Here is a 56,363-nt window from a genome sequence, read left to right as displayed (position 1 = left end):
TGACGGCACGCCAGTTTTTTGTCTCCGACCCACCGCGCCTGGCCGTGGACATCGAAGGCATCGATCTGCTGCCCGGCCTGCGCGAACTGCTGGGCCAGGTGCGCTCGGACGACCCCAACATCGCCGGCCTGCGGGTGGCACAGAACGCGCCCAATGTGGTGCGCCTGGTCATCGACCTCAAAAAACCCATCACACCTCAGGTGTTCAGCCTGGAGCCGGTCGCGGCCTACCGGCACCGGCTTGTGCTCGATCTGTACCCGGTCACGCCGCCCGATCCGCTGGACGACTTCATTGCACAGCGCCTCAAAGATCTGGCCCCCGGCATGAGCGCAACACCCGCGCCAGCGCCAGCACCCGACACCGATCCGTTAGGCGACCTGATTGCGCAGAAATCCGCACCGGCGAAGACCGCCACCGCGCCCCCAACGCCAACGCCCGCAGCGCCCGTCAGCCCCGTCCCACGCGAGCCGGTGCGCGCCGCGCCCACCGACCGCCTCATCATCGTCGCGCTCGACCCCGGCCACGGCGGTGAAGACCCAGGCGCGGTCGGCCCCGGTGGCACCTACGAGAAAAACGTGGTGCTTCAGATCGCGCAGCGGCTGCGCACCCGCATCAACGCCACCCAGGTCAACGGCCACCAGATGCGCGCCTTCATGACCCGCGATGCCGACTTCTTCGTGCCACTGCATGTGCGGGTGGACAAAGCGCGCCGGGTGCAGGCCGACCTCTTCGTCAGCATCCACGCCGACGCTTTCTACACCCCCCGGCCCCAGGGCGCCAGCGTCTACGCCTTGAGCGACCGTGGCGCCTCCAGCGCGGCCGCGCGCTGGATGGCCGACAAGGAAAACAAGGCCGATCTGGTGGGCGGCATCAACCTCGGCGGCCAGGACGCCGGTGTGCGCCGGGTGCTGCTTGACATGAGCACCACGGCACAAATCAACGACAGCCTGCGCGTGGGTGCCACCTTGTTGGGCGAGATCGGCCGCGTGGGCAAGCTGCACAAACCCCGCGTGGAACAGGCGGGGTTTGCGGTGCTGCGCGCGCCCGACATCCCCAGTGTGCTGGTGGAAACCGCCTTCATCAGCAATCCCGACGAAGAACAACGCCTGCTCGACCCGGCTTACCAAAACCAGCTGGCCGATGCGCTGCTGCGTGGCATCGTGCGCTACTTCTCCCGCAACCCGCCGCTGGCGCGCACGCGGCAGGTGTCGTGACGGGGCGGAGCCTCAGGCGGGAGACTTCGCCTCGGCCCGCGAGGCCCGCCAGGCGCCGAACATCGCAATCAGGCCCGGCACGATGATCATGGCCCAGATGATTTTGCTCAGGTGGGTTTGCACCCAAGGCAGGTTGCCGAACAGGTAGCCGGCGCCGGTCAGGCCCACCACCCAGATGAACGCGCCGACCACGTTGTAGAAGGTGAAGGTGCTGCGTGTCATTTCGGCCACACCGGCCACGAAGGGCACAAAGGTGCGCACAAACGGCATGAAGCGCGCCAGGATGACGGTGATACCGCCGTATTTTTCGTAGAAATTGTGCGCGCGGTCAAAGGCCTTGCGGTTGAAAAAACGCGAGTCCTCCCACTGAAACACCTTGGGGCCGAAATAGCGGCCAATCGAGTAGTTGAGCTGGTCGCCCAAGATGGCGGCCACCACCAGCAGCGCCATGGCCAGCGGCAGGCTCATGAAACCGGCGCCACACAGCGCGCCCACCACAAACAGCAGCGAGTCGCCCGGCAGAAAGGGCATGACCACCACACCGGTTTCCACAAAGATGATGAGAAACAGCAGGGCGTACACCCAGGCGCCATAGGCCTGGACAAACGCCTCCAGGTGGGCGTCCACGTGCAGGATGAAATCGATCAGCGTCGCAATGAGGTCCATGGGCACGGATTATCGACGCGGCGCGACAGCCCTTCAGGTGCTGCCGCGCACCCGCAGTTCAAAGCCCAGATCGCGCGAACTGGGCTGCGGGCTTTCCCCCCGCATGAGGGCGAGCAGCATCTGCGCGCTGGCCTCGCCCACCGCCTTGCGGGGCGTGTGCACGGTGGTCAGCGGCGGCAACATCTGGTCGCTGCCGGCCAGGTCGTTGAAACCGGCCACCGCCACCTGCTGCGGCACCGCCACACCCAGCCGCAACGCCGCCAGCAAGCCACCCTGTGCGAGGTCGTCGTTGTTGAAAAAGATGGCATCGCAATCGGGGTGGGCGCGCATCAATTCGGCGAACAGCTCACCGCCCAGCCGCATGCTGGAGGGTTCGGGCACCAGGCGTTCGAGCTTGGGGTCGTACAGGCCGTGTTCACGCAGGCAGCGCCGATAGCCTTCGGCACGCTGGAGGGTGCGCGGGTCGAGCTGGGCAGCGGCAAACGCGATGCGCCGGCGCCCGCGCGCCACCAAATGGGCGGTGATGGCGTGGCCGGCATCCTGCTGCGAGAAGCCCACGCAGTACACATCCGGTGCTGGCGATAGCTCCATCAGGTGGACACAAGGCACGCCGCTGGCCGCCACCATCTGGCGTGCCGCGTCGGTGCGATCAAAGCCGGTGAGCAGCAGGCCGGCCGGCCGCTGCGCCAGGTAGGTGCGAAGCAGTTGCTCCTCCTCGTCAGGGCGGTAGTGCGTGACGCCGATCAGCGGCTGAAAACCCTGCGGCTGCAGTGTCCGGTGCACGGCGTCCAGCACGTCCACAAACAACGCGTTGGACAGCAGGGGCACCAGCACCGGCACCAGGCTGCTGCGCTGCGACGCCAGGGCGCGGGCTGCCGGGTCGGGCACGTAGCCCAGTTGCTGCGCCGCCCGCTGCACCCGTGCCACCAGATCGGGGGCCACGCTGCGTTCGCCACGCAGGGCACGCGATGCGGTGATCGGGCTGACCGCCGCCAGTCGGGCCACCTCGTTGAGCGTGATGCGACCGCTTGAGCGGCGCTTGGGTTCGGCACGTTCCAAGGGTTTACCCTTTGTTAATGTGGAAAGATTGCTGCTAGGATAGCGCTGTCCAACGGCTTGAACAAGCCGTCAACACACAATTTTTCGTCAAGGCCCTCATTCAAGAAGCCTTGGTCTGCTTCCTTCACGGAAGCTCTTTTTTAAACGCATTGGATAGCGCTGTCCCACATGAATGAGTCGCCTGTATCGGTGTTTCTGGTGGTCATGGGCGTGGCCGGCTGTGGCAAGTCCAGCCTGGGGGCTGCCCTGGCGCAGGCCTGCGGCGTGCCCCTGATCGAGGGCGACGACCACCACAGCGGCACCAGCCGCGAAAAGATGCGCCTGGGTGTGGCCCTGACCGACGCTGACCGCGCCGGCTGGCTGCGCACCCTGGCCGAGCTGCTGCAGGCCCACCAACAGGGTGCGGTGCTCACCTGCTCGGCTCTCAAACGCGCCTACCGCGACCAGCTGCGCGCCGCCTGCCCAGGCCTGCGTTTTGTGTTTCTCGACATCGACCGCGAGGAGGCCGGCCAGCGTGTGGCGGCCCGTGCCGGCACCCACTTTTTTTCCAGCGCACTGGTGGACAGCCAGTTCGCCACGCTGGAGCCGCCCGTGGGCGAGCCGGGCGTGTTGCGGTTGGACGCACGCCTGCCCCTGAACCAGCTGTGTGCCCAGACCGTGGCCTGGTTGCCGCACAAGGAGCTTGCACCATGAACCACCCCAACCCTGAGCAGCGGGAGCACCCGATGGTGCGCTGGGCCAGCAGCGCCATGGCCGTGTGCCTGGCTGTGATGGCCACCGCCGTGTTCGTCAACGTGGTGCTGCGCTACGGCTTTGGCAGTGGTGTGGCCGCCAGCGAGGAACTCTCGCGGCTGCTGTTTGTGTGGATGGTGTTCATTGGCGCCACGCTGGCCTACCCCGGCGGCGAGCACATGGCCTTCACCAGCCTGGCCGGCCTGCTGGCGGGGCGCCCGCTGGCCTTTGCCGCCGTCACAGCACTGATCCGACTGCTGGTCATTGCCGCCTGCGCCATGCTGGCCTGGGGCGCTTGGCAACAGGTGATCGTGGGCCTGGGCAGCCAGTCGGTGGTGATGGGGTACTCGGCCGCGCTGCTGCCGCTGCCGGCCCTGCTGTGTTCGGTGGCCATCGGTGTGATGGCTTTGTGGGAGTTGATTCAGCGCAAGCCGCTGGACCTGGGCCATGGCGCCGACGTGGAGTGATGATGAGCGCTGAAGCACAGGCCTTTGTGGTTTTTTCGGTGGGCATGCTGGTGCTCATGGGCACCGGCATGAACATGGCCCTGGCCCTGGTGTTGACCGGCGCCGGTATGGCTTGGGTGCTGGACTTCTGGGACACCCAGCTGCTGGCCCAGAACCTGGTGTCCGGCGTGGACAGCTTTCCCTTGCTTGCAGTGCCATTTTTCATCCTGGCCGGCGAGCTGATGAACGCAGGCGGCATCAGCCGCCGCATCATCGACATGGCCCAGGCGTGGGTGGGTCATGTGCGTGGCGGCCTGGGCTACGTGGCCATTGGCGCTGCGGTGTTGATGGCCAGCATGAGCGGCTCGGCACTGGCCGACACGGCGGCTCTGGCCACCATTCTGCTGCCCATGATGCGCCAGCAGGGCTACCCCATGAACACCTCGGCCGGCCTGATCGCCTCGGGCGGCATCATCGCGCCCATCATCCCGCCGTCCATGCCCTTCGTGATCTACGGCGTCACCACCAACACCTCCATCTCGGCGCTGTTTATTTCGGGCATCGTGCCCGGTCTGCTGATGGGTGCGGGGCTGATCTTTGCGTGGCGCTGGGTGCTGCGTGGGCTGAACCTGCCCCAAGGCGAGCCCTTGCCGCTGCGCGAACGCCTGCGTGTCACCGCACGCGCTTTCTGGGCATTGCTCATGCCCCTGATCATCATCGGCGGCATGAAATCCGGCGTGTTCACGCCCACCGAAGCCGCCGTGGTGGCCGCCTTCTACGCGCTGTTTGTGGCCCTGTTCGTGCACCGCGAGATGAAGTTCAGCGCGGTGCATGGCGTGCTGGTGCGCGCCGCCAAAACCACCTCCATCGTCATGTTCCTGTGCGCCGGTGCCCAGGTGGCCAGCTACATGATCACCTTGGCCGATCTGCCCAATCTGCTCACGGGCTGGCTCGGCCCCATGGTGGAGAACCCCCGCCTGCTGATGGCCGTGATGATGCTGGTGCTGGTGCTGATCGGCACGGCGTTGGACCTCACGCCCACCATCCTCATCTTCGCCCCGGTGATGTTGCCCATCGCCGTCAAGGCCGGCATCGACCCCGTGTATTTCGGCCTGATGTTCGTGCTCAACGGCGCCATTGGCCTGATCACGCCGCCCGTGGGCACGGTGCTCAACGTGGTGGCGGGTGTGGGACGCATCTCGTTGCCCAGCGTCATCCGTGGCGTCAACCCCTTCCTCATCACCTACGTGGCCATCCTCGTGCTGCTGGTGGTGTTTCCGCAGATCGTCATCGAGCCGGTGCGCTGGATGCGATGAACTGAACCCGTTTTTCACCCGACCTCAACCCCAAGGAGACTTCCATGACAACCTTCCGCCGCACCGTGCTGGCCGCCGTGTCCGCCGCCGCCCTGGTGGCGTCTTTCGGCGCCATCGCACAAGACATCAAGCCGCGCATCATCCGTTTTGGCTACGGCCTCAACGAGGTGTCCAACCAAGGCCGTGCGGTCAAGCTGTTTGCCGAAGAGGTGGAAAAAGCCTCGGGCGGCAAGATGAAGGTGCGCGCTGTCGGCGCCGCCGCCCTGGGTTCAGACGCGCAGATGCAGCAGGCCTTGATCGGCGGCGCGCAGGAAATGATGGTGGGCTCCACCGCCACGCTGGTGGGCATCACCAAAGAAATGGCGATCTGGGACACGCCTTTCCTGTTCAACAACGCCAAGGAAGCCGATGTGGTGCTCGACGGCCCCGTGGGCCAGAAAGTGATGGACAAGCTGCAGGAAAAAGGCTTGGTGGGCCTGGTGTACTGGGAAAACGGTTTCCGCAACCTGACCAACAACAAACGCGCGGTGAACAAGCTGGAAGACCTCGACAGCATCAAGCTGCGCGTCATGCCCAACCCGGTGTTCCTGGAAAGCTTCAAAACCCTGGGCGCCAATGCCGTGCCGCTGTCCTTCTCGGAGCTGTTCACCGCGCTGGAAACCAAAGCCGTGGATGGCCAGGAGAACCCGTACAACACCATCCTCTCCAGCAAGTTCTACGAGGTGCAGAAGTACCTGACCGTGACCAACCACGTCTACAGCCCGTGGATCGTGCTGGTCAGCAAGAAGTACTGGGACGGCCTGAGCAAGACCGAACAAAAGGTGCTGCTGGACGCCGCCATCAAGAGCCGCGACTTTGAGCGCAAGGACACCCGCGAAGAAGCCGCCAAGGCCCTGGCCGAACTCAAGGCCAAAGGCATGCAGGTCAACGAGCTGACGCCCACCGAAACCAACCGCATGCGCGAGAAGCTCAGCGCCATCAACGCCAGCATCGCCGCCAACGTGGGCGAAGCCCTGTGGAAAGAGACACAGGCGGCTGTGGCACAGGCACGCAAGTAAACACCTGGTCGGTTGGGCCAACCACCTGCCGGCCCCTGGGCCGGCTTTTTTGTGGCCGCCTAAAATTCCGGCGTGAACGCACCCGAATCCGCGCCCCGGCACGCCCAACGCCGCACCATTCTTGAACTCCCCGACGAGCTGATCAGCCAGATTGCCGCTGGCGAGGTGGTGGAGCGCCCCGCCTCGGTGGTGCGTGAGTTGGTGGACAACGCCCTGGACGCGGGCGCGCACCACGTCACCGTGCGGCTGCTGGCCGGCGGGGTGCGGCTGATTGCGGTGGAGGACGACGGCCAGGGCATCCCACGCAACGAGCTGCCGGTGGCGCTCAAGCGCCATGCCACCAGCAAGATCCGCTCGCTCGACGAGCTCGAATCGGTGGGCACCATGGGTTTTCGCGGCGAGGCGCTGGCGGCCATCGCCTCGGTGGCCGAGCTCAGCCTGCTCTCGCGCACACCGCCTGGCGACAGCGCCGACGCCGAACACGCCTGGCTGCTCAACGCCCGCACCGGCGAACTCAGCCCCGCGCCGCGCGGCGTGGGCACCAGCGTGGAGGTGCGCGAGCTGTTCTACGCCACGCCCGCGCGGCGCAAATTCCTCAAAACCGATGCCACCGAGCTGGCCCATTGTGTGGAAGCCGTGCGCCGCCACGCCCTGGCCCGGCCCGACGTGGGTTTTGCCATATGGCACGAAGGCAAACTGGTGGAGCAGTGGCGCGCTGCGCCGCCCGGCGCCAGCCCCGAAGACAGCATGGCGCAACGCCTGGGCGATGTGCTGGGCCGCGAGTTCCTCGACAACAGCCTACCGGTGGCCTGGCGCAGCAGCAGCGACCACCCCCACCCCATACGCGTGTGGGGCCGCGTGGGTCTGCCCGACTTTGCGCGCGCACGCGCCGACCAACAGTTTGCCTACGTGAACGGCCGTTTTGTTCGCGACAAGGTGGTGAGCCACGCCGCCCGCGCCGCCTTTGAAGACGTGCTGCACGGCCAGCGCCAGCCGGTGTACGCCCTGTTCATGGAGATCGACCCGCGCCGCGTGGATGTGAACGTGCACCCCACCAAAATCGAGGTACGCTTTCGCGACAGCCGCGAGGTGCACCAGGCGGTACGCCACGCGGTGGAAGACACACTGGCCGCGTCCCGTGCAGGCCAGCCGGTGGCGGCCACCCCAACAGCGGTGCCGGTGGTGAACCTGGTGTCGCCTGCCTGGCAGAGCCCGCTGCCGCTGTCCGAACGGCCCGCGCCCAGCCCGTTTCTGTACCGCCCCACCACCCCACCCGAGGTGGGCCACCGTGTGCACGACCTGGGCGCCTTGTGGTCGGTGGCATCCCCCATGCCAACACCCGAACCGCCTGCGCCTGTGCCGGCCGCCGAAGCACCGCCCACCGACACCTGGCCGCTGGGCCGCGCCATCGCACAACTGCACGGCGTCTACATCCTGGCCGAAAACGCCCAGGGCCTGGTGGTGGTGGACATGCACGCCGCCCACGAGCGCATCGTCTACGAGCGCCTCAAACAGCAGCTTGATGCCGGCCCAGAAGCTGCGCTGGCCAGCCAGCCTCTGTTGATCCCGGCCACCTTCGCTGCCACCCCGGCCGAGGTGGCCACGGCAGAAGCCAGTGCCGAGGGCTTGTTGCAGCTGGGGCTGGAAATCACGCCGTTTTCGCCCCAGACGCTGGCGGTGCGCGCCGTGCCCGCCACGCTGGCGCAAGGCGACGCGGTGGCGCTGGCGCGCAGTGTGTTGGCCGAACTGGGCCAGCATGAAGCCAGCACCGTGGTGCAACGCGCCCGCAACGAGTTGCTGGCCACCATGGCCTGCCATGGCGCCGTGCGCGCCAACCGCCGGCTCACGCTGGAGGAAATGAACGCCTTGCTGCGCCAAATGGAAACCACGGAACGCGCCGACCAATGCAACCACGGCCGGCCCACCTGGCGCCAGCTGTCCATGCGCGAGCTCGACGGCCTCTTTCTGCGCGGGCGCTGAGCCAATGCGATGAGCACACCGCATCCCACCGAACGCCCCGCTTCCGTGGGCTTTGCCGAGGCCCTGCGCTTCTGGCTCAAGCTGGGTTTCATCAGCTTTGGCGGCCCGGCCGGGCAGATCGCCATCATGCACGCCGAACTGGTCGAGCGCCGCCGCTGGATCAGTGAAAAGCGCTTTCTGCACGCACTCAACTACTGCATGCTGCTGCCCGGCCCCGAGGCCCAGCAGTTGGCCACCTACATCGGCTGGCTGATGCACCGCAGTTGGGGCGGCATCGTGGCCGGCGGGTTGTTCGTGCTGCCTTCTCTGTTCATCTTGATCGCCTTGTCTTGGGTGTACCTGGCGTTTGGCAACGTGCCGGTGGTGGCTGGCCTGTTCTACGGCATCAAGCCGGCCGTGACGGCACTGGTGTTGCACGCGGCCCACCGCATCGGCACCCGTGCGCTCAAGAATGGCTGGATGTGGGGCATTGCGGCGGCCTCGTTCGTTGCCATCTTCGCTTTCGACACGCCCTTTCCCGCCATCGTGGCGGTAGCCGCGCTGATCGGCTGGCTGGGCTCGCGCCACGCGCCCGCGGTGTTTGCGCTGGGCGGTGGCCACAGCGGCGCACACCAGGGCTATGGCCCGGCCCTCATCGACGACAACACGCCCACGCCCGCCCACGCGCGCTTCTCGCGCGCCCACCTGCTCAAGGTGCTGGCCGTCGGTGCCGGCCTGTGGCTGGCCGTGATGGGCGCACTGCTGGCCTGGCAGGGCTGGGACGCCACACTCACACAGATGGGCTGGTTCTTCACCAAGGCCGCTTTGCTGACCTTTGGCGGCGCCTACGCGGTGCTGCCTTACGTGTACCAGGGCGCGGTCGAAACCTTCCAGTGGCTCAGCGGCACACAAATGATCGATGGACTGGCGCTGGGCGAAACCACGCCCGGGCCGCTCATCATGGTGGTGGCCTTCGTGGGTTTTGTGGGTGGCTGGCAGCAGGCCGTGTTGGGGCAGGACGCGCTGTTCCTGGGTGCGTCGCTCGCCGCCACGCTCGTCACCTTCTTCACCTTCCTGCCGTCCTTCGTTTTCATCCTGGCCGGTGGACCGCTGGTGGAAACCACCCACGGCAAGCTGGGCTTCACCGCGCCGCTGTCGGCCATCACCGCCGCCGTGGTGGGCGTCATCCTGAATCTGGCGCTGTTCTTCGCCTACCACGTGTGGTGGCCACAAGGCTGGGACGGGCGCTTCGACGCCGCCTCGGCCCTGATCACCGTGGCCGCCACCGTGGCGCTTTTCCGGTTCAAAACCGGCGTTTTTTCGCTGCTCGGTGCCTGCGCGGCCATTGGGCTGGGCATCACCTTGCTGCGCTGATGAAGGAGAACCTCATGACCACACCCGCCATGACGCCCGCCATGCAACTCGCACTGGAAGCCCGAGCAGAACGGCGCCGATGCAGCAGATCACACCATTCGCACCATTAAAGTGCAAAACATTGCCAATTTCCTCATTTCGGTTGACGAAATGCACGTTTCGCATAATGTCATGCACTTTTATGGAGCATGACTTTGAAATACGCATCGGTTCACCAGTTTCTTGAGCATGTCGCGCAGCACAACCCCGGCCAGCCCGAATTTCACCAGGCCGTGGGCGAAGTGATGGAGAGCCTCTGGCCCTTCATCCAGCGCCACCCCAAATACGCGGAGCAAGGCCTGCTGGACCGCCTGGTCGAGCCCGAGCGCATCGTCATGTTCCGCATCTCCTGGGTCAACGACCACGGGGACGTGCAAGTCAACCGCGGCTACCGCATCCAGCACAGCTCGGCCATCGGCCCTTACAAGGGCGGCATGCGCTTCCACCCGTCGGTCAACCTGTCCATCCTCAAGTTCCTGGCCTTCGAGCAGACCTTCAAAAACGCCTTGACCACCCTGCCCATGGGCGGCGGCAAGGGCGGCTCCGACTTCGACCCCAAAGGCAAAAGCCCCGGCGAGGTGATGCGTTTCTGCCAGGCACTGGTGAGCGAACTGTTCCGCCACGTGGGCTCTGACACCGACGTGCCGGCCGGCGACATCGGCGTGGGCGGACGCGAGGTGGGCTACATGGCCGGCATGATGAAAAAGCTCAGCAACCGGGCCGACTGCGTGTTCACCGGCAAGGGCCTGAGCTTCGGCGGCTCGCTGATCCGCCCCGAGGCCACCGGCTACGGCACGGTGTACTTCGCGCAGGAGATGCTGAAACAGAAAGGCATGTCGTTTGATGGCCTGCGCGTGAGCGTGTCGGGCTCGGGCAACGTGGCCCAGTACGCGGTGGAAAAGGCCATGGCGCTGGGCGCCAAGGTGGTCACCGTGTCCGACTCCAGCGGCACGGTCATCGACGAAGCCGGCTTCACGCCCGAAAAACTGGCCGAGCTGATGGACGTTAAAAACCACCTGTACGGCCGCGTGAGCGACTACGCCGCCCGCACCAAAACCCATTTTGAAGCCGGCATGCGCCCCTGGGCCGTGCCAGTGGACGTGGCCCTGCCCTGCGCCACCCAGAACGAGCTGGACGCACAAGACGCCCGCACCCTGCTGGCCAACGGTGTGAAGTGTGTGGCCGAGGGCGCCAACATGCCCACCACGCTGGACGCCGTGCGCGTGTTTGAGGATGCCGGCGTGTTGTACGCCCCCGGCAAAGCCAGCAACGCCGGTGGCGTGGCCACTTCGGGCCTGGAGATGAGCCAGAACGCCATGCGCCTGAGCTGGCCGCGCGAGGAAGTGGACCAACGCCTGCACGGCATCATGGTCGGCATCCACCAGGCTTGCTTGCAACACGGCCGCCGCGCAGACGGCTCGGTCAGCTACGTGGACGGCGCCAACATCGCCGGATTCGTGAAGGTGGCCGATGCCATGCTGGCGCAAGGCGTGATCTGAAGCCCGGGCGGCATGGCCGCCCTATCCCTCGCCACAGGACGTCGTTACACTGTTCACAAGATGACGCGAAATCGACGGGTGGGATCCAGGAAAACGCGCTGGGCGTGGCTCACAGGGCTTTGGCTGGTGTGGGCAGCCGGTGCGGCCTGGGGCCAAGTAGGCTCGCTCCCACCGGCCGTTGGGGTGTCCACCACAGTGGTTGGCATCCTCAGCTACGTGCGCTGGCCTGCCGAGGTGACCGACGTGAACCTCTGTGTCGTCGGGCCATCGGACCACACCGACGAGCTGCTGCGCGTGCAGTCCACTGAAATCGCACCGCAGCGGCGGCTGCGCATCAGCCGCCAGTCGGTCGACGCCGAATTGGTGCCGACCAGTTGTCAGGTTGTCTACCTCGGCACACTTGACGATGTCGCTTGGCAATCCCTGTTGCGTCGCCTCGGCCCGCGCCCCATCGTCACAATGGGTGAACGCAGAGAACAGTGCCTGGCTGGCGGCATGTTCTGCCTCGACGTACAGCCGAATTCGATCGCGTTTGAAGTCAATCTCGACTCGCTGGCCCGGGGTGGGGTCCGGGTGCATCCCAACGTGCTGCAATTGGCCCGGCGCAAGGCGCGAACGCCATGAACCCCACGCCACGCCAAGCCGAACCGTCCATGCCGAGTTTGCGAGCCGAACTGCGGCGGGCGCACCTGACGCTGATCGTGGTGTCGGTGGTGCTGGCCGGCGGCCTGCTGACAGCGCTGGCCTGGGGCGCCTTGCGCACACACGCCATGCACAACCTCCAGCTGCTCAGCCGCACCGTGGGCTACACGGTGGAAGCGGCCTTGGTTTTCAACGACAAGGAGGCGGCGACCGAAGCACTCAATACCGTGCTGCGCGACGAAAGCGTGGCCGAGGTGCGCTTGTTCGATGCCTCGGGACAGCCCTTCGCCCACTGGCGCGCACAGGCCGGTGGCCTGTGGTCGGAAGCGGCCCAGGCCTTGTGGCCCACCCCCATTGAAATGACTCTGGAGCGCGACGGCAAGGTGCTGGGGCGACTCTTCCTGCGTGGCGACGGCTCCGAGCTGCTGCGCTTTCTGCTGACGGTGGTGGCTGTGGTGTTGGGGTGTTTGGCGGCCACGGCCTGGCTGGCCCTTCGTCTGGGCCAGCGCATGATGGGGCACATCGTTGGCCCACTGCAGGCCATGGTCGAAGTGGCGCACGCGGTGCGACACGATCGCGCCATGCACCGCCGCGTGCCAGCAGCCGGCGTGGCGGAACTGCAGGCCTTTGGCAACGACTTCAATGCCCTTCTCGATGAACTGGCACTGCGAGAAGCCGCACTCGAACAGGAAAACGCCCACCTGGCCCACCGCGCCGAGCACGACGCACTGACCAAACTGCCCAACCGGGCCGCCTTCGACCACGCACTGGAGGCTGCTGTGGCGCAAGCCCATGTCACTCAAGGCCAGTTGGCGGTGTTGTTTGTGGACTGCGACCGATTCAAGCAAATCAACGACACCCGAGGCCACGCGGCAGGCGACGCCGTGCTGCGCGAGGTGGCACAACGCCTTCGCGCACAAGTGCGAGACAACGACACCGTGGCCCGGTTGGGGGGCGACGAATTTGCGGTACTGATCGCACCCGTGCGCGACTTCGCACGGGTGCACGGCATCGTGACCGCACTGGAGCACGCTATGTTGCTACCCATTGCGGCGCCCGAAGGCCCACCTTTGCAGATGGCCCTGTCAATTGGCGTGGCGCTGTACCCGGAGCACGGTACCAACGCCAGCGCATTGCTGCACAAAGCCGACAACGAGATGTACCGCGTGAAGCGACAGCGCGCGCAGGTCGCCTGACCCAGGAGGATTTCATGTCAATACAAGGTTTGCCCAAGCGCCCCAATCCACCCACGCCGCGGCGCCTTTTTGTGGCCGCCAGTGGTGCCTGCTGTCTGGCGCTGTTGGGATGTCAATCCGCACCCCAACCCAAGTCTGCGACAGCGCCCAAATCGCCATCCCGTCTGAAAGACGAACAACTTCAGGTGTTGCGCCAAGCGGGTTTTCGCGAGACGGACGACGGCTGGGAGTTGGGGCTGAGCGTGAAGATCCTGTTCGACGTCAACAACGCACGTGTGAACGAAAGCTCGCGCGAGGCCATCGTCAAGCTCGGGCGGCAGTTGCGGGCAGTCCAGATCCTGAAACTGCGGGTGGACGGGCACACCGACAATTCGGGCACGCGGGCTCATAACGAACAGTTGTCCCTGCGCCGAGCCGAGGCGGTGGGCGACGCCTTGACTTTGGCGGGCTACGCCGCCACCGAGCTTCAACTCAGGGGGCTGGGTGCCCAGTTTCCCGTGGCGGACAACAGCACCCCCGAAGGCCGGGCCGACAACCGCCGCGTGGCGATTGTCGTGCCAGCCCTGCCGTGATTCACAGCACGATGCGGGCGGCCAGCGCTTGCAACTCGGCCAGCGGCGGGTCTTTGCGCGGCCACACGAGCTCGGCCCCGTCGTTGGCATAACGCGGCAGCACGTGCACATGCACGTGGGGCACGGTCTGCCAGCCGGCGGGTTTGTTGGTTTGCAGCAGGGTCATGCCCTCGGGCTGGAAGGTGGCCTGCACCACCTTGGCCACGCGGGTGGCAACGGCAAACAGGTGGGCGGCTTCGGCCTCGGCCAGTTCCATCACGGTTTCCACCTGGCGTTTGGTGGCCACCAGCACGTGGCCGGGGTTGACCTGGCCGGCGTCCATGAAAGCAATCACCTGCTCGTCCTCGAACACGATGGCGGCCGGGATTTCGCGGCGGACGATGCGGGTGAAGACACTGTCGGTCATGATGTGCAGACGGTAAATGCGGACATGGCGGCCATTCTGCCCTGAACTTTTCGCGCGCCTGCTGCTCGGACCACCCCATGAAACGCCTGCTTTTTGTGTTGATCACCGCTGTGGGCTTGCTGGCCGGCTGCGCCACGCTGGACGAAAAACAGCGCCAGTGGATCTTCCAGCCGTCTGACCGCAGTTGGTCGCGCGGTGCCGAGGCAGCTGCCGGCATGAGCGATGTGTGGATCGATTTCGAATCCCGCGAGACCGGTCAGCCGGTCAAACTGCACGGCCTGTGGGCGCCGCATGCCGACTTTGAGCGCAGCGCCGACGCGCCCATCCTCCTCTACCTGCACGGCGCACGCTGGAACGTGACCGGCTCGGCCTTTCGCATGCAACGCATGCAGGAGCTGGGTTTTTCGGTGCTCGGCATCGACTACCGGGGTTTCGGCAAAAGCACAGCCGACCTGCCCTCGGAGGCCATGGCCTACGAAGACGCCCGCGCCGCGTGGGACTGGCTGGGCCAAACCTATCCCGGCCGGCCGCGCTACATCTTCGGCCACTCGCTGGGTGGCGCCATCGCCATCGATCTGGCCGCGCAGGTGGGCGACGAGGCCGGCACCTTGGTGGAAGGCACCTTCACCTCCATCCCCGACGTGGTCAGCAACTTCAAATGGGGCTGGCTGCCGGTGTCACCGTTGATCACCCAGCGGTTTGAGGCGGTTCAACGCGTGCCCGCCATCGGCTCGCCCTTGCTGGTGGTGCACGGCAGCAACGACCGGCTCATCCCGCCCGCACTCGGGCAGCGCCTGTTTGATGCCGCCACCGGCAAAAAAGCCTTTGTGCTGGTGGAAGGCGGCTCGCACCACAACACCAACTCGGTGGGGCAGGCTCAGTACCGGGTGGCGATTGCGGAGTTGTTTGGCCTGCGTTGAAAGCCCTCACGCGCGGAAGACCGTTTCGCCGCCGGGCCGCCCCAAGGCAAAACAGCCCCCTTGGGGGGCAGCGACCCGCGCAGCGGTGGAGTGTGGGGGCTTTGGTTGCGTCCGCATCTGCTACCCTCAGCCGGATGCCTTCTTCGTCGAATTCCAACGCCATGTCGCCAGCACTGGTGGTGCTGGTGCTCACCTTGATGTTGGGTCTACAGCCCATCACCACCGACCTGTACCTGCCCGCCCTGCCCGCCCTCACCCAGGGTTTTGGCGCGCCCATGTCGCAGGCCCAACTCACACTCACCGCGCTGCTGCTGGCGTTTGGCCTGTCGCAACTGGTGTGGGGCCCGCTGTCCGACCGCTTTGGCCGCCGCCCGGTGCTGCTGGCAGGCATGCTGGCCTATGTGCTCGCCTCCATCGGCTGCACCGTGGCCACCAGCATGGAGCAACTCATCGTCTGGCGCACCGTACAAGGCGCGGCCATGGGCGCGGGCGTGATGTGTGCGCGCGCCATCGTGCGCGACCTCTACACCCCGGCCGAAGGCGCGCGCGCCATGTCCAAGGGCTTGTCGGGCCTGGGGGTGATCGCCTTTCTCAGCCCACCGCTGGGCGGGTTGTTGTCCGACGCTTTCGGCTGGCGCATGGCGCTGCTGGCGCTGGCCCTGTTTGGCGCGGTGGCGTTGGTGCTCATCGTCTGGCGCTTTGAGGAAACCGTGCCGGCCCGCAACCCAAACGCACTTCAACCCGGTAACCTGCTGCGCACCTGGGCGCACATCCTGCGCAGCCCCACGTTCTGGGCCTACGCCTTGCTCACAGCCGCATCCTACGGCGGGCTGTTCACCTTTCTGGCCGCGTCGTCGTTTGTCTTCATCCAGGTGCTGGGGCTGAGCAAAACCGCCTACGGGCTGGTGATGAGCACGGTGTCGCTGTCCTACATCGCCGGCACCTTCGTCTGCCGCCGCCTGTTGCCCCGCCTGGGCGTGCGCCGCACCGTGCGGCTGGCGGCAGCCCTCACGCTCACGGGTGGCACGCTGGTGGGCGTGCTGCCGCTGCTGGGCATACAAAGCGTGTGGGCCATCGTGCTGCCCTTCTACCTGTTCATGATCGCGCACGGCGTGCACCAGCCCTGTGGCCAGAGCGGTGCCGTGGGGCCCTTCCCGCAGGCCGCAGGCGCGGCTTCGGCGCTGAGCGGTTTTCTCATCACCGTGGTGGCCTTTGCCATGGGCGGCTGGTTGGGCCAAAACATGCAAATGGGCGCCGGGGGTTCGGTGCTGCCGCTGACGAATGGCATCTGGTTCTGGGCCGCTGCCATTGCCCTGGCCGCCTGGACGCTGGTGTGGCGCTTTGGCGAACCACAAACGCCGCCCCAGCGCGTGGCAGAGGCTGCTGCACCATGAGCACCCGCTGGCTGGCCCTGACCGGCCCCACCGCCAGCGGCAAAACCGCCGCCGCACTCGCCATCGCCCAGCGCTGGCCGGTGGAAATCATCAGCGTCGATTCGGCCCTGGTCTACCGGGGCATGGACATTGGCACCGCCAAGCCCAGCGCCGCCGAGCTGGCCGCCGTGCCGCACCACCTGATCGACATCCGCGATCCGCTGGACGCCTACAGCGCGGCCGAATTTGTGCGCGACGCCACCCGGCTGCGCGACGACATCACCGCGCGTGGCCGCGTGCCGCTGCTGGTGGGCGGCACCATGCTCTACCTCAAGGCCCTGCTCGACGGCATCGACGACATGCCGCCCGCGCAGCCTGACGTGCGCGCCGCCATTGAAGCCGAGGCCCAGGCCCAGGGCTGGCCGGCCCTGCACGCCCAACTGGCCCAGGTGGACCCCGCCACCGCCGCCCGCCTGGCGCCCAACGATTCACAGCGCATCTCGCGCGCACTGGAGGTATTCCGCGTCAGCGGCCAGCCCATCTCGGCCCTGCAACAAGGTGCGCGCAAGGGCGCCTGGCCACTGCCGGCCGGGGCCTTGCTGTCGTTGGAGCCCACCGACCGCGCCTGGTTGCACGCCCGTATCGCGCAGCGTTTCGACGCCATGCTGGCGGCCGGATTTCTGGACGAAGTGAAGGTGCTGCGCGCGCGCGGCGACCTGCACCCCGACCTGCCCAGCATGCGATGCGTGGGCTACCGCCAGGCCTGGGAAGCGCTGGACGCAGGCGCGCCCGCCGCGCTGCAGCAGCTGCGCGAACAAGGCATCGCCGCCACCCGCCAGTTGGCCAAGCGCCAGATCACCTGGCTGCGCAGCATGCCGCAGCGCACACCCATTGCCTGCGAAGCGCCCGACGCGCTGGCGCAGGTGTTGCAACACGCCGCCCGGCACCTGGACGCCCATGGCTGAGGCCGTTGTTGAGGTTGAAGGCCTGGCCAAACGCTACGGCGCCAGCACCGTGTTCGAAGGTGTCAGCCTGCGCGTGAAACCCGGCGAGAGCGTGGCCATCGTGGGCGAATCGGGCGTGGGCAAATCCACCCTGCTCAACTGCCTGGCCGGCCTCGACACCTGGGACGCCGGTGAGGTGCGCCTCTGTGGCCACCCCTTGAGCGCCCTGGACGACAACGCCCGTGCCCTGCTGCGGCGCGACCGCGTGGGCTTCGTCTTCCAGGCCTTCCACGTGTTGCCCCACCTGGACGTGGCTCAGAACGTGGCCCTGCCCCTGCTGCTGCAACAGCGCCCCGACGACACCCGCGTGGCCGAGGTGCTGTGCGCCGTGGGGCTGGGCGATCTGGGCGCGCGCCTGCCGCAACAACTCTCGGGCGGGCAACTGCAGCGCGTGGCCATCGCCCGCGCGCTGGTGCACCGGCCCGCCCTCATCCTGGCCGACGAGCCCACCGGCAACCTCGACCCCCACACCGCCGAGCAGGTGCTGAGCCTGCTGCTGGCGCAGACCCAACAACACGGCGCCGCCCTGGTGTTGGTCACGCATTCCGACCACGCGGCGGCGCGCACCCAACGCTTGCTGCGCCTGAGCGCCAACGGCATCACCGAACATTGAATCGACCATGCGCACCCTGCTGATCTCCGCCCTCGTCCTGACCACGTCCACCGCCTGGGCCCAGTCGGCCGAAGGCTTTCAGAGCTGCCTCTCCAACCTGCGCGCACCGGCCCGCGCTGCCGGCGTGAGCGACGCTACCTTCGCCCGGCACACCCAAAACCTGTCGCCCGACATGAGCGTGATCGAAAAACTGGACAACCAGCCCGAATTCCGCACCCCCATCTGGGACTACATGGCCGGCCTGGTGGACGAGGAACGTGTGGAGCAAGGCCGCGCCTTGCTGGCCCAGCACCGCGAGACGCTGGCCAAGGTGGAGGCCCGCTTTGGCGTGGACCCGGCCACGGTGGTGGCGGTCTGGGGTGTGGAGAGCAACTTCGGCCAGAGCTTCGGCAGCTACCCGCTGACGCAGGCGCTGGGCACGCTGTCGTGTTTTGGCCGGCGCCAGGCCTACTTTCGCGGCGAGTTCTACGCCACGCTGCGCATCCTGCAGGCGGGCGACATCGCGCCCGAGCGCCTGGTGGGATCCTGGGCCGGGGCCTTCGGCCACACGCAGTTCATGCCCAGCACCTTCGAGCGCCTGGCGGTGGACTTTGACGGCGACGGCAAACGCGACCTGATGGACAGCACCACCGACGCGCTGGCCTCCACCGCGAACTTTCTGCAAAAAGCCGGCTGGAAAAGCGAGCAAGCCTGGGGATACGAGGTGAAGCTGCCGCCCGGCTTCAGCACCGCCGGCGAAGGCCGCCGCACCAAACGCCCCATGAGCGAGTGGGCCGCGCGTGGCCTGCGACTGGTGGACGGCAGCCCCCTGCCCGCCAGCGGCAGCGCCGGCCTCATGGCGCTGGCCGGGCCAACCGGCCCGGCCTTCCTCGTCACCCGCAACTTCGACGCCCTGTACAGCTACAACGCCGCCGAAAGCTACGGCCTGGCCATCGCCCACCTGTCTGACCGCCTGCGCGGCGGCGCGCCCTTCGCCACGCCCTGGCCCACCGACGACCCCGGCCTCTCGCGCGCCGAACGCCGCGAGCTGCAAGGCCTGCTGCTCATGCGCGGCCACGACATTGGCGCCATCGACGGCATGTTGGGCGACAAAAGCCGTGCCGCCATCCGCGCCGAACAAACCCGCCTGGGTTTTGAGGCCACCGGCCGCGCCGGGCAGAAACTCCTGAAGGCATTGCGAGGCTGAACATGCTGACGCTGGACACCGCCCTGGCCTTCTTCGGCGTCTCGGTGCTGCTGGGCCTGAGCCCAGGCCCCGACAACGTGTTTGTGCTCATGCAATCCGCCACCCACGGGCGGCGCGCCGGCTGGCTGGTGACACTGGGCCTGTGCACCGGCCTGCTGGGCCACACCGCCGCCGTGGCCCTGGGCCTGGCCGCCGTGCTGGCGGCCTCGCCCATCGCCTTCACCGTGCTCAAACTGGCGGGCGCGGCCTACCTCATTTACCTGGCTTGGGGCGCGTGGCATGCACCGGTCAGCGCCTTGAGTGCCGAAGCCACGGCCGGCAGCGGCTGGCGCATGTACACACGCGGTGTGGTCATGAACCTCACCAACCCCAAGGTCGGCATCTTCTTCCTCGCCTTCCTACCCCAGTTCGTCCAACCCGAGGCCGGCGCGGTGACACAACAGGTGGTGCAACTCGGCGCGCTGTTTGTGCTGGCCACGCTGCTGGTGTTTGGTGGCTTCGCCTGGTTTGCCGCACTGATTGGCGGCTGGCTGCGCCGCTCGCCCAGCGCTCAGCGCGTGCTCAACCGCGCGGCAGCCGTGGTGTTTGTGGGGCAGGCGGCGCGGCTGGTGTGGGTGCAGCGCTGAATCAAGCGCCCCCCGCGCCGCCTTCGGCGTCACCCCCCAGGGGGCGATGCCAGCCGACTGGCAGAGCCAGATCGGCGGCATCCCCGGCTGGGATACCTTAGGCGACCAGAACCCAGTTGGCCAGCAGGTCGTCGCAGTTGATCGCCCGAACGCGCGGGCCAAAGCTGGAGATGTTGGTCAACGTCGCGTTGTGGTGCGCAATCACCTGCTGCGGCGTCAGCGCCACGTTGCCGGCCGAGGTGTGGGCGTCGGCCACCAGCGTGACGGGGTAGCCCAGCGCCAGCGCGCGGCGCGTGGTGGTGTCCACGCAGAACTCGGTGTGCATGCCACACACGATGAGCTCGCTCACGCCACGGGCCGACAACAGCGCCTGCAAATCGGTGCGCAAAAAACTGTCGGGCGTGGTCTTGCGCACACGCAGGTCATCGGGCTCGGCCAACAGGCCATCGGCCAGCTGCCATGCGCGGCTGCCGTGCGCCAGGTAGCCGCCTTGCCCTTCGTGCTGGATGAACACCACCGGCACCCCGCTGGCACGCGCGTGCGCGGCCACGCGGTTGATGCGGGCGATGACGTTGGCACAGTCCCGTGCCGCGCCCTCGCCTTCGCACAGGCCTTGCTGGACGTCGATGATGAGCAGGGCGCGGGTCATGGATTCGTTTTCGGAGTTGGTGAGGGGACACGGTAGTCAACGCCAGCAGCCGCGCGCGTAGCGCGGCGGCGCCTGATCGCCGCCAGCGCGTCCTCAGCGGGTACGGTGCGCCCGGCCACCACATCTGACAAGCCCGCCGCAGCGTCATGCAGAAGCACATGGTGAACTGCCGCCGCCGCATCACTTTCTGGCGATCGCGCAGGCATTGCGGCAACGACCATCCCCAAGCCTTCACCGGCGCCGGGGGTGCGCTCGGTCACAGCTTCACCGCCGTGCCGCTGACGGCCACCATCATCATGCCGTTGGTCTCGCCCAGCACCTCGTAGTCGAAGTCGATGCCGATCACGCCGTTGGCGCCCAACTCCTTGGCGGCCTCGATCAGCCCTTCGACCGCCGCATCGCGCGCACCCGACAGCGCCCGCTCATAGCCCCCGGCCCGCCCGCCCACCACGTCGCGCACCGACGCGAACATGTCGCGGAAGATGTTGGCGCCAATCACCGCCTCGCCATTGACCACGCCCAGGTACTGGCCGCGCGTGATGCCCTCGGGTGTGGTGGTGGACAGGAAAAAGTCTTTGTCGCTCTTGGAAAACCAGCCCATGTGAGTCCTCTCTGATGTGTGCACCGCCAGGCGGGTGCGGCACCATTGTGCCGCGTGGGTCACCCACCAAAAGGTGGCCGTCGAGAAATTGCACGACGAACGCACCGGCTCCACCGATTCGCAGGCTATAGTTTCGCCAGAGCAAACGTGCCGAGTTTGATGAAATTTTTTTAATTTGCTTTCGGACAGTGTGCCGCACACACGTCCAAGCAGGAAGCCATTTTCAAGAGGAAGTCGCGACCAGAATATCCCGTACGGTCCGTTTTATCCTGCCGGGTCTGCAGGAGACAATACATTTGGCTTGTTAGCCGAGCTTGCACTCGCTTGAAGCTGAGGAGAACTAGTGATTTATCTGATTGCTGTTGTTATGGGCTACTTCACCGCCACAAATGGCATGGTTGAGCGCCGTGCCAGAACATTCATTGGCATGGGGTATACCAATCCAACCTACGCAAAGATGTCTGCTCTTGGAGGCTTGGGTGGGTGGTTCTGCATACTTCCTGCTGCCTATTTCGTTGGTTCCGACTATGGCAATGGGTTCTTGCAAGGGTTACTCTTTTGCGCCGCAGCCTTGGGGGGTGCAGTTCTGGCAGGTCTTGTTAAATTTCCGGGCCTAAGCTATCTCATTGGCGCCTTTACATTGCCGGTTAACATCGCGCTTGTCGCCCTCGTCTACCTTATTACTCGAGCATAGGCTCAGAGAGAGACAAGGCTAATAATTCATTCAAGCCGACGCGGCTTCGCTGCACGGCTTAATTCAGGCGTTCGCCACCAATGGGGAGATCAATGTGATCCGACTCTTTAATTTCGCTCTGCTCGCCCTTCTCGCCGGCTGCGTCTCCACTGAGATGAAGGGCTACATGGGCAAGGACATCCGCGAGGTGGTGCTGGTAAATGGCCCGCCGATCAACGAACTCGACATGGGTGGCGGCGTGCGCGCATTTCAGTTCAAGTGGGGCGGAGGAACAATCGTAGTGCCACAAACCAGCCGCACGACCGGGCAAGTGAACACCTACGGAAACACGGCTGTCGTAAACGCCACCACAACCACCACTGGCGGCCAAGTCATCCACAACGAGGGCTGCACAATTTCTTACCTCACAAAGTGGAGCGAGGAACGTCAAGGGTGGGTCATCTTCGATTACCGCTACCCAAAACAGCTCGTGTGTTGAGCAGGTTGGGGCTGAAAATTTGTCTAAGCCAACGCCGCTTCGCGGCGCGGCGTAACACAGGTACTAACAAAATAGGTTTATTGTTTGCCGATCGACTGCTGCTGTCCGACAGTCAATCCGTCACCCGCCCTACCAAAGCCCCTCCAACCGCCCTTCCCGCAAGCGCCACGCCTGCTGCGCCATCGCCCGTGCTTCGGCCTCGTCGTGGGTCACCAACAGGCAAGCCATGCCGGTTTCGGCAATTCGCCTGGAAAACTCGTCACGCAACTGCTGCCGCAAATCAGCGTCGAGCGCGCTGAAGGGTTCGTCCAGCAGCAGGGCGCGGGGGCGGGTGATGAGGGCGCGGGCCAGGGCCACGCGCTGTTGTTCACCGCCCGAAAGCGTCCACACTTTTTGCCGGGCTTGTGCGGCCAGGCCGAAGCGCTGCAGCAGGGCCTCGGCGGCGGCGCGGGCCTGGGCCTTGGGTTGCCGCTGTTCGATGAGGCCGAAGGCGACGTTGTCGCGCACGTCGAGGTGGGGAAACAGCGCGAAGTCTTGGAACATGAGGGCGAAGCCGCGCCGTTCGGGTGGCACAGCGGCGAGGTCTTGCCCGGCCCACAACACGCGGCCAGCCTCGGGTGTTTGCAGGCCGGCCACGATTTTGAGCAGGGTGCTTTTGCCACTGCCGGAGGCGCCGAGCAAGGCCACGGTTTGGCCGGGGGCCACGCGCAGGCTCACGCCTTGGGCCAGGGGGCGGCCGTCGTAGTGCTGGGTGATGTGGTCGAGTTCAAGCATGGGGGTCTTCGCGCTGCTCCAGGCAGACAAACACCAGCAGCGCCAGCGCCATGAGGCCGCAGGCCAGCACCAGGGCGGCGTCGAGGTTGGCCGCGCCGGGGCGGCCCAGGCGTTGGTAGATGAGGGTGGTGAGGGTGGTCCACTCGGGCCTGGAGAGGAACAGCGACACCGCAAATTCGCCCAGCATGGTGGCGGCCGCAAAGGCCATGCCCCGGCGCAGCGCGGGCGCCACCAGCGGCAGGGTCACGCGCCACCAGGCGCGCGCGGGCGTGGCGCCCAGCGAACGTGCGGCCTGTTGCAGGTGGGCAGGTTGTTGGTCGAGCGCGCCGATGAGGGCCTGCGCCACGAAGGGGTAGGCCAGCAGCGCGTAGGCGGCCACCAGCAGCGCCAGGCTGGCCGTCCATTGTGGGTAGAGCAGCAACAGGCCAAAGGCCACCGTGACGGGCGACACCACCAGCGGCACATACACAGCGCCGCGCCACCACAGGGCATGGCGCAGCGTGAAGGCATGCAACAGGCCCAGCGTGGTGGCCAGCACCAAGGCCGCGCCGCTGAAGCGCAAGGTGTTGCCCAGCGCCGCCAGGGTGTCGGGCTCAGCCCACACAGCCCAAGCGCCCCACCCTGCCGCACCCGCCTTGGCCCACAAAGCCAACAAGGGCGCACCACACACCACGGCCAACAGGCCCAGGGCAGCGGCCACGGCCGCGCGCAAGGCGGCACCGCGCAGGGGCAGGCGTGGCACGCGGTCAGCGCGTTCGGGCGCGGCCAGGTGGCGCGACACGGTCACGTACACCAGCGCCACGGCCGACATGCCACCCAACGTCCACAGTGCCAGGGTGCCGGCCTGCGCCAGTTGCAGCTCGTGAGCCACCAGGGTGTAGATCTCCACCTCCACCGTGGCGTAACGTTGGCCGCCCAACACCAGGGCCAGGCCAAAACCAGCAAAGCAGTAGAGGAACACCAGGCACAGCGCGGCGCCCACGGCAGACACGATGGCGGGCCACTCGATGCGCCAGAAAGCGCGCCAGGGCGTGGCACCCAGGGTGCGTGCAGCCGCCAGGCGTTGGGCGCTCACGCGCTCCAGCGCTTCCACCGCCGTGCGCACCAGCACACAGAGGTTGAAGAACAGGTTGCCGTAGAGCAGCAGCCAGGGTGTCTCTTCCAAGTCCACGCCCATCTGCCCGGCCCAGCCGCGTGGCCCCAGCAGGGCCAACACGCCCAGGGCCGCCACCAGGGTGGGCACCACAAAGGGCAGCATCAGCACGCGCAACACCCAGCGCCGGCCAGCAAACTCCACCCGCGCCAACACCCACGCCACGGGTAGGCCCAGCACCAGCACCAACGCGCAAGTGGCGGTGGCTTGCAGCACCGACCAGCCCATGCGCCAGCGCAAGTGGTCGTCTTGCCACCAGGCCCAGTCGACCCAAGCGGTGGCGCCGCCTTCAATCAACAAACGCGCCAGCGGGGCCAGCAGCAAGCCCACCAGAAAGGTGGCTGGCAACAGCCAGAGCCAGCGTGCCGGGGTGACTTTCACTTGAGGACGGTGCGCGTCCAGCGCGTGACCCATTGCCCGCTGTTCGCGGCCAGCGTTTCTGCAGATGGGTTGTCCACCGCCGCTGGCGTGGGCACACTGGCCAACGCGGCCACGGGCGCCGCGCCCTTGTCGGCCGGCAGCATCCACATTTCGGTCTGCAGCGCCTGCTGCACGGCCGGGCTGCGCAGAAACTCGATGAACTGACCGGCGGCGGCGCGTTGCCCACCACCGCGCACCAGGGCCACGCCCTCCACCTGGCGGAACACCCCCCCCTTGAGCAGCAGATTGAGTGTGGGTGGCTCGGTGATTTTTTCTTTGCTGAAGAACACCTCGGCCGCCGGGCTGCTGGCGTAGCTCACCACCAGCGGGCGGCTGCCGCCGTTGCGGCTGAATTCGGTGTAGTAGGCCTCGCTCCAGCCTTTGACCACCTTGAGGCCATTGGCGCGCATTTGCACCCACCAGGCGAAAGCCGCTTCTTCGCCCATGCCACCCACCGTGGCCAGCAAAAACGCCAAGCCGGGGCTGGATGTGGCGGGGTTGGGCACCACCAGCTTGCCAGCCCACTCGGGGCGGGTCAGGTCCAACAGGTTGGTGGGGGCGCTGCGTTTTTCGCGCGCCAGCCAAGCCTTGTCGGCATTGAGGTTGACGAAGCCGTAGGTGACGGGCACCACGCCCGCGCCCACCTCGGCCACCGAAGGCCGGCGCGCGGCCGGGCCGTCGTAGGTGTCGAGCACATTTGCGGCGCGGGCCTTGTGCCACAAGGCGTTGTCGATGCCAAACACCACATCGGCAATCGGCTTGGCGCGCGTGAGGATGAGCTTGTTGAGCATCTCGCCCGCATCGCCGCCCTTGATGAGTTGCAGGCGCACGGCGGCCACGCGCTCAAATTCGCCCAGCAGCGGCTTGGGCAGGTTGAAGGAGCTGTGGGTGAGCACGCGCAGCTCGGGCGTGGCGGCGCGCACCGGCGGTGTGCAGGCCAGCGCGGCCAGGGTGGCCATGGAAAACGTTCGGCGTGGAATCAAACCCATCCCCTTGGACACGGACAACAGCACATGGGCAATGGGCGTGGGCGCAACACGCGCTGAGCAACACGGCGCCGTCACACTCCCTACGCTGGCACAACCCAGATCAGGTAGAGGGGTAGCACTTGAGGCGCTGCACGCACGCGGCATCCCATGAGCGGGTGACCTGCTGCGTTGCGATTCTTGTCCATAGCCTGCTATGGACTGCAAATCGCGCCTTGCATGTCATCTCCGCCCAAGGGCGCCGCGCACGCGCAGAGCCTCAAGCGCCGCCCCAAGGGACTCTCTCAGCCGCGCGGCCCGTTTGGGCCACCCGGCACCCCCGGTGAAGCGCCGATTTTAGGCGCGCGGGTAAGCTCCCGCCCATGTGGCCTTTGCTCAAGACCTTTTCCTGGCAAGAAATCACCCACCACCCCTGGCGCACCGCCGTGGCGGTGCTGGCCGTGATGCTGGGCGTGGCGCTGGCCTTTGCGGTGCACCTCATCAACGCCTCGGCCCTGGCCGAATTTGGCAGCGCCGCCCAGGCGGTGAGCGGTCGGCCTGATGTGTCGCTGCGCGCCCGCCAAGGCAGCCTGCCCGACACCCTGCTGGACCGCGTGGCAGCGCACCCGCAGGTGGCCGTGGCCAGCCCGCTGCTGGAGCTGTCGACCTACGCACAAGGCGCGGCGGGCGAGCGTGTGCCGGTGCGGGTGTTGGGGGTGGACGCGCTGACCGTGGGGCGCATCAACCCGTCGCTGGTGGCGCGGCCCGCTGAGGCCGCCGGACGGCTGGACGTGTTCGCGCCCGATGCCGTGTTCCTCAACCCCGCCGCCCGCCAGAAGCTGGCTGGCCTGGCGCTGCAGGTGCAACAAGGCCTGACCCTGCACCCCCTGCGGGTGGCCGGCAGCGTGGCCGCGCCGGGCGCGCCGCTGCTGGTGATGGATGTGGCCGCCGCACAAGAACACTTTGACCGCCTCGGCCAACTCAGCGCCATCGACCTGCGCCTGCGCCCCGGCACCGATGTGACCACGCTGCAACGCGAACTGGCGCTGGACACCGACCTGCTGTGGCAAACCCCGGACGCGGCCGACGAGCGCCTGGACCGCCTCTCGCGCGCCTACCGTGTCAACCTCACCGTGCTGGCGCTGGTGGCCTTGTTCACCGGCGCTTTCCTGGTGTATTCGGTGCTGAGCCTGGGTGTGGCCAAACGCCAGCCGCAGTTTGCGCTGCTGGGTGTGTTGGGCCTGGGCGCGGCACAGCGCCAGCGGCTGGTGCTGATGGAATCGCTGTTGCTGGGCGCGGTGGGCAGCCTGCTGGGCCTGGCCCTGGGCAGCGGCCTGGCCGCACTGGCCTTGCGGGTGCTGGGCGGCGACCTGGGTGGGGGTTACTTTGGCAGCCAGGCACCCGCGTTGCGATGGACTGCGGGTGGGCTGCTGGGCTACGGTCTGCTGGGCGTGGCGGCGGCCGGCCTGGGCGGCTGGTGGCCGGCGCAAGCGGTGCGGCGGCTGGCGCCTGCGGTGGCGCTCAAGGGGTTGACGGCCAGCGCGCCGCGTGCCCGCCAAGGGCTGCTGCGCGGGGCGCTGCTGCTGGTGCTGGCCGCCGGGCTGGCCCTGCTGCCGCCGTTGGGCGGCGTGCCGCTGGCGGCTTACGCGTCTGTGGGGCTGTTGCTGCTGGGTGGCATTGCCATGTTGCCGGGCCTGGCGCGCTGGGCGCTGCGTGGCCTGGCACCCTGGGCCGCACAACACGCCCTGCCCCTGCTGGCGCTGGAGCGGGCGCGCCGCCTGCCCGAGGTGGCAGCGGTGGCCACGGGCGGCGTGGTGGCCAGCCTGGCGCTGTCGGTGGCGCTCACCGTGATGGTGGCGAGTTTTCGAGACTCGGTCACGCAGTGGCTGGACGTGGTGCTGCCCGCCCCACTCTACGTGCGCACAGCCCAAAGCAGTGGTGCCGGCGACACGGTGTTTTTTGAACCGGCTGCGGTGGATGCCATCCGCCAGGTGCCTGGCGTGGCCCGCGCAGAAGGCCTGCGGGTGCTGCAGATCCAGCTGGACAGCAACCGGCCCGCCGTGGCGCTGGTGGGCCGCCGCCTGAGCGACCCGGCGCGCGATCTGCCGCTGCTCCAGCCCCCGCTGCCCGCACCACCCGACCATGTCGCCATCTACGTGAGCGAGGCTTTGCAGGCCTTGTACGGCGCACAACCTGGGCAGGTGTTTGCCCCGCTGGCTGGCGCCTTCACCCGGGCGCCCCCCTTCTTTGTGGCTGGGGTGTGGCGCGACTACGCACGACAGCACGGCTCGCTGGTGATGGACCTGGACGCGCTGCAGCGCCTGAGTGGCGACGACCGCGTCAACGACATCGCGCTGTACCTGGATCCGCAAGCCAGCAGCGCCACCGTGCAACAAGCCGTGCGCGACACGTTGAAACAACACCAAGGTGGCCAGGACCTGATCGAGATCGCCTCCGCCGAGGCCATACGCGCGCGCTCGCTGGGCATCTTCGACCGCAGCTTCGCCGTCACCTACTGGCTGCAGGCGGTGGCCATCACCATTGGGCTGTTTGGTGTGGCGGCCAGCTTCAGCGCCCAGGTGCTGGCACGTCGGCGCGAATTTGGCCTGCTGGCCCACCTGGGCCTCACGCGGCCACAGGTGCTGCGCCTGGTGGCGTCCGAAGGCCTGGTGTGGACGGTGCTGGGCACGCTGGCCGGCCTGGCGCTGGGCCTGGGCGTCAGCCTCATCCTCGTCTTCGTGGTCAACCCGCAGAGTTTTCACTGGACCATGGACTTGGCCCTGCCCTGGCCGCGCCTGCTGGCCCTGTGCGCGGCCGTGGTGGCCAGTGGCACCCTCACCGCCTGGCTGGCCGCGCGCGCGGCGGCCAGCGCCGACGTGGTGCGGGCCGTGCGCGAAGACTGGTAAAACCACCGTTTCATCACAACAAGAAGCCCGCACATGAACTCCTGGGTCCAAGACGCCATCGCCCGCATCGCGGCCGACTTCCAGCGCAGCGCCGACACGCACCTCATCCCGCTGCCACTGCCCACGTTTGCGCGCCATGGCATCGACCTCTACCTCAAGGACGAATCCACCCACCCCACTGGCAGCCTCAAACACCGGCTGGCGCGTTCGCTGTTTTTGTACGCGCTCTGCAACGGCTGGCTTCACGAGGGCACGACGGTGGTCGAGGCGTCCAGCGGCTCCACCGCGGTGAGCGAAGCCTATTTCGCGCGCCTGCTGGGCTTGCCTTTCATTGCCGTCATGCCACGCAGCACCTCGGCGGAGAAGATCGCGCAAATCGCCTTTTATGGCGGGCGCACCCATTTTGTGGAGCACGCGGGCGAGGTGTACGCGGCGGCGCAGCAACTGGCCGACGAAACGGGCGGCCACTACATGGACCAGTTCACTTACGCCGAGCGCGCCACCGACTGGCGGGGCAACAACAACATCACCCAAAGCATGTTTGAGCAGATGGCGCACGAGCGCTGCCCGGTGCCGGCCTGGATTGTGGTGGGAGCGGGTACCGGCGGCACCAGCGCCACCATCGGCCGCTACCTGCGCTACCAGCGCCACGCCACCCAGCTGTGTGTGGCCGACCCCGAGGGTTCGGTGTTTGCCGCTTACCACGCGCAGCGCGACACCTTGCTCACCGCGCCCGGCTCGCGCATCGAAGGCATTGGCCGCCCACGGGTGGAGCCCAGCTTCATTCCCACGTTGGTGGAGCGCATGGAAGTGGTGAGCAACCTGGAATCGGTGGCCGCCATGCACGCCCTCACCGGCCTGTTGGGCCGCAAGGTCGGGCCGTCCACCGGCACCAACTTCGTGGCCATGCTGCGCCTGGCCAACGAAATGCGCGCGCAGCAGACGCCGGGCTCGGTGCTCTCGCTGCTGTGCGACGCGGGCGAACGCTACGAAAAAACCTACCACGATGCGGCCTGGGTGAAGGCCCAGTTTGGCGACACCACGCCCGCGCGCCACCACCTGGCCACCCTCTTGGGTTGACATGCTGTTTCGCCGCCACTTGCTGCAAGCTGCCGCTATGGCTCCGCTGCTGGGGGCCGCCAGCGGGTGGGCACTGTCTCCCCGTGTGCTGCAATTTCCGCGCGACCACGGTGCCCACCCTGAGCTGCGCACCGAATGGTGGTACCTCACCGGGCAGGCACAAACATCGGCTGGGCGCGAATTCGGTTTTCAGGTGACGTTTTTCCGCTCCCGTGTGGATGGCACCCAGGCCATGACCAGCCGGCTGGCCGCGCGACAGTTGTTGTTTGCGCATGCGGCCATCACCGATGTAGCCGGCGATGGGTCTGGCGGCAAGCTGTGGCACGACGAGCGCATCGCGCGCTGGAACGGTGCACCGGGCGGCGCAACCGATGCTTCGTTGCAAGACACAGCGGTACAGCTGTCGGGCTGGTTGTTTCGGCGCCAGGCAGACGGCTACGCCACCCGCATCAGCGGCGACGACTTGAACCTGAACTTGCGCGCCCAGCCCAGCCAGCCGCTGCTGCTGCAAGGCGATCAGGGGTTGTCGCGCAAAGGCCCCGAGGCGGCGCAGGCCAGCCACTACTACAGCCAGCCGCAGTTGGTGGTGTCGGGCTCCCTGGGCTTACAAGGCCAGCGTTTTGAGGTGACCGGCCGCGCCTGGCTGGACCACGAATGGAGCGAGGCCTTGCTGCACCCCGAGGCCGTGGGCTGGGACTGGATAGGCATGAACCTGGACGATGGCAGCGCGCTGACCGCGTTTCAGCTGCGCCGCGCCGATGGCAGCGCGCTGTGGGCAGGTGGCTCGCTGCGCCGCCCTGCAGAAGTGGTGCCACGCATTTTTGTGCACGACGAGCTGCGCTTTGAGCCCGTGCGCTGGTGGACCAGTGCCCAAACCGGCGCGCGCTACCCCGTAGAGTGGCGGGTGGCCTCGCCCGCCGGTGTGCACACCGTGCGCGCGCGGCTCGACGCCCAAGAGCTGGACGCGCGCGCCAGCACCGGCAACGTCTATTGGGAAGGCTTGTCGCTGCTGCTGGACGCACGCGGCCAGAAGGTGGGACAGGGTTACCTGGAGATGACCGGCTACGCCCAGCGCCTGCGGCTCTGAAGCGGGGCCTCAACCATCGCTCAGGCCCATGCCTTCGGTGGGCGAGCGGCTGCTCTCGTTGTGGGCTCGCACCAGGCGGGTCAACATGTCCAGAAACTGCGGCTTTTCGGCGTCGCTGAGCGGCGCCAGCATGCGCGCCTGGGCGGCTTTGACGGCTTGTTCCATCTCGCTCAGCAAGGTGCTGCCTTCGGCGCTGATGCCCAACAGCCGCACGCGCCGGTCGGTGGGCGAGGCGCTGCGGCGCAACAGCCCGCGCGCCTCCAGCCGGTCCACCACACCGGCGGTGGTCGAGGTGTCCAGGCCCATCAGGCCGGCCAGCGTGCGCTGGTCCAGCCCGGGCTGGCGGTGCACCGTCAGCAGCACGCCGTACTGGATGGGCGTGACCCCAAAACCCTCGGTTTCCTGCAGGAAGATGGCCACCGCGATCTGTTGCAGGCGGCGAATGTAGGGACCGGGCAAGGCGTCGAGTTGCATGGCGATCGGGAGGCAGAAGACGTCGCCGATTCTGCCTGTAGACAAATCCAAGGGTAAACCCTTGTTTATGCGAGTATGGAATACTAACTATACTTATTATAAGCATGCTGATTATCAGCATACAAATCCAAGAGTCCTCATGAACACACCCGACACCTCGTTGCCCGTTCTTGTTGCCGGTGGTGGCATCGGTGGCCTGGCCGCCGCCCTGGCCCTGGTGCGCCGGGGCTTCAACGTGCAGGTGTTCGAGCAGGCCGCCGAGATCGGTGAAATTGGCGCCGGCATCCAGCTTGGCCCCAACGCCTTCCACGCGTTTGACGCGCTGGGTGTGGGCGAAAAGGCGCGCGGCCGCGCCGTCTACACCGACTACATGGTGATGCACGACGCGCTGGACGAGTACCAGGTGGGCAAGATACCCACTGGCGAGGCCTTTCGCCAGCGTTTTGGCAACCCCTATGCCGTGATCCACCGGGTGGATGTGCACAAGTCCCTGCTCGAAGGCGCGGAAGAAACCGGGCGCGTGCGCTTTCAGACCAGCACCCGCATCGACCGCGTGGAACAGGACGCCGACAGCGTGACCGTGTACGACCAAAACGGCCTGGCCTACCGTGGGCAGGCGCTGATCGGGGCCGATGGTGTCAAGAGCGCGGTGCGCCAGCAGTACGTGAACGACCCGGCCCGCGTCACCGGCCATGTGGTCTACCGCGCGGTGGTGGACAAAGCCGACTTCCCCGAGGATTTGCAGTGGAACGCCGCCAGCATCTGGGTCGGCCCCAACTGCCACCTGGTGCACTACCCGCTGCGTGGCGGCGAACAGTACAACGTGGTCGTCACCTTCCACAGCCGCCAGCAGGAAGAATGGGGCGTGACCGAAGGCAGCAAGGAAGAGGTGCAGAGCTACTTCCAGGGCATCTGCCCCAAAGCCCGCCAGCTGATCGACCTGCCCAAGAGCTGGAAACGCTGGGCCACGGCCGACCGCGAACCGATTGGCCAGTGGACCTTTGGCCGCGCCACCCTGCTGGGCGACGCCGCCCACCCCACCACACAGTACATGGCACAAGGCGCCTGCATGGCCATGGAAGACGCGGTGACCCTGGGCGAAGCCCTGCGGGTGCACAACAACAACTGGGCCAAGGCGCTGGACCTGTACCAGCGCAGCCGCGTGGCGCGCACCGCCCGCATCGTGCTCAGCTCGCGCGAGATGGGCCGCATCTACCACGCCAAGGGCGTGGAACGCCTGGTGCGCAACGAGCTCTGGAAAGGCCGCAGCCCCGAGCGTTTTTACGACGCCATGGAATGGCTGTACGGCTGGAACGCCGGCAACTGCCTGGCCACCCCTTACTGACACGGAGGAGAGACACCATGAGCCACGAACTCGGCCGCCTGGAAGACCTGCCACAAAGCTACCGCGACGACCTGAAAAACCTGAACCTGGTGCCGCTGTGGCCCAGCCTGCGCGCGGTGCTGCCGCCGGGCACCCCCACCCGCGCCACACAAGCCGTGCACTGGCCCTACGCCACGCTGCGCCCGCTGTTGCTCAAGGCCGGCGAACTCACGCCGATTGAGAAAGCCGAACGCCGTGTGCTGGTGTTGGCCAACCCTGGCCACGGCCTGGAGAACATGAAGGCCAGCCCGGCCATGTACCTGGGCATGCAACTGCTGCTGCCCAACGAATGGGCGCCCAGCCACCGCCACACACCCAACGCGGTACGCATGATCGTGGAGGGCGAAGGCGCTTACACCACGGTGGACGGCGAGAAGTGCCCCATGGCGCGTGGTGACCTCATCCTGACCCCCACCGGGCTGTGGCACGAACACGGCCACGACGGCACCGACCCGGTGGTGTGGCTGGACGTGCTGGACCTGCCGCTGGTGTACTACATGGAGGCCAGCTACCACATCAACGGCGAGCGCCAGACCGTGAAGCAAGGCAGCGGCGACCGCGCCTGGACCCGTGCCGGTGTGGTGCCCACTCAGGTGTTCGAACGCAGCGACAAACGCTACCCCATGCTGCGTTACCCCTGGGCCGACACACGCGCCGCGCTGCTGGCCCTGGCCACCAACGAACCGCAGCTGGACTGCGTGCAGGTGACCTATGTGAACCCTGAGACGGGCGACGACGCCGAGAACATCCTGGGCTTTTACGCGCTGATGCTCCAACCCGGCCAGACGCTCCACCTGCCCGCGCGTTCGCCCTCGCAGGTGTTCCACCTGATCGAAGGCGGCGTGGACGTGTCCACCTGTGGCAAGACCTTCGGTCTGGTCGAGGCCGACACCTGCTGCGCGCCCGGCTATGAGCCCGTCACGCTGACCAACCGATCGGCCGACCAGCCGTCCTTTGTTTTTATTGCCGACGAGTCCCCACTGCACCGCAAGCTCGGTGTGTACGAGACGCGATAACCACCCCAGCCTCCTTCCCCGAGCATGACCACCTACCTCTTTGCCCCGCCCGCCGCCCCCTCCCTGCCCATCCGGGGCAAGACCGAGCGTTTCCCCATCAACCGCATCTTCTGCGTGGGCCGCAACTACCACGCACACGCCGTCGAGATGGGCCGCCCGGTGGACAAAAGTGTCGAGCAGGCGTTTTATTTCACCAAGTCGCCCCAGACGCTGGTGGAAAGCGGCACCACCGTGGCCTACCCACCGCGCACCAACAACTACCACTTCGAGATGGAACTGGTGCTGGCCATCGGCAAGCCGGGCTTTCGCGTGAGCGAGGACCAGGCCCACGAGCTGGTGTACGGCTACGCCGCCGGCCTGGACATGACACGCCGCGACCTGCAACTGGTGGCGCGCGACAAGGGCCGCCCCTGGGACACCGGCAAGGACATCGAAGAAGGTTCGGTGTGCTCCGAGATCGTGCCAATGGAAGGTGTGGTCATCGAGCAAGGCGCCATCGCGCTCGACGTCAACGGCGTGACCAAGCAGTCGTCCAACGTGGACAAGCTGATCTGGAACATCCGCGAAATCATCGCCGACCTCTCCACCTACTACCACCTGCAGCCCGGCGACCTCATCTACACCGGCACGCCCGAAGGGGTGGGGGCGGTGTCCACGGGCGACCACATCGCCGGCCATGTGGACCTGGGCAAACACGGCACCTGTGCGGTAACGCTCACCGTTGGCGCCCCCGACTGAGCGCTCGCAACACGAACCGCCACACGCGGGCCACCCGGGAGCGCACACACGAGCGGCGACAATAGCGCCATGCCTTGTTACCTGAAGCACTTCTGGCGGCTGGTCTGCCTGGCGTCTTGCTGGCTGGCCACCAGCACGGCGGGCGCACAAACCACCGCCCGCCCCCCATTTGAAGACAGCATGGCCCAGCGCATGCAGGCCTGCACCGCCTGCCACGGCGCCCAGGGGCGCGCTGCGCCCGATGGCTACTACCCGCGCATTGCTGGCAAGCCGGCTGGCTACCTCTACAACCAGCTGCTCAACTTCCGCGACGGCCGCCGCCACTACCGCCTGATGGCCCAGATGGTGGACCCGCTGACCGACGCCTACCTGTGGGAGATTGCGCAGCACTTTGCCGCGCTGGAGCTGCCCTATGCCGCGCCCGCAGCGGTGCAGGTGTCGGCGGCCGATCTGGCGCGTGGCCAGCAACTGGCACTGCAGGGCGACCCCGCCCGGCGCATTCCGGCCTGCGCCAGCTGCCATGGCAGCCAGCTCACCGGCATGGAGCCCGCCACCCCCGGCCTGCTCGGCTTGCCACGCGATTACCTCAACAGCCAACTGGGCGCATGGCGCACCGGGCAGCGCCGCGCCCACGCCCCCGACTGCATGGCCCAGGTGGCCGAGCAGCTGAGCCAGACCGATGTGTCGGCCGTGAGCGGCTGGCTGGCCACGCAGGCGGTATCGGCATTCGCCAAGCCCGCCCCGCCGCCCAACCAGGCCTTGCCGGCGGCGTGTGGCTCGGCCCCCACGCCAGGGGGCCGACCATGACACACCGCATCAAATGGCTGCTGATGTTGGGCGTGCTGCTGCTGGCCACGGCCACTGCCGTGGTGTGGCTCAATGTGCGCGGTGAAGCCCCCCTGTCCGATGCGCCGCCGCAGGCCCCAACGGACGCTGCCACCATCGAACGCGGTCGTCAGCTGGCCACCGTGGGCAACTGCCAGACCTGCCACACCTCACGCGGTGGTGCGCCTTACGCGGGCGGGCGGGGCATCGCCACACCGTTTGGCACCGTGTTCGCAGGCAACCTCACACCCGACGCCACCCACGGCCTGGGGCAGTGGAACAGCGACGCCTTCTGGCGCGCCCTGCACCATGGGCGCTCGCGCGATGGGCGGCTGCTTTACCCCGCTTTTCCCTACAACAACACCACCCTGGTCAGCCGCGAAGACAGCGACGCGCTGTACGCCTACCTGCGCAGCCTGCCTGCCGTGCCCCAGCCCAACCGCGCGCACGAACTGGACTGGCCCTACAGCACGCAGGCCGCCTTGGCGGTGTGGCGTGCGCTGTACTTCCGGCCGGGGGCCTACACGCCGCAAGCGCAACAAAGCGCCGAATGGAACCGGGGCGCCTACCTGGTGCAAGGCCTGGCCCACTGCAGTGCCTGCCACGCGCCGCGCAACGCGCTCGGCGCCAACAGCAACATGCTCGACCTGGCCGGGGGCCTGATCCCGCTGCAAAACTGGTACGCCCCGTCGCTCAACGCACCGCGCGAGGCCGGCCTGCAGGACTGGCCGCTGGAACACATCGTGGCCCTGTTCCGCGATGGCCGCGCACCCGGCGCCCAGGTGACCGGCCCCATGGCCGAGGTGGTGCAGCACAGCACCCAACACTGGACGGACACCGACCTGCGCGCCATGGCCACCTACCTCCAAGCCCTGCCGCGTGTGGACACCCCGCCGCCCCAGGCACAACGCCCCACCCCGTCTCGCACCCTCGACCTGGGCGCCCAGCTGTACGGTCAACACTGCGCCGCCTGCCACGGCGACGCGGGCGAAGGTGTGCCCAACGCCTACCCGCCGCTGGCAGGCAACCGGGCGGTGCTCATGGCCTCGCCCGCCAACCTGGTGCAGACCGTGCTCAACGGCGGCTTCTCACCCGCCACCGCCGCCCACCCCCGCCCCTACGGCATGCCACCCTATTTGTTGACGTTGAGTGACGCCGACATCGCTGCTGTGCTCACGCATGTGCGCCGCAGCTGGGGCAACCAGGCCGCAGCCGTGAGCGAGCTCGACGTTTTGAACCTGCGCGGCACCGCACGCCGCTGACACCCCGCACACCCATGCGCCTCAACCTCATCTACGCGCGCGCCGCCAACGGCGTGATCGGGAAGAACAACCAGCTGCCCTGGCACCTGCCCGAAGACCTGGCCCACTTCAAACGCCACACCAGCGGCTGCCCGGTGCTCATGGGCCGCAAGACCTGGGATTCCCTCCCACCGCGCTTTCGCCCACTGCCCGGCCGCCGCAATCTGGTGCTGACGCGCCAGAGCGACTGGCAGGCCGAGGGCGCCGAACGCTGCGACAGCCTGGACCAGGCACTGACACGTTGCGCCGACGCGCCCGAGGTGTGGGTGATCGGCGGCGCCCAGCTCTACGCGCTGGCGCTGCCACATGCCCAGCGGGTGGTGGTGACGGAGATCGCGCAGGACTTTGAAGGTGATGCGTTGGCACCCACGCTGGGCCCCGAGTGGATGGAAACGGCCCGCGAAACGGGCACCTCTGTCAACGGCTTGGCCCATGCCTTTGTGACGCTGGAGACACGGCACACAGGCTGACAACCACAGGCCCCAAACACAGCCGTTATCTCAGCATCGGTTCAACGGCAGGGGCCGGCAACCGGTAGCCCTGCGGATTGGCCTGCTGCCAGCGCCAGGTGTCCCGCATCATTTGATCCAGATCCCGCTGGGCCGACCAGCCGAGTTCGTGCTGCGCCACAGACGCATCGGCCCAGTACGCGGCCAAATCGCCCGCGCGGCGTGGCACCACCCGGTAAGGCACCGCTTGGCCACTGGCCGGTTCAAAGCTGCGGATCACCTCCAACACGCTGCTGCCTTTGCCCGTGCCCAGGTTCCAAACGGCCACGCCGGCCCGCTTGGTAAGGGCACGCAACGCCGCCACATGCCCCTCGGCCAGATCAACCACGTGGATGTAATCGCGCACGCCTGTGCCGTCGGCCGTGGGGTAATCGTCCCCGTACACCGACAGACACCCCAGGCGCCCCACCGCCACCTGCGCGATGTAGGGCACCAGGTTGTTGGGCACGCCCAGCGGGTCCTCGCCGATCTGACCACTTTCGTGCGCGCCCACCGGATTGAAATAGCGCAGCAAGGCCACGCGCCAACGTGCATCGGACGCTGCGAGGTCGCGCAACATGTCTTCCACCATCAACTTGCTGCGCCCATAGGGGTTGACGGGCGTGCCCACTGGCGTCGTCTCGCTGTAGGGGCTGGGGGCATCGGCCCCATACACGGTGGCCGACGAACTGAACACCAGGGTGTGCACGTTCGCCCTGTGCATGGCCTGGCACAAGGTCAAGCTGCCCACCACGTTGTTGTCGAAATAGCGCAAGGGGTCACGAACACTGTCCCCCACCGCCTTCAGGCCCGCGAAGTGCAACACCGCTTGCACGGGATAGCGTTGGAACAGCGCATCGAGCGTCGCGGCGTCTCGCACGTCGCCTTGCACCCACTGCGGTTGCCGCCCCGCCAAGGCGGCCACACGGGCCATCGATTCGGCCGAGCTGTTGCACAGGTTGTCGAGCACCACCACCGAAAAACCGGCCTGCAAGAGGGCCAAAGTGGTGTGTGAGCCAATGTAACCAGCGCCGCCGGTCACCAGGATATAAGGGCTTGTCATGGCGCCCAATTTTCGTGGTGCGGGCCGCACGCTCAGCGGGTCAAACGGACCATCGGACCCCATAAAAACCGTGATCTTGTTGACAGAAGTTGAGTTTTTGGCGCCGGTGAATGGCGCTCAGAAGTGCAAAAATTCGACCAACTTTCGTTAACAGAAAAACAAACGCCATGTCACTTTTGGGCCACCTCTCGATCGACGACCTCGGTCCCATGCTGCAGGTTGTGCAGCGCTCGTTCGGCGTGCGCAGCCATGGGGATTTGTTTCATTGGCTGCAAGACGACCTGCAGCGTTTCATTCCCCACGATGTGGTGATCGCCGCCTGGGGCGACTTTTCAATGGGTCTGATCTGTTTCGACGTGGTGTCGCCTATAGACGGCCTGCGGACTGATCGTTTCAGTGAGAAGGTGATTGAGCCTTTTGCCAACGCCTTGTTCAGCCGCTGGTTGGCCTGTGGTAACACGCCGTTCACCATCAACGGCTCGACCGGTTTTGATTTCGAACCGTTCGAGGACCAGGCCACTTTGGCCGGCATGCGGCACATGCGGGGCGGCTTGGTTCACGGCATCAAGGATCGGCGTGGCCGACACGACTGCATCTACATCATGCTCGGCGCCACCGACCTGACCGACGGCAAAGCACGCGATTCGCTGCGCTTCATGCTGCCCTACATCGACGCTGCCTTCCGGCAAGTGACGCCACTGCCGGAACAGTACTTTGAGGCCAGTCGACCCGCCGTGACCAACCAACGCTTGCCCAGCGATCAGGACTTTGACACCCAGCTGCCTGTCGGCGGCTTGAGCGGGCGCGAAATGGAAATCATGGAATGGGTCCGCATGGGCAAAACCAACCACGAAATTGGCATCATCCTCGACATCAGCGCGTTCACCGTGAAAAACCACATGCAACGCATCTTCAAGAAGCTCGATGTCATGAACCGGGCCCAAGCCGTCTCCAAGGTCGAAACCCTGAGCCGCTTGATGCCGACCAAATGAGCGGCGCCCCAATACAGGCATCACAGGGTTGAACGCGACACAACAAAAAAGGGCCAACGCCCCTTTTTTTGTTGCCACGCGGTGGCACACGCTGGCCCCCTTGTGCGTCAAGCCAGCACCGACTTGCGGCCCGCGCCTTTGCGCCGCCGCGCCAAGCCCCCCGCACCCAGTGCCGACACGAACAACAAGGCCGCGCCAGGCAGCGGGACCTCGGACGGCGGCACGAACATCACCACATCTTGCGCGCCGTTGTTGGTCAACACCACAATGCGGTAGTTGTCGGTCTCGGGCACGGAGCCCGTGTTCAGTTCATCCAACCAGTTCTGCGCCTTGGCAATGGCGGCGTGGGACTCCGTGGGGTAGGAAACATTCTGAACGGGATTGACTTGAAAGTTGCCATCGCGCAAGTTGGTTCCACCGCTCACCAGCTCCCAGACCGCAAGTTGCATGGCCGACGAGGCTATGCCGTCGGCCGCGCTCAGAACCTCGGTGTAACGCTGGTTGACGAGTTTCTGCAGCGAGTTTAGCCAGCTTTGTGTGCCGCTGGTGTCGATGTTGTAGACCGTGTTTGCTGTCGACACAGCCTGTGACAGCTCCACGCACCATGCCAGGATGCCGGTGTCGGGAGTGAAAAGATCCGTGCCGCTGACACCGTTGACATCCATGCCCAAGCTGCCGCTGGGGATCGTCCTGAAGTCGGTACCGGACCCGGCATTCATATCGATAGACACGCCTTGACCCACAAATTGTTGCTGGTCGTATTGCAGGGTCACGGTGGCAGCCGATGCCCCCGCGCTGGCGCAAGCCAGCGCCACGGCACACAAGGTAAGAGAAAAAGAATTGCGCAAAATTGACATGGATGCCACCTCCCTATATGGATTGATCTGTCGTGGCGATTCGCCACATTCAACAGATAACAGTGATGGTATCGGGAGCCCTCTCGCCTCCTATGGGCGTATCGGACTACCGTGTGGCAAGGTTTATTGCCCGGCGCTCGATCCGCCCAGCACACCATAGTCCCGCCGGTCTGCCAGCACCTGGTTCACCAAGGGCAAGTCGACGATGGGCTGGTCGCCGCCAAACCCGTAGACCAGCGCCATGTCGCACAACACGTTGATGCTGCGCGGCACACCGCCGGTGACTTCGGCGATGCGGGCCAGCGCCTCGGTGGTGAACAGTGGCTGCTCTCCGCCGGCCACCTGCAGCCGGTGCTGCACGTAGTCAACGACCTCGGTTGGGGTCAAAGGTGGAATGAAAAAATCCACCCCCACACGCTGGGCAAACTGCTGCAGCTCCGGTTTTTTCAGCAAGTCGCGCAGCTGCGGTTGGCCCACCAGAATCACTTGCAACAGCTGGTCTTTGTCGGCATTGATGTTGGACAACATGCGCAGCGCCTCCAGCGCCCCCGCGTTGAGGTTTTGCGCTTCGTCCACGATCAGCACCGTCCGCCGGCCAGCGGCGTATTCGGCGATAAGAAAACGCTGGAAGGCCTCGTAGCGCGCCACCGGGGACAGGCCATCAAACGGCTGGCCAAACGACAACATGATCCACTCAAGCAGATCGGCGATGTCGGGGTGCGTGTTGTAGACGAGGCCGACGGTCAACTCCTGGCCCAGGGTGTTGAGCAGGTGCCGGATCAAGGTGGTTTTGCCACAACCGATGTCACCACAAATGACGGTGAAGCCCGAGCGGTTCTGTATGCCGTACTGCAGCATGGTGAACGCCAACGCGTGGCGTCGACCCAAGTACAGGAAGTCCGGGTCGGGCTGGATGGAAAACGGTTTTTCTGTGAGGCCGTAGTGCGCTTCGTACATGCATCAAAGCCCTTGCAAGCTCTTCTTCGCTTGGTCTTTCTGGGCAAACGGGGCGCCCTTCGCGGCCAACTCAAGCGCCTGCTCCAGCGACTTGCGTGCGGTACCGGTGTTGTTGAGCGCCAGCTCCGTCATGCCCAGGTGAAAGTGCACCGACGGCAGCCCGGGCATCTCGGTGGCGGCCTGGCGCAACCACTTGGCCGCCTCGGCGTGTTTGCCCGCGAGGTGGTGGGTCCAGCCCACGGTGTCCTTGAATTGGGGGATGTGGCTGTCTTTCAGGCGCTGGGCCAGCTCGAAAGCGCGCTTGTGGCTGGCCGGATCACTGCGGTGGTCGGCCAACAGGCTGGCGAGGTTGTTGACCACCACCTCCGCATTGGGCTGGTCCTTGTGCAACTGCTCGTACTGCGCAATGGCTGCGTCCAGGTCGTTGGTTCGCTCCAACAAGCCAGCCCGGGCCAGACGCAAACCCAAGTCGCCCGGTTGGTCTTTGAGTGCGCGTTCCAGCACCTGATCGGCCTCGTCGAGTTTGTTGTCGGCCACCAGCAGGTTGGACAAGCCCAGTTGGGCCCCCGTGTGTTTGGGGTCGCGCGCCAGCACCGCCTCGAAACCCTGCCGCGCGGCCGCGCGGTTGCCGGCCTGTAGCGCCAGCTGGGCTTGCAGCAGACGGGCGGGCACGTTGTCCGGCGACGCCACCACCACCGACTGCACGAAGTTTTGTGCCTCTTTGAGCTTGCCCGCACGCAGGTAAGTGCGCACCAGCGCCACCATCGGCTGCATATCGTTGGGCGACAGCTCGTACGCCTTCTTGAAAGAAGAAATGCTGCTGTCAAACTGGTTGCGTGCGGCGGCCACCACCCCTTGCAGCTGGTTGGCAGCAACCGCTTGGTCGCCCAGCTTGGCCACCTGATCGGCCACGTTCTGTGCCCCCACCAGGTTGCCCGTGCTCAGGTAAGACTGCGCCAGCAAGCGGTAGGCCGGCAGGTGGCGGGGCGCCACACGCAGCGTTTCACGCAACACGTCTTCCACCTGGCGGGCCTTGCCGGACCGCATCAGAAACTCGGCGTACGGCATGGCAAACGCTGGCTCAAATTTGCCGGCCTGCGCCGAACGGGCGTAGTGGTCCTGCGCCAGGTCTTTGGCGCCTTGCATCTCGTGGGCCCGCGCCAGCAAGGCGTGCGCTCGTGCGGACGACGGCACATCGCGCAAGATGGTGCGCAAATCCGCCACGGCGTCGTCCAACCGGCGTTCGTCCATGGCCAGGCCAGCACGCAACAGCAAACCTTGTTCGTTGCGCGCATCCTTGGTCAGAATTTCGTCAACCAGCTGGGTTGCTTCGGCCTTTTTGCCTTGTGCCAGCAGGTCGGTGGCCAGCGCGCCGCGAGCGCGCAGTCCGGCAGCGTCGTCACCGGCCTGGGCCATCACCTCACGCCACAGCGCTTGCGCCTCGTCGCGCTTGTTTTGCTGCACGCGCAAGCTGGCCAGGTTGAGCTTGAGGTCGTGCGCCTTGGGCTCGGCCTGGATGAGCGCCGCGAGCTCGGCAGCGGCGGCGTCCTGACCCTGGGTGCTGCCCAGAAAACGCACCACGTCCAGCTTGGCCTCGGTGTCCTTGGGGTTCGCCTTCACCACGGCGCGGTACTGGGCCTCGGCCAAATCGCGCTTGTCGTGCATCAGGTAGAACTGCGCCAGGATGTGACGGAACACCTTGTTGTCGGGATAAAAGTCGATCAGCTTCTTGAAGATGTCCTCGGCACCGTCCAGCCGGGCCATTTTTTCCAGAGCCTGCACCTTGATGAGTTGCAGCGCCACGTCGCGCTCGTTGCCCTCCAGCGCGCGGTCCAGAAACGCGATGGCGCCCGGTGCGTCGTCTGCGCCCAAACGCTCAGAGGCCAGCACCACCAGGGCGTCCACATGTTTGGGGTTGCGCGCCACAGCTTTCTGCGCCAAATCCACCGCAGCTTTGGTGTCATTGAGCTTGAACATCACCGCCGCGCGCAGGGCCAGGGCGTCGGCGCTGTCGGGGCTGAGCAACTGAACGATCTCACTCTGCGCCAGCGCCTTGTCCATCACGCCGCCGGCCAGCAGGAGCTTGCCCAACTTGATGTGCGCCTCCACATGTTGCGGGTCCAGCTCCACCACCTTGCTGAGCAAGCCATGGGCGCGCGTCCAATCGCTCTGCCGCTCGGCAATGTTGGCCATGCCAAAAAGCGCCGGCACACTGTTGGGGTTGATTTGCAGCGCGTTCTGGAATTCCAGCCGGGCCTTCACGTGGTTGCCGGCGTCCAGGTAGCTCTGCCCCTTGTTGTGAAAAGCCGCGACTTTTTCCTCAGGCGAAGAACAACCCACCAGCCCCAGGCTCATGGCCACCAGCAAGGTGGCTGCCAGGTACCGCTTGGGCACACGCCCACCCACACTTCGTTCGTTGTGCATCATGTTCTACCGGCCCGTCTGGCGGGCCGCCTCCCTTGTTTCAATCGCTCATTCGGGCACAAACGGCCCCATCAAAGGCACGGCCAGGCGCACAAAGGCCGCCAGCCGCTCATCGCCCGCATCGGTCGCCTCGCCTGGCCGCACCGGCGTGACCACACGCACCAGCGCGCCATCGGTGCGGTTGCGGGTCACAGCGTCGGACAACAGGAACCACTTCATCAGGTACTCGTCGGAGATGCGCCGCCCGCGTTGCTCAAACCAGTAGTACACCAGTTGGCGCATGCTGCCTTTGTCGATGACCACACGCACCACCTCCATGGGTGTGCCGTCGTTGAGTGGCACCGCCACCCGGGTGATACCTGAAATCACCCACCCACCCCCGGGTATACACACCTGCGGCGAGTGCGGCGACACGCCCTTGCGCTGCGACGAGTAATAGGCGACGTAGAAGTTGACCAAATCGCCGGCGTCGCTGCGGTAATCGGCCAACACGTAATCGTCAAAGCCCAGCGCCTGCTCCACCTCGATGGACAGCGACGACTCCGACGCCCGCCAATTGCCCAGCTCCAGCGGAAAGGTTTTCAAGCTCATCCGCGTCGGCTTGATCTCTTCACGGCCACCTACCGTTTGAGCCGCAGCCCAGCCCAGCCCCAGCACCACCAACCCCGCCAACAGCGCGTGCGTGATTTGACCTGCCACAAACGAACCGGTCGGGCGGGCCACCGCTGGCATGGGGAACTGCTGCACATCCAGCACGCTGCGGCGCTGGGTGAAACGCTCGATGAGCCAAATCTCCCCCATCAGCACCAACTGGCACACCAGAAAGATGATCCAGCCTTCGAAGTAGTGCAAAAACCCGTCGGCCATGCCACTGCCCCAACGCTCCACCAGCACACCCACCATGGCAATGCGCGCGCTGTTGGTCAGCACCGTCACCGGCACCGTGGACACAAACAACAACACCCGCCAGCGCAGCGCCGCCGGGTACATGTAGGCCATCAAAAAGCCCAGACTCAGCAGCGGGTAAAGGTAGCGCAGCCCGCTGCAGGCTTCCACCACCTGCAGCTTGTAGCTGCCCAAGTCGATGACATTGCCTTCGAGGTACACCGCATAGCCCATCAGCCTCAAAAAGCCCACGCCCAGGTTGGACGAGATGAGTTGCAAACGCCACGAAAGCTGCGAATCGATGAAGTACGGAAGCGGGATGGCAAACAGCAAAAAGGCGATGGGCAGCAGCGTGACCCGCAGCAGAGACACCCCGCCGTAGCACAACACCAGCCCCACCAGCGCCACCAGAAACCCCACCTGGATGGCAATAAAAATGGCGGTCACCTCGCCCAACACCAGCAGGCCCGCAGCCACCACCAGCGCCACCAGGCCCCAGGCCGACGGCGCGCCACGGCTTTGCGCCAGCACCGCGCGCCGGTGCCACAGCAGGTACAGCGAAATCAGCGGCAGGAAAAAGCCGTGGCTGTACTCCTCTTGCTTGTACCAACGCGCCACCAAATCGGCCAGGCCACCATAGAAGGCGGCAAAGGCCAGGAGAACGCCCACCAACAGCAGGCGCTCATTGCGAGAAAAACGGGGGGCTGAGGACACAGGGGCGCGATGGGTGCAAACGTAGAAGGCCGCAATTACAACTGACGCCACCGGTGCCGGTCGGTTCAGTCCGTTAGGCCGGAAGGACCAAGGCAGCGCGTTTGCAGGCCTTCAGGCTGCTCATCTCTGGTGCACGACGGAGAATTTCGTCGCCATAGCCCTCCTGAGCATGTCCACGCTCAAACAGTTGCCCGCCCACCGGGGCGCATCACGCACCAAAGAGTTGCAACCGACAGGTGCCGTACAGCAACCCCACAATAACCGTCGCGTACGCCACGAAAGTCGTGCCGACAGCACTGCGCTCGCTATACCAAGCGGACCGCTGCGCCAGTAGTTGCCGATCAAAGTACCAATACAGCAAAATTGCAAAAACAATATTTACAATTGCTGCTGCAGCAATTCTAATTGGCTCACCACGCATATCCGGAAGGAGAAAATTTAAAACATAAACACCACACCAATGATTCAAATACAAGGGATAAGACATACCACCTACAATTTCCCCCAGCTTCGTTCGATCACCTTTTTTAGCCAGAATCAAAACGATGAAAATTGCAGCAATCGGAGAAGTTTTTCGATAAGCATCAGGAAATGCAGCCAAACACAAAATCGATATTATCAAAAATAATACAACAGCAATTCTAATTGCCGATTGACGACTCAGCAAACAACCTTGATTCAAAACAATCGCTGCCAAAACCCCGAACACAATTGCAGCATAAAAATCAAACCACCAGGCAAGCAATGCCAAAATGAGCCACATCGAAATCGATCGCCCCCTCCACACCGATGCAATCACGAGAATAATAGGCGCAACCAAGTAGAACTGCTCTTCGGCATTCACACTCCAAAGATGGTTCAGCGTACCACCTTGAGGCATAGCAGAAACGAATTCCGCCAATTGTGGTGTGCCAAAAATATTATAAACAAAGAGAATTTTATAAATTACAAATTCAATCCATTTTGCAGTAATAGGTTCACGCAAAACACTCACAGCAAGCAGCAGAAATAGCGCCAAGTAATATGGCGCCCAAATTCGAATGGCGCGGTTAAAATAAAAACGAGGTAAATCCGAAGGTGACAGACGAAGCAAAATCCCACCAATCAACCAACCGCTCAAGGCAAAAAACACCTGCACTGCAAAGTTTCCAGCCTGTCCCCACGGGAAGGCATGGTCGTGATACAACATAACAACACATGCGCAAACTGCCCGCAGCCAATCAAAAAGTGGATAATAAGGCGCCAGCGCCGTGTTATTTGACTTCATGTACTAATTAAAATCAACAATCCATGTGCAATCAAACGCACCAAACGGCATCATCCATCCTTGCCAGGCATTCAAGCGGGCAGATAAAGTTCTCTGGATTGATGGCACAGCGGCTCGAATGAATGTAAAAAGCAGAATGCCACCACTACAACCAAGGATGGCATTCAAAATCCAGTTCGATAAATCTGTTGCCCTTGTAAATCAACGGATTGCAAGCTTTTCATGGTCGAAAACCCGATTTTTGAACACATCCCTAACGACACCAGTTCCGATTGACTTAGTCCGTCAGGCAGGAAGAACCTAGGCGGCGATCAATCGTGGGCACCAAAGAACGCGCAGCGCCCGACCCGGCTACGGAACCAAGCCGTTCGAAACAAAAACAGGGGATTCCCCAACACGTACCGTTTGAACAACCTGCGAGGCTCCAGCACCAGCCTGTACAACCATTCCAGGCCCAGACGACGAAACAACGCGGGCGCCCGATCCACCTTGCCACCCAAAAAATCCAAGATGGCGCCACCACAAACAACCAAGCAGCTTCTGCTGGCCAACTCTGCCAGCGCAACCGCCACCTTCTCTTGCTTGGGCATACCCATGCCCAGAATCACCACATCGGGCTGGGCGGTTTTCAATGCGTCGCAATACGCTTCGGTGGGCAAAAACCCGTCCAAAACCGACACACAGCGCACACCCGCTTGCAACTCCAGGTTGCGCTGTGCCGCTTCCAGGTAGGGCAACTGCGTTCCCCACAAAGCCACCGTTTTTCCTTTGCACGTGTTCAGCAGCTCCGGAATGAAGTCTGTGCCATTCATGTTCAAACCCGGCGCCTGCCCACACACGCTCATCAGAACTCGCATGCCCGAACCATCGCGCAGCAAAAAATCAGTGTTCAGCAAATCTCGGCAAAAGCACGGCTGCTGCGCCACCATGTTCATGGCATGAGCGTTGACAAAGGCGAGGATCTTTACCTTCCCATCTGGTGCCAACATCCGCGCCAACAGTTGCGATCGATCAGTGGCATCCGCGACCGGCGTCAGTTTGCTCAGGACATCTCGCCAACGACCCAACCACCCAGTATCCGCATCCGTCATTCTTTTTCCCTGCGCGTCTTCACCCAGACCACTTGCCGCTTGAACAAAAACGCCACATACAAGGGCAATTTGCGCAACACATACACCGGCACAAAAAACAACTCATGCGCCTTGACCCATGCGCGCCCCACCAGCAACCAACCCACCCCAACAGCCGCAAGCAACATGCCACACAGGAGCAGCGCGATCACCAGAGGCGCCCAAGTGGCAAACCACCACGCCGCCGCCGCACCAAACAGAATGAACACCACACACAGGGTGGCCAGAAGCGCCAGTGGTGGAACACTCATGTCCAATGCCATGGCGAACAAACCGAGGTTTCGGTGTCGCACCGCGTGGACAAGGCATGCAGGCACATCGCGCATCAGCACCGACAAGTGGCCGTGCTCCCAACGCTTGCGCTGGCTGGCGGCACCTTCGTCGTTGGATGGAAATTCGCTTGCTATGGTGACCGACGGGCAAAACACAGGCGACGCCCCCAGGGCGCTGAACGACAGCCCCAGCTTGACATCTTCCACAATGTGCCCGGTCGCAAAACTCACCTGTTCCACGAGTGACCACGGGAAGGCCATGCCACTGCCCATGAGCTGGCATGGCAGCCCCAAACCCGCATAACCCAGTGCACGCACATGGTTGCGCAATGCCCAGGCAAACGCTGCCATGCGTAACTTCAGCCCGCCACCCTTGGGCGCCCGCATCAGGTACAAGCCTTGTACCGGCCGTTGGCGGTCCACCGCCATCGCCGCAAGCCGAAGCAGGCCAGCGGGCTCAACCCGGCAGTCTGCGTCGATGACCAACAACACATCAGGTGGCTCGGACGCCAAATGGGCAATGCCATGCGCCAGCGCATAGCCCTTTCCATGCAAGGTCTCGTCCTGTCTTTCCACGACCTCGGCCCCCGCCATTCGGGCCAAACGCGCTGTGTCGTCGTTGCAGTTGTCGGCCACCACCAACAAGGTGTCCTGTGTACGCATGTGTGCCCGCAAAGCACGCACGCTGTCGGCAATCACCAGCGCCTCATTGTGTGCGGGCATCACCACGGCCAACCTGCCCACCTCAGCCTGCACATCCACTTTTGTCTTGCGCCATACCGCCGCGCACACCAAAACTTGTACGCACAACAACCCGACCCACGTCAGCAAAATTGCCCCACCACCGGCCAGCGGCAACCACCACCCAATGGACGTCATGCCGCCCCCTTAAACAAAGACACCAGCTTGCGTGCTTCGGTGTCCACGTCGTGTCGCAGCAAGACCCGCTCGCGTCCTGCGCGGCCCATTTCGGACAGGCGGCTCGCAGGCGTGCGCAGCACCTCCAGCATGGCGTGCACCAACGCATCCACATCGCCCGCGGGCACCAGCCACCCGTGTTCGCGGTGTTCGACCAGCTCGGGAATGCCCGCGATGGCGGTGGTCAACACAGGGCGTGCAAGCGCCATCGCTTCCATGAGCACCACGGGCAAACCTTCGGCAAAACTGGGCAACACCATGGCACGCGCCGACAACAATTCCTGCCGAACCTGTGCGCTGCTGATCCAGCCCGTGATGCGGACAAACCGATGCAGCCCATGCTGCTCAATGAACCGATCTACCTGGGGTCGCATCTCGCCATCGCCTGCCAACACCAGCTCGCACGCCACGCCATGTGCGAGCACATCGCGCAAGGCTTGCAGCAGCAACAATTGCCCCTTCTGTTCGCACAGCCGGCCCACACACACCATGCGGGGCACGTCGGGCACAGGGGTCACACGTTGATCGTGGAACGACGACTCGACACCACAATGCACCACCTTGACCTTGGGCCAGTGGGAACTGCTGATCCAGCGAAACAATTGACTTCGGCCAAAAGAACTGATCGCCACCACAAACCGGCTGCTTTCAATCTTCTTGGACAGGTGCAAACCCTGTGGCTTGTCAAATTCTTCTGGGCCGTGCACGGTGAACGAATAACTTGGCCCTCCCAGCAACCGGGTCAGCATCACCACCTCGGCCGAATTGGTACCAAAGTGCGCGTGCAGGTGGTCGACGCCTTTGCCTCGCAAAAGCGCAAGCACTTTACAAGCCTCCGCCAAATAAATCCAGTGGTAAGGCAAAGGCCGATCCGACATGCGGGCCATGCGCGTGGCAGCCAGCCACGCACTGAAAAAACGCAAAGGGTTGCGCAGCATCTGCCCCAAAACAGCAGCCAACAAACCGCTCAAACCGCCTTTCAGCACATAGTGCGTCAGCCGCTGCTCAGACTGATCTTCGGCGTCCACCACGAGGTCATTCCAGCCACGCAATGCCATGCGTGTGACTTCGACCCCCTGACGCTCCAACGCCAGGATTTCACGTCGGATGAAGCTGTGGCTGACCTTGGGGTATTGGTTGATGAAGTAAGCGACCTTCATTAGATGGCCAGATTGGGAACAAACACTGCAAAATCCGGCATCGATTCAATCCAATCAAAAGAAGCAAAATTTATTCTGCAACCAAAGAAATTGAAAGCATTTATGCCTCCATATAACAAATTCATAAAAATTGACCTCCCTCAAGTTCAATCACAAAACAGCATTTTCACATAAACCACCTTATCCCATACAAGTTAACCACCAAAACCAAAATCAAAATCAATCACAATCTCAATTTTCAATTAATCGAACGTTAGAAAAACGGCCAGAAAGAGAATACCTATAAACGCTGGGGTTTTTGCCATAGGAATTATCAAAAACCTCCACACGCCTCCCAAGCAGCGCACCGGCAATGTAGATATGCAGTCGATCCGTGCGAACGTGCTCAAAAAAACTGAGGAATTTTACAACAGCATAAGCAGTTTCCCTGCACGCCTCCTCCGACATATTGTTTTCTGACAATATTTGAGACAAGTCCGCATTACACGCCACGCTATCTCTTCCGCAACCTTCTATATCACCACGAAATGCATTCAATGATGAAAAATCGCCTTTTGACCTGAAGGCATACTGTTCAAACCGAATCAATCGCTTCATGGACCGAATATTTAGAGTATCACGCAACTTATAACCCAGACTTTTAGAGCGCGTCAAAATCTGCGCAACCGGCAAGCCCAAGGCCATATCATGACCCATGTAGCAAATCAGTTTTGGATTAACCGCTCGGACATGGGCAAATGATTCCAACTCGCGGCAAAATATTATGCCACTCTCTCCAAACAAAAGCAGCAAAGATTCATTTTCACGAACCGTATGAGGCAAGACGATAACTCGTTTAGCACGAGCATGGCAAGCCGATAAATAGCGATTAGCATTACCATAAAGACCGACCAAATTTCCTCCGCCACCGTATACAATGGTTTCAGACTCGCTCACATCCACTGGTTTATTCGCGTCCGTCACACGAAAATTTAGACCCAACTATCTAAGCAGAAAATATTCAGCCGCAGCAATCAAGCCATCGCCGGCATTCCCTGGATTGGGAACAAAAACCAACGATTCATTTCCCAACTCAGCCAATACTGATTCAACATTCATTTCATCCAAAATACAAACTATCTCAGCAGGTTGCGAATCCTTCTACCCACTGAAAACACCGGCCCCAAAAATGCCATCCGATCAAACCAACGTCTCTCGTGTACATCTGTGGCAGAACTGCGTTGAAACGCCCACTCTGGGCGGGCGATCACAGTAGCCAGTTCTGGGTGATCTTTGCGAAACCAGGAGTAAGCCCCATCCACATGCATCGGCCCTCCCTCAGGCGAACCCGCAGGGCGTTTCAACATGGCCTCGAAGTAGGCTATTAATTGCGACACAACTCCTCCAGCCACAGCAACGCAATGTGAACCCATCAGGCCAGCCGATGCATTGACCAACTCCAAATCAGAGCAGAGCGGTTGGGCTTCGAATGTGTTTAACGCGCCACCATAAAACAATGCCCAGTCGAACTGTTGAAGTGCCGCCATAAGCAGAGGTGTTTGCTCTTTGGCATGCTTGCTGAAATCACAGTCGTCTTCTAGGATCAGAATATTGTTCATGCCATGTGTCTGCGCCATGCGCAGCACGCCAAGATGGCTCATGAAACACCCGTGGGCACCAATGGAGGGAAAGGCACCGGCGGCATTGGGACGCACAGCGGGAAACAACACGACACGTTCATCAAGAAGGGACAAACCCAGCCGGCGCAACTGATGATCGATTTCTTTTCGTCGATCAGCACGCGATGGCAAATTGATCACAAAAATCTTGTCAAAATAATCAAGCCTCACGCATTACCTCACTTGTACTCAATTAGCACGCTGCGGATACGACGTATCCGGCTCAATGCCCACTGCATGACGCCAAAAAACTCGGGGAATTTGCCCAGAACAAGAAAAAATGCCGAAATCCATCCGCCAGGCATTTTTCTCATGCGCACCATTTGAACGGGATAGGCCAGCAACAAAACCAAACCAAAGAGTTGTCCGCTTGACAAGGCCAACAATACAGCCATTGGAAGCAAGCCGCCCCAACCGATAGCACGCGCAGCCTCTCTGACCCAATGGCGCTCTGGTGGCGCGCCGTGCAGCCATGCACCTTCAGCAAACGCGTGCCCCGCCCGCTTGCTGCGAGACCACCATTGGCCAAAGCGGAGCATGGTCGCGTCATGCAATGTCATCTCAGCGTCCGCCCTGTGAATGAGCCAACCCGCCTGGCGCAAACGCACACAAAGCTCGGGCTCCTCGCCAGCGATCAGGTCATCGCGGTACCCACCTGTTTGTTGCAGCGCGTCCACCCTCATCAACGCATCCCCGCCGCAGCTTTTGGCGTCGCCCACAGGCGTGTCCCATTCGATGTCACACAAACGGTTGTAGATGGACCGCTCTGGATACTTCTCACGGCGACGACCACACACCACCGCATGCGTTGGGTTCTGCCGCAGAAACCCGTGGGCCGTCAGCCACCAGCCATCAACCACCACACAATCGCCATCGGCGAACTGCACGAATTCCAAGTTCGGTGCAAGTTCCAACAAGGCCCGCCAACCCACATTGCGCGCTCGGGCTGCGGTGAAAGGCACGGACATGTCCAATTGGATGACATGCACGCCCATGGTCTGCGCCATCTGCACCGAGCCATCGGTGGAGCCAGAGTCCACATAAACGATATGCGACAAGCGCCCCACCACCGAACTGAGACAAGCTCGCAGTCGTTCGCCCTCGTTGCGACCGATGGCCACCAAACCGACGCGATCAAGCGTTGCCTCGCTCATCGCCCGCCCTCTTGCACCACGGCCGGAACGCCGATGGCTACTCCGTGCGGGGGAACGTCGATCAGAACAACAGCATTGGCACCGATGCGTGCGTGTTCACCCACTGCAATGCCTCCCAACAACTTGGCGCCGGCGCCCACATCCACATGCCCAGCCAGCACAGGTGCCCCACCATGACCGCGCGTGCCCAAGGTCACCTGTTGAAAGATGAGGCAATTCGGTCCAATTCGCGCTGCCGGGTGAATCACCACACCATTCGGGTGTGGCAGCAACAGGCCGCCTTCGATCTGGCAATTGAGCGGAATATCTGCCCCACTGACGACCGACCAAAAGCGATGACGCAACACAGCCCAACGCTTGTGTATCCCAGCCAGCCAGCCTGATTGACCCCGATACCGCTGATAGTCACGAATGGCGCACAGCAGACTTTTGCCAGGATTCCATTCACCTAGGCGCTTGTGCTCGCGAGTCCAGTCTGCTGCCGTGCTGCTGACTTCTGCGCTCATGATTTGGCTTTCCTGGGCTTCACCACTGCCGGTACACCGTAGGCCACATGGTCATCAGGCACATCACACAACACCACGGCGTTGGCACCAATCGCCACGTTGTTGCCTATCCGAATGTTGCCCAAAAGTTTTGCGCCAGCGCCGATGTCCACGTTGTTGCCCAGCTGTGGCGCACACGGCTCGTCGACACGGCGCAGGCCCACCACCACACCATTGCGAATGCGGCAGTTGTCGCCAAAACTTGCGTAACCGCTCACAACGATGCCACCAAAGTGATCAATCACAAATCCCTTCCCCATCCGAACCTCACAAGGTAACTCAATACCGGTGATGATTTGCGCCAACTTGTAAAGCACCTTATAAATAAGCGACAAGAATTTGCGCAATAACACGGGGCGCACACCATAACGCCAACGGCCAAAGCGGTATACGACCAATGCCCAAAACCCCTGAGCACCCCAATGCCCACCGTGAGCAGACAGATCAGAACGGATGTGATCGAACATGTTCAACGGGTGGGCTTCGTGGCCCACCGGGTATGAACGCACAGCCGCAAAGTCAAGGCAAGTTGCTCGCCACGCTGGCGAACCGCAACCCAGCCGCGGCGCTTGAGCACATCCTTCAACATGAGATACGCCGCACCGATGGTCGTCAAACAGACATGTTGAATCAAGCTTGCCCACCCCCCATGTTTTCGGAAGTAAAGCAATTCGCTCTCCACTTGCAGGGCCGACAGTTGGCGGCCACTGTTCGAGAGTTTTCCGACTGACTTGGCGCTTTCACCCCCCACGTGCACCACCGTGGTGTCGGGGAAATAGACCACTTGCCACCCGGCTGCTTTGACGCGACGGCAATGGTCCACTTCTTCGTAGTAAAGAAAAAATCGCGGGTCAAACAAACCCACTTGGTCCAACACCGCACGGCGCACCAAGTAATAACAACCAGGCACCCAGTCGCATTCGCGAACGGAGGCGTGGTTCCATGCCATGTCGTCCACCATCCGCGTGCCGGGGAATAAACGCCCCAATCCAGTCCGAGAAAGAAACACATTCCACGGCGTCGGAAAGTAGCGACAACTCGGCTGCAAATCGCCGTCGCGCCCCACAAGCTTCACCCCCAGCACGCCACAGGCAGGGTTGGCTTGTATGTAAGCCAACGTGCGCTGCAAGGTATCGGGCGATACAAACGCGTCTGTGTTCAACAGCAACACATAGTCGCCCTGCAGATGACGTAACAATTGGTTGTTGGCCCGACCAAACCCTACGTTCTGTGAGTTCACCTCCAGTCCAACCCGCATAAATTCACTGCGCAGCAACGCCACCGAGTCGTCCTGAGAAGCGTTGTCCACCACCCAATATCGCACTTGGAGACCTTTGGCAGCCTGTTCACAGGCCTCAAACATTGGCCGCAACAAATGGGCCGTGTTGTAGTTGACGATCAAGACATCGAGCACGACGAACCTTACCCATTCACCTTGTTGGCAGCGTGAGTTGCTTTCCCGGCAATTTCGCCTAAGTCAGCCCGCTTGATCGCTCGGCGTAAGGCGCGCTCAAACAGTTGACACGAAGGTTCCCATGTCGCATCACGCACGGTCGCAAAGGCTCGATCCGACATAACTCGCCATTCGCTGTCTATCAGCGCCAGCACCTTGTGTGCGGCCTGCGCGGCCGCCGCAGCATCGTCGATGTCTACCAAATAACCGTTCACACCGTCCCGAACCGCCTCGGCCGGCCAGCCGGTGCGGGTCGAAACCACTGGTGTTCGACATGCCATGGCTTCCATTGCCATCAGATTGAAGCCTTCGCTGCGGCTCGTGGTCAGCCACACGTCACAGCTTGCGTACAAGCCACGAAGCGCCTCTTGCCGAGGATTCACATGGAGCTCAACATAACTGGGCAAAACATAAACGCCAGAAGGCTCATCACTTCCAAAAGCAACCACTCTCAAATCAGGCCATTGACATTTCAGTTTTTCAAGCGTGCCCAAAACCACATCAAAGCCTTTGAAACCAGCCTCGTGATACAAAACACCTACGGTCGGCGAAGCTTGCTTGGAACGAACAGGCGCAAAAAACAAATCGTGATCTACGCCATTGGTCACCAAATCAGATTCACAATCATCGTACAAATTCTCCATTAAATATTTCAACCATTTTGCAACCACGATCTTATGCAAGGGCAACCTGTATGTTGCCTCGCATCGCTCACGATGGACACTCTCAAAAACCTCGTGATGCTGAATGAGATACGCTTTTGCCCCAAGGTGATCCGGCAATCCCATCAACCATTCGGCGGTCTCCCACCATGTTGCAACAACCACATCTGAGGCTTTGACGTCGTCGGTCGTCAGCGGCCTATGTGTGTCAAGCACCAAATGATTCAAACCTCTTCCATCAACATGACTTCCCACAATGCGCTGGTATTTTGGCCAACCTCGGCCTGTGAACCATCTTTTTACAGCACGTTTGAGAGAGACGCGCTGCGGTGGTGGTGAAATGAGGGTTACGTTGTGCCCGCGTTTTGTCAACCACTCGGCATAAATCGCCACCACTCGGATTCCACCCGAAAATCCGACCGTGGGCAAAAGAAAGGTTATCCTCATCGGAATGCATACGATTTATGAAGTGCAGTAACTTTGACATATTCCATGCACATCATTTTCAAGATCAAGATTTAATCTTGTCCTTTTTAATACAATTATTTTCAAAAAGTTCACCTCGAACAATCTACCATCTTCATTTTTCAAAAAAGAACCGGGTGGCAACACCACCACACATCTTCAGAATGAAGAAATTGGCGAATTATCGATTGATCCACGCTCAGATTGCCGACCATTCCCCCAACGAAGCTGCCCGGCAAAAATCTCGTAAATTGCGTCACACTTCTCCAGGGTACTGAGGCGGTGCGCGATCATCAAAATGATTACATTTGGGTTCAAATGGTAGATGGCGTCCATAACACGCGATTCAGTGGCACCGTCTAACGCACTGGTAGCTTCATCAAGAATCAGTACGTCGGCTTGTTTGTAGAGGGCGCGGGCCAAGCCAATGCGTTGGCGCTGACCACCTGAGAGCTGGACGCCTCGCTCTCCCACCCGTGTGGCCAAGCCCTGTGGAAGCCGATCCACGAACTCTGTCATCTGCGCCGCAGCCATCACGCGACGGAGTCGGCTGGTGTCAATGTGTTGCGGTGGCACGCCCAACGCCACGTTTTCTCCAATGCTGGAGTCGGTTAAGAAAATGCTTTGTGGCACGTGGGCGATTCGTTTTTGCCAACGACGCAAATTGGTGGCATCCAAAGCTTCACCTTCGATCCAAATCTGTCCAGAGCTGGGGGGCAGCAACCCCAAAATCAGATCGATCAACGTGCTTTTACCGCTGCCAGTGATACCGGTTGTTGATTTCCACCGAATTCTGACCCACCGTTTCCATCCAATATTGACCCACCCTGGATAGAGCCCTGAGGGGCTCACGG

General features: G+C 63.8%; 55 protein-coding genes (1 of these 55 running past the window's edge). 29 read left to right on the top strand and 26 right to left on the bottom strand.

Features of this window, described 5'->3' with window-relative positions:
• Positions 1 to 1,214, top strand: the 3' portion of a protein-coding gene (locus ACFQU0_RS03560) for an N-acetylmuramoyl-L-alanine amidase (RefSeq protein ID WP_382198744.1). It extends 145 nt beyond the left edge of the window; only the last 1,214 of its 1,359 coding nucleotides appear in the window; the start codon falls outside the window, past its left edge; its stop codon occupies positions 1,212 to 1,214.
• A gap of 12 nt (positions 1,215 to 1,226) precedes the next feature.
• On the opposite strand, the gene ACFQU0_RS03555 is transcribed toward ACFQU0_RS03560, so the two are convergent.
• Entirely contained in the window at positions 1,227 to 1,880 is a 654-nt protein-coding gene (locus ACFQU0_RS03555) for a DedA family protein (protein WP_382198743.1), read from the bottom strand.
• Between the two features lie 33 nt (positions 1,881 to 1,913).
• Positions 1,914 to 2,939, bottom strand: a complete 1,026-nt coding sequence (gene gntR / locus ACFQU0_RS03550; RefSeq protein ID WP_382198742.1) for an HTH-type transcriptional regulator GntR — start codon at positions 2,937 to 2,939, stop codon at positions 1,914 to 1,916.
• 168 nt (positions 2,940 to 3,107) lie between these two features.
• On the opposite strand from gntR, the gene ACFQU0_RS03545 reads away from it, so the two are divergent.
• From ACFQU0_RS03545 to yfiB, 10 genes are all read left to right on the top strand, one after another.
• Positions 3,108 to 3,632 carry a gluconokinase gene (locus ACFQU0_RS03545; RefSeq protein WP_382198741.1) on the top strand — a complete coding sequence of 175 codons (525 nt, stop codon included), beginning with the start codon at positions 3,108 to 3,110 and terminating at the stop codon, positions 3,630 to 3,632.
• Entirely contained in the window at positions 3,629 to 4,138 is a 510-nt protein-coding gene (locus ACFQU0_RS03540; RefSeq protein ID WP_382198740.1) for a TRAP transporter small permease subunit, read from the top strand. The genes ACFQU0_RS03545 and ACFQU0_RS03540 overlap by 4 nt, the downstream gene beginning before the upstream one ends.
• Before the next feature lie 2 nt (positions 4,139 to 4,140).
• The gene (locus tag ACFQU0_RS03535) at positions 4,141 to 5,433 is read left to right on the top strand and encodes a TRAP transporter large permease (protein ID WP_382198739.1); all 1,293 of its coding nucleotides are present in this window, start codon (positions 4,141 to 4,143) and stop codon (positions 5,431 to 5,433) included.
• Between the two features lie 44 nt (positions 5,434 to 5,477).
• On the top strand, positions 5,478 to 6,491 hold the full coding sequence (locus tag ACFQU0_RS03530; RefSeq protein WP_382198738.1) for a TRAP transporter substrate-binding protein: 1,014 nt from the start codon (positions 5,478 to 5,480) through the stop codon (positions 6,489 to 6,491).
• Between the two features lie 72 nt (positions 6,492 to 6,563).
• On the top strand, positions 6,564 to 8,471 hold the full coding sequence (gene mutL / locus ACFQU0_RS03525; RefSeq protein WP_382198737.1) for a DNA mismatch repair endonuclease MutL: 1,908 nt from the start codon (positions 6,564 to 6,566) through the stop codon (positions 8,469 to 8,471).
• 9 nt (positions 8,472 to 8,480) lie between these two features.
• Positions 8,481 to 9,824, top strand: a complete 1,344-nt coding sequence (chrA, locus tag ACFQU0_RS03520; RefSeq protein WP_382198736.1) for a chromate efflux transporter — start codon at positions 8,481 to 8,483, stop codon at positions 9,822 to 9,824.
• 194 nt (positions 9,825 to 10,018) lie between these two features.
• Positions 10,019 to 11,362 carry an NADP-specific glutamate dehydrogenase gene (gdhA, locus tag ACFQU0_RS03515; RefSeq protein ID WP_382198786.1) on the top strand — a complete coding sequence of 448 codons (1,344 nt, stop codon included), beginning with the start codon at positions 10,019 to 10,021 and terminating at the stop codon, positions 11,360 to 11,362.
• A gap of 183 nt (positions 11,363 to 11,545) precedes the next feature.
• A complete protein-coding gene (yfiR, locus tag ACFQU0_RS03510; protein WP_382198735.1) occupies positions 11,546 to 11,986 on the top strand; it encodes a regulatory sequestration protein YfiR in 441 nt (146 codons plus the stop codon).
• Positions 11,983 to 13,200, top strand: a complete 1,218-nt coding sequence (gene dgcN / locus ACFQU0_RS03505) for a diguanylate cyclase DgcN/YfiN (RefSeq protein WP_382198734.1) — start codon at positions 11,983 to 11,985, stop codon at positions 13,198 to 13,200. Before yfiR ends, dgcN begins: the two co-directional genes overlap by 4 nt.
• Positions 13,201 to 13,214: 14 nt before the next feature.
• On the top strand, positions 13,215 to 13,772 hold the full coding sequence (gene yfiB / locus ACFQU0_RS03500) for an outer membrane lipoprotein YfiB (RefSeq protein ID WP_382198733.1): 558 nt from the start codon (positions 13,215 to 13,217) through the stop codon (positions 13,770 to 13,772).
• A 1-nt stretch (position 13,773) separates the two neighbouring features.
• On the opposite strand, the gene ACFQU0_RS03495 is transcribed toward yfiB, so the two are convergent.
• Positions 13,774 to 14,178 (bottom strand): HIT family protein, encoded by a 405-nt coding sequence (locus tag ACFQU0_RS03495; RefSeq protein ID WP_382198732.1) that lies wholly within the window; start codon positions 14,176 to 14,178, stop codon positions 13,774 to 13,776.
• A 77-nt stretch (positions 14,179 to 14,255) separates the two neighbouring features.
• Between ACFQU0_RS03495 and ACFQU0_RS03490 the strand changes: the two genes are divergently transcribed.
• The 6 genes from ACFQU0_RS03490 (at position 14,256) to ACFQU0_RS03465 (ending at position 19,900) form a co-directional block, all read left to right on the top strand.
• On the top strand, positions 14,256 to 15,098 hold the full coding sequence (locus ACFQU0_RS03490) for an alpha/beta hydrolase (RefSeq protein WP_382198731.1): 843 nt from the start codon (positions 14,256 to 14,258) through the stop codon (positions 15,096 to 15,098).
• Positions 15,099 to 15,232: 134 nt separating this feature from the next.
• Entirely contained in the window at positions 15,233 to 16,492 is a 1,260-nt protein-coding gene (locus ACFQU0_RS03485; RefSeq protein ID WP_382198730.1) for a multidrug effflux MFS transporter, read from the top strand.
• Positions 16,489 to 17,436, top strand: coding sequence for a tRNA (adenosine(37)-N6)-dimethylallyltransferase MiaA (gene miaA / locus ACFQU0_RS03480; RefSeq protein ID WP_382198729.1), 948 nt, complete (start codon positions 16,489 to 16,491; stop codon positions 17,434 to 17,436). The genes ACFQU0_RS03485 and miaA overlap by 4 nt, the downstream gene beginning before the upstream one ends.
• On the top strand, positions 17,429 to 18,088 hold the full coding sequence (locus tag ACFQU0_RS03475; protein WP_382198728.1) for an ABC transporter ATP-binding protein: 660 nt from the start codon (positions 17,429 to 17,431) through the stop codon (positions 18,086 to 18,088). The genes miaA and ACFQU0_RS03475 overlap by 8 nt, the downstream gene beginning before the upstream one ends.
• A 7-nt stretch (positions 18,089 to 18,095) precedes the next feature.
• Complete coding sequence (locus ACFQU0_RS03470; RefSeq protein WP_382198727.1) at positions 18,096 to 19,274, top strand: lytic murein transglycosylase; 1,179 nt, start codon at positions 18,096 to 18,098, stop codon at positions 19,272 to 19,274.
• A gap of 2 nt (positions 19,275 to 19,276) precedes the next feature.
• Positions 19,277 to 19,900, top strand: a complete 624-nt coding sequence (locus ACFQU0_RS03465; RefSeq protein ID WP_382198726.1) for a LysE family translocator — start codon at positions 19,277 to 19,279, stop codon at positions 19,898 to 19,900.
• Between the two features lie 97 nt (positions 19,901 to 19,997).
• Here ACFQU0_RS03465 and ACFQU0_RS03460 read toward each other — a convergent pair whose 3' ends face one another.
• Positions 19,998 to 20,549, bottom strand: coding sequence for a cysteine hydrolase family protein (locus ACFQU0_RS03460; protein ID WP_382198725.1), 552 nt, complete (start codon positions 20,547 to 20,549; stop codon positions 19,998 to 20,000).
• Between the two features lie 256 nt (positions 20,550 to 20,805).
• The gene (locus ACFQU0_RS03455) at positions 20,806 to 21,150 is read right to left on the bottom strand and encodes a heavy metal-binding domain-containing protein (RefSeq protein ID WP_382198724.1); all 345 of its coding nucleotides are present in this window, start codon (positions 21,148 to 21,150) and stop codon (positions 20,806 to 20,808) included.
• Between the two features lie 343 nt (positions 21,151 to 21,493).
• On the opposite strand from ACFQU0_RS03455, the gene ACFQU0_RS03450 reads away from it, so the two are divergent.
• On the top strand, positions 21,494 to 21,844 hold the full coding sequence (locus tag ACFQU0_RS03450; RefSeq protein ID WP_382198723.1) for a hypothetical protein: 351 nt from the start codon (positions 21,494 to 21,496) through the stop codon (positions 21,842 to 21,844).
• A gap of 94 nt (positions 21,845 to 21,938) precedes the next feature.
• On the top strand, positions 21,939 to 22,322 hold the full coding sequence (locus ACFQU0_RS03445) for a hypothetical protein (protein ID WP_382198722.1): 384 nt from the start codon (positions 21,939 to 21,941) through the stop codon (positions 22,320 to 22,322).
• Positions 22,323 to 22,451: 129 nt separating this feature from the next.
• Here the strand turns inward: ACFQU0_RS03445 and ACFQU0_RS03440 are convergent, their stop codons facing one another.
• From ACFQU0_RS03440 to ACFQU0_RS03430, 3 genes are read right to left on the bottom strand one after another with little or no spacing between them, the layout of a single operon-like run.
• Positions 22,452 to 23,096, bottom strand: coding sequence for an ABC transporter ATP-binding protein (locus tag ACFQU0_RS03440; RefSeq protein ID WP_382198721.1), 645 nt, complete (start codon positions 23,094 to 23,096; stop codon positions 22,452 to 22,454).
• Positions 23,089 to 24,630: an ABC transporter permease gene (locus ACFQU0_RS03435; protein WP_382198720.1), complete on the bottom strand. Its 1,542-nt coding sequence runs from the start codon at positions 24,628 to 24,630 to the stop codon at positions 23,089 to 23,091. The genes ACFQU0_RS03440 and ACFQU0_RS03435 overlap by 8 nt, the downstream gene beginning before the upstream one ends.
• Complete coding sequence (locus tag ACFQU0_RS03430) at positions 24,627 to 25,628, bottom strand: thiamine ABC transporter substrate-binding protein (RefSeq protein ID WP_382198719.1); 1,002 nt, start codon at positions 25,626 to 25,628, stop codon at positions 24,627 to 24,629. The genes ACFQU0_RS03435 and ACFQU0_RS03430 overlap by 4 nt, the downstream gene beginning before the upstream one ends.
• Before the next feature lie 389 nt (positions 25,629 to 26,017).
• On the opposite strand from ACFQU0_RS03430, the gene ACFQU0_RS03425 reads away from it, so the two are divergent.
• Genes ACFQU0_RS03425 through ACFQU0_RS03415 form a run of 3 tightly spaced genes read left to right on the top strand, consistent with a single transcriptional unit; the run spans position 26,018 to position 30,707 of the window.
• Entirely contained in the window at positions 26,018 to 28,540 is a 2,523-nt protein-coding gene (locus ACFQU0_RS03425; protein WP_382198718.1) for an FtsX-like permease family protein, read from the top strand.
• Between the two features lie 33 nt (positions 28,541 to 28,573).
• Positions 28,574 to 29,620: a PLP-dependent cysteine synthase family protein gene (locus ACFQU0_RS03420; protein WP_382198717.1), complete on the top strand. Its 1,047-nt coding sequence runs from the start codon at positions 28,574 to 28,576 to the stop codon at positions 29,618 to 29,620.
• A gap of 1 nt (position 29,621) precedes the next feature.
• Positions 29,622 to 30,707: a lipocalin-like domain-containing protein gene (locus ACFQU0_RS03415; protein ID WP_382198716.1), complete on the top strand. Its 1,086-nt coding sequence runs from the start codon at positions 29,622 to 29,624 to the stop codon at positions 30,705 to 30,707.
• Between the two features lie 9 nt (positions 30,708 to 30,716).
• On the opposite strand, the gene ACFQU0_RS03410 is transcribed toward ACFQU0_RS03415, so the two are convergent.
• A complete protein-coding gene (locus ACFQU0_RS03410; RefSeq protein WP_382198715.1) occupies positions 30,717 to 31,181 on the bottom strand; it encodes a MarR family winged helix-turn-helix transcriptional regulator in 465 nt (154 codons plus the stop codon).
• A 139-nt stretch (positions 31,182 to 31,320) separates the two neighbouring features.
• Here ACFQU0_RS03410 and ACFQU0_RS03405 point away from each other — a divergent pair, with 139 nt between their 5' ends.
• The 6 genes from ACFQU0_RS03405 (at position 31,321) to ACFQU0_RS03380 (ending at position 36,915) form a co-directional block, all read left to right on the top strand.
• On the top strand, positions 31,321 to 32,526 hold the full coding sequence (locus tag ACFQU0_RS03405) for a 3-hydroxybenzoate 6-monooxygenase (RefSeq protein WP_382198714.1): 1,206 nt from the start codon (positions 31,321 to 31,323) through the stop codon (positions 32,524 to 32,526).
• A 17-nt stretch (positions 32,527 to 32,543) separates the two neighbouring features.
• Positions 32,544 to 33,581, top strand: coding sequence for a cupin domain-containing protein (locus ACFQU0_RS03400; RefSeq protein WP_382198713.1), 1,038 nt, complete (start codon positions 32,544 to 32,546; stop codon positions 33,579 to 33,581).
• 24 nt (positions 33,582 to 33,605) lie between these two features.
• Complete coding sequence (locus ACFQU0_RS03395) at positions 33,606 to 34,319, top strand: fumarylacetoacetate hydrolase family protein (protein WP_382198712.1); 714 nt, start codon at positions 33,606 to 33,608, stop codon at positions 34,317 to 34,319.
• Positions 34,320 to 34,388: 69 nt separating this feature from the next.
• A complete protein-coding gene (locus tag ACFQU0_RS03390; protein WP_382198711.1) occupies positions 34,389 to 35,126 on the top strand; it encodes a c-type cytochrome in 738 nt (245 codons plus the stop codon).
• Positions 35,123 to 36,406, top strand: coding sequence for a c-type cytochrome (locus ACFQU0_RS03385; RefSeq protein ID WP_382198710.1), 1,284 nt, complete (start codon positions 35,123 to 35,125; stop codon positions 36,404 to 36,406). The genes ACFQU0_RS03390 and ACFQU0_RS03385 overlap by 4 nt, the downstream gene beginning before the upstream one ends.
• 14 nt (positions 36,407 to 36,420) lie before the next feature.
• The gene (locus ACFQU0_RS03380) at positions 36,421 to 36,915 is read left to right on the top strand and encodes a dihydrofolate reductase (RefSeq protein ID WP_382198709.1); all 495 of its coding nucleotides are present in this window, start codon (positions 36,421 to 36,423) and stop codon (positions 36,913 to 36,915) included.
• Positions 36,916 to 36,940: 25 nt separating this feature from the next.
• Here ACFQU0_RS03380 and galE read toward each other — a convergent pair whose 3' ends face one another.
• Positions 36,941 to 37,996: a UDP-glucose 4-epimerase GalE gene (galE, locus tag ACFQU0_RS03375; protein WP_382198708.1), complete on the bottom strand. Its 1,056-nt coding sequence runs from the start codon at positions 37,994 to 37,996 to the stop codon at positions 36,941 to 36,943.
• A 167-nt stretch (positions 37,997 to 38,163) separates the two neighbouring features.
• On the opposite strand from galE, the gene epsA reads away from it, so the two are divergent.
• On the top strand, positions 38,164 to 38,988 hold the full coding sequence (gene epsA / locus ACFQU0_RS03370) for an XrtB/PEP-CTERM-associated transcriptional regulator EpsA (RefSeq protein WP_382198707.1): 825 nt from the start codon (positions 38,164 to 38,166) through the stop codon (positions 38,986 to 38,988).
• Positions 38,989 to 39,095: 107 nt separating this feature from the next.
• On the opposite strand, the gene ACFQU0_RS03365 is transcribed toward epsA, so the two are convergent.
• From ACFQU0_RS03365 to ACFQU0_RS03290, 16 genes are all read right to left on the bottom strand, one after another.
• On the bottom strand, positions 39,096 to 39,845 hold the full coding sequence (locus tag ACFQU0_RS03365; protein WP_382198706.1) for a VPLPA-CTERM sorting domain-containing protein: 750 nt from the start codon (positions 39,843 to 39,845) through the stop codon (positions 39,096 to 39,098).
• Positions 39,846 to 39,968: 123 nt separating this feature from the next.
• Positions 39,969 to 40,802, bottom strand: a complete 834-nt coding sequence (locus ACFQU0_RS03360; protein ID WP_382198705.1) for an ExeA family protein — start codon at positions 40,800 to 40,802, stop codon at positions 39,969 to 39,971.
• A gap of 3 nt (positions 40,803 to 40,805) precedes the next feature.
• Positions 40,806 to 43,226 (bottom strand): tetratricopeptide repeat protein, encoded by a 2,421-nt coding sequence (locus ACFQU0_RS03355; protein WP_382198704.1) that lies wholly within the window; start codon positions 43,224 to 43,226, stop codon positions 40,806 to 40,808.
• 48 nt (positions 43,227 to 43,274) lie between these two features.
• On the bottom strand, positions 43,275 to 44,825 hold the full coding sequence (xrtD, locus tag ACFQU0_RS03350) for a VPLPA-CTERM-specific exosortase XrtD (RefSeq protein WP_382198703.1): 1,551 nt from the start codon (positions 44,823 to 44,825) through the stop codon (positions 43,275 to 43,277).
• A gap of 208 nt (positions 44,826 to 45,033) precedes the next feature.
• Positions 45,034 to 46,092 carry an acyltransferase family protein gene (locus tag ACFQU0_RS03345; protein WP_382198702.1) on the bottom strand — a complete coding sequence of 353 codons (1,059 nt, stop codon included), beginning with the start codon at positions 46,090 to 46,092 and terminating at the stop codon, positions 45,034 to 45,036.
• A gap of 311 nt (positions 46,093 to 46,403) precedes the next feature.
• Positions 46,404 to 47,183, bottom strand: coding sequence for a WecB/TagA/CpsF family glycosyltransferase (locus ACFQU0_RS03340; RefSeq protein ID WP_382198701.1), 780 nt, complete (start codon positions 47,181 to 47,183; stop codon positions 46,404 to 46,406).
• On the bottom strand, positions 47,180 to 48,217 hold the full coding sequence (locus ACFQU0_RS03335; RefSeq protein ID WP_382198700.1) for a glycosyltransferase family 2 protein: 1,038 nt from the start codon (positions 48,215 to 48,217) through the stop codon (positions 47,180 to 47,182). The genes ACFQU0_RS03340 and ACFQU0_RS03335 overlap by 4 nt, the downstream gene beginning before the upstream one ends.
• 152 nt (positions 48,218 to 48,369) lie before the next feature.
• Positions 48,370 to 49,572 (bottom strand): glycosyltransferase family 4 protein, encoded by a 1,203-nt coding sequence (locus tag ACFQU0_RS03330; protein WP_382198699.1) that lies wholly within the window; start codon positions 49,570 to 49,572, stop codon positions 48,370 to 48,372.
• Between the two features lie 231 nt (positions 49,573 to 49,803).
• On the bottom strand, positions 49,804 to 50,508 hold the full coding sequence (locus ACFQU0_RS03325) for a hypothetical protein (RefSeq protein WP_382198698.1): 705 nt from the start codon (positions 50,506 to 50,508) through the stop codon (positions 49,804 to 49,806).
• A 179-nt stretch (positions 50,509 to 50,687) separates the two neighbouring features.
• Positions 50,688 to 51,401, bottom strand: a complete 714-nt coding sequence (locus ACFQU0_RS03320) for a glycosyltransferase family 25 protein (protein ID WP_382198697.1) — start codon at positions 51,399 to 51,401, stop codon at positions 50,688 to 50,690.
• An 8-nt stretch (positions 51,402 to 51,409) separates the two neighbouring features.
• Complete coding sequence (locus ACFQU0_RS03315; RefSeq protein WP_382198696.1) at positions 51,410 to 52,384, bottom strand: glycosyltransferase family 2 protein; 975 nt, start codon at positions 52,382 to 52,384, stop codon at positions 51,410 to 51,412.
• Positions 52,381 to 52,890 (bottom strand): serine O-acetyltransferase, encoded by a 510-nt coding sequence (locus tag ACFQU0_RS03310; RefSeq protein WP_382198695.1) that lies wholly within the window; start codon positions 52,888 to 52,890, stop codon positions 52,381 to 52,383. The genes ACFQU0_RS03315 and ACFQU0_RS03310 overlap by 4 nt, the downstream gene beginning before the upstream one ends.
• A complete protein-coding gene (locus tag ACFQU0_RS03305) occupies positions 52,887 to 53,396 on the bottom strand; it encodes a serine O-acetyltransferase (RefSeq protein ID WP_382198785.1) in 510 nt (169 codons plus the stop codon). Before ACFQU0_RS03305 ends, ACFQU0_RS03310 begins: the two co-directional genes overlap by 4 nt.
• A gap of 2 nt (positions 53,397 to 53,398) precedes the next feature.
• A complete protein-coding gene (locus ACFQU0_RS03300) occupies positions 53,399 to 54,331 on the bottom strand; it encodes a glycosyltransferase family 2 protein (RefSeq protein WP_382198694.1) in 933 nt (310 codons plus the stop codon).
• A gap of 20 nt (positions 54,332 to 54,351) precedes the next feature.
• Positions 54,352 to 55,437: a glycosyltransferase family 4 protein gene (locus ACFQU0_RS03295; RefSeq protein WP_382198693.1), complete on the bottom strand. Its 1,086-nt coding sequence runs from the start codon at positions 55,435 to 55,437 to the stop codon at positions 54,352 to 54,354.
• Between the two features lie 231 nt (positions 55,438 to 55,668).
• The coding region (locus ACFQU0_RS03290) for an ATP-binding cassette domain-containing protein (protein WP_382198692.1) at positions 55,669 to 56,363 on the bottom strand (695 nt) is incomplete at its 5' end.

This window comes from Hydrogenophaga defluvii, assembly GCF_042665235.1.
Taxonomy (GTDB): Bacteria; Pseudomonadota; Gammaproteobacteria; order Burkholderiales; family Burkholderiaceae_C; genus Hydrogenophaga; species Hydrogenophaga defluvii_A.
Note: the sequence above shows the minus strand (reverse complement) of the source record. Positions and strands in the feature narration are given on the sequence as shown.

Bases quoted from the DNA above. Each gene is read 5' to 3' on its own strand.
- ACFQU0_RS03535 (WP_382198739.1), top strand. From the start codon at position 4,141: ATGAGCGCTGAAGCACAGGCCTTTGTGGTTTTTTCGGTGGGCATGCTG.
- ACFQU0_RS03540 (WP_382198740.1), top strand. From the start codon at position 3,629: ATGAACCACCCCAACCCTGAGCAGCGGGAGCACCCGATGGTGCGCTGG.
- yfiB (WP_382198733.1), top strand. From the start codon at position 13,215: ATGTCAATACAAGGTTTGCCCAAGCGCCCCAATCCACCCACGCCGCGG.
- ACFQU0_RS03405 (WP_382198714.1), top strand. From the start codon at position 31,321: ATGAACACACCCGACACCTCGTTGCCCGTTCTTGTTGCCGGTGGTGGC.
- galE (WP_382198708.1), bottom strand. From the start codon at position 37,996: ATGACAAGCCCTTATATCCTGGTGACCGGCGGCGCTGGTTACATTGGC.
- ACFQU0_RS03410 (WP_382198715.1), bottom strand. From the start codon at position 31,181: ATGCAACTCGACGCCTTGCCCGGTCCCTACATTCGCCGCCTGCAACAG.
- ACFQU0_RS03460 (WP_382198725.1), bottom strand. From the start codon at position 20,549: ATGACCCGCGCCCTGCTCATCATCGACGTCCAGCAAGGCCTGTGCGAA.
- ACFQU0_RS03355 (WP_382198704.1), bottom strand. From the start codon at position 43,226: ATGCACAACGAACGAAGTGTGGGTGGGCGTGTGCCCAAGCGGTACCTG.
- ACFQU0_RS03310 (WP_382198695.1), bottom strand. From the start codon at position 52,890: ATGAGCGCAGAAGTCAGCAGCACGGCAGCAGACTGGACTCGCGAGCAC.
- ACFQU0_RS03485 (WP_382198730.1), top strand. From the start codon at position 15,233: ATGCCTTCTTCGTCGAATTCCAACGCCATGTCGCCAGCACTGGTGGTG.
- ACFQU0_RS03495 (WP_382198732.1), bottom strand. From the start codon at position 14,178: ATGACCGACAGTGTCTTCACCCGCATCGTCCGCCGCGAAATCCCGGCC.
- ACFQU0_RS03555 (WP_382198743.1), bottom strand. From the start codon at position 1,880: ATGGACCTCATTGCGACGCTGATCGATTTCATCCTGCACGTGGACGCC.
- ACFQU0_RS03385 (WP_382198710.1), top strand. From the start codon at position 35,123: ATGACACACCGCATCAAATGGCTGCTGATGTTGGGCGTGCTGCTGCTG.
- ACFQU0_RS03440 (WP_382198721.1), bottom strand. From the start codon at position 23,096: ATGCTTGAACTCGACCACATCACCCAGCACTACGACGGCCGCCCCCTG.
- ACFQU0_RS03420 (WP_382198717.1), top strand. From the start codon at position 28,574: ATGAACTCCTGGGTCCAAGACGCCATCGCCCGCATCGCGGCCGACTTC.
- ACFQU0_RS03345 (WP_382198702.1), bottom strand. From the start codon at position 46,092: ATGAAGTCAAATAACACGGCGCTGGCGCCTTATTATCCACTTTTTGAT.
- ACFQU0_RS03330 (WP_382198699.1), bottom strand. From the start codon at position 49,572: ATGAAGGTCGCTTACTTCATCAACCAATACCCCAAGGTCAGCCACAGC.
- chrA (WP_382198736.1), top strand. From the start codon at position 8,481: ATGAGCACACCGCATCCCACCGAACGCCCCGCTTCCGTGGGCTTTGCC.
- ACFQU0_RS03360 (WP_382198705.1), bottom strand. From the start codon at position 40,802: ATGTACGAAGCGCACTACGGCCTCACAGAAAAACCGTTTTCCATCCAG.
- dgcN (WP_382198734.1), top strand. From the start codon at position 11,983: ATGAACCCCACGCCACGCCAAGCCGAACCGTCCATGCCGAGTTTGCGA.
- ACFQU0_RS03340 (WP_382198701.1), bottom strand. From the start codon at position 47,183: ATGACGGATGCGGATACTGGGTGGTTGGGTCGTTGGCGAGATGTCCTG.
- ACFQU0_RS03400 (WP_382198713.1), top strand. From the start codon at position 32,544: ATGAGCCACGAACTCGGCCGCCTGGAAGACCTGCCACAAAGCTACCGC.
- ACFQU0_RS03390 (WP_382198711.1), top strand. From the start codon at position 34,389: ATGCCTTGTTACCTGAAGCACTTCTGGCGGCTGGTCTGCCTGGCGTCT.
- epsA (WP_382198707.1), top strand. From the start codon at position 38,164: ATGTCACTTTTGGGCCACCTCTCGATCGACGACCTCGGTCCCATGCTG.
- ACFQU0_RS03425 (WP_382198718.1), top strand. From the start codon at position 26,018: ATGTGGCCTTTGCTCAAGACCTTTTCCTGGCAAGAAATCACCCACCAC.
- ACFQU0_RS03465 (WP_382198726.1), top strand. From the start codon at position 19,277: ATGCTGACGCTGGACACCGCCCTGGCCTTCTTCGGCGTCTCGGTGCTG.
- ACFQU0_RS03545 (WP_382198741.1), top strand. From the start codon at position 3,108: ATGAATGAGTCGCCTGTATCGGTGTTTCTGGTGGTCATGGGCGTGGCC.
- ACFQU0_RS03470 (WP_382198727.1), top strand. From the start codon at position 18,096: ATGCGCACCCTGCTGATCTCCGCCCTCGTCCTGACCACGTCCACCGCC.
- ACFQU0_RS03380 (WP_382198709.1), top strand. From the start codon at position 36,421: ATGCGCCTCAACCTCATCTACGCGCGCGCCGCCAACGGCGTGATCGGG.
- ACFQU0_RS03305 (WP_382198785.1), bottom strand. From the start codon at position 53,396: ATGTTCGATCACATCCGTTCTGATCTGTCTGCTCACGGTGGGCATTGG.
- ACFQU0_RS03490 (WP_382198731.1), top strand. From the start codon at position 14,256: ATGAAACGCCTGCTTTTTGTGTTGATCACCGCTGTGGGCTTGCTGGCC.
- ACFQU0_RS03395 (WP_382198712.1), top strand. From the start codon at position 33,606: ATGACCACCTACCTCTTTGCCCCGCCCGCCGCCCCCTCCCTGCCCATC.
- ACFQU0_RS03365 (WP_382198706.1), bottom strand. From the start codon at position 39,845: ATGTCAATTTTGCGCAATTCTTTTTCTCTTACCTTGTGTGCCGTGGCG.
- ACFQU0_RS03430 (WP_382198719.1), bottom strand. From the start codon at position 25,628: ATGGCCACCCTGGCCGCGCTGGCCTGCACACCGCCGGTGCGCGCCGCC.
- miaA (WP_382198729.1), top strand. From the start codon at position 16,489: ATGAGCACCCGCTGGCTGGCCCTGACCGGCCCCACCGCCAGCGGCAAA.
- ACFQU0_RS03315 (WP_382198696.1), bottom strand. From the start codon at position 52,384: ATGAGCGAGGCAACGCTTGATCGCGTCGGTTTGGTGGCCATCGGTCGC.
- ACFQU0_RS03335 (WP_382198700.1), bottom strand. From the start codon at position 48,217: ATGCCCGCACACAATGAGGCGCTGGTGATTGCCGACAGCGTGCGTGCT.
- ACFQU0_RS03530 (WP_382198738.1), top strand. From the start codon at position 5,478: ATGACAACCTTCCGCCGCACCGTGCTGGCCGCCGTGTCCGCCGCCGCC.
- ACFQU0_RS03475 (WP_382198728.1), top strand. From the start codon at position 17,429: ATGGCTGAGGCCGTTGTTGAGGTTGAAGGCCTGGCCAAACGCTACGGC.
- ACFQU0_RS03455 (WP_382198724.1), bottom strand. From the start codon at position 21,150: ATGGGCTGGTTTTCCAAGAGCGACAAAGACTTTTTCCTGTCCACCACC.
- ACFQU0_RS03415 (WP_382198716.1), top strand. From the start codon at position 29,622: ATGCTGTTTCGCCGCCACTTGCTGCAAGCTGCCGCTATGGCTCCGCTG.